General features: G+C 69.0%; 49 protein-coding genes (1 of these 49 only partly in view). 24 read left to right on the top strand and 25 right to left on the bottom strand.

Annotated features, from left to right (window positions below; all coding sequences use genetic code 11):
- The 6 genes from M4V62_RS21915 to hisC form a co-directional block, all read right to left on the bottom strand.
- Positions 1-42: the 5' portion of a M23 family metallopeptidase gene (locus M4V62_RS21915; protein WP_249588943.1), read on the bottom strand. It extends 999 nt beyond the left edge of the window; only the first 42 of its 1,041 coding nucleotides appear in the window; it begins with the start codon at positions 40-42; the stop codon falls past the left edge of the window.
- Between the two features lie 130 nt (positions 43-172).
- Positions 173-1,909: a GAF domain-containing sensor histidine kinase gene (locus M4V62_RS21910; RefSeq protein WP_249588942.1), complete on the bottom strand. Its 1,737-nt coding sequence runs from the start codon at positions 1,907-1,909 to the stop codon at positions 173-175.
- Between the two features lie 88 nt (positions 1,910-1,997).
- Entirely contained in the window at positions 1,998-5,612 is a 3,615-nt protein-coding gene (cydD, locus tag M4V62_RS21905; protein ID WP_249588941.1) for a thiol reductant ABC exporter subunit CydD, read from the bottom strand.
- Positions 5,613-5,695: 83 nt separating this feature from the next.
- Positions 5,696-6,700: a cytochrome d ubiquinol oxidase subunit II gene (cydB, locus tag M4V62_RS21900; protein WP_249588940.1), complete on the bottom strand. Its 1,005-nt coding sequence runs from the start codon at positions 6,698-6,700 to the stop codon at positions 5,696-5,698.
- A 14-nt stretch (positions 6,701-6,714) separates the two neighbouring features.
- Entirely contained in the window at positions 6,715-8,253 is a 1,539-nt protein-coding gene (locus M4V62_RS21895; protein ID WP_249588939.1) for a cytochrome ubiquinol oxidase subunit I, read from the bottom strand.
- Between the two features lie 248 nt (positions 8,254-8,501).
- Complete coding sequence (hisC, locus tag M4V62_RS21890; RefSeq protein ID WP_249588938.1) at positions 8,502-9,581, bottom strand: histidinol-phosphate transaminase; 1,080 nt, start codon at positions 9,579-9,581, stop codon at positions 8,502-8,504.
- 450 nt (positions 9,582-10,031) lie between these two features.
- Between hisC and M4V62_RS21885 the strand changes: the two genes are divergently transcribed.
- From M4V62_RS21885 to M4V62_RS21875, 3 genes are all read left to right on the top strand, one after another.
- The gene (locus M4V62_RS21885) at positions 10,032-11,153 is read left to right on the top strand and encodes a LacI family DNA-binding transcriptional regulator (RefSeq protein ID WP_249588937.1); all 1,122 of its coding nucleotides are present in this window, start codon (positions 10,032-10,034) and stop codon (positions 11,151-11,153) included.
- A 250-nt stretch (positions 11,154-11,403) separates the two neighbouring features.
- Positions 11,404-12,489 carry a metallophosphoesterase gene (locus tag M4V62_RS21880; RefSeq protein ID WP_283779104.1) on the top strand — a complete coding sequence of 362 codons (1,086 nt, stop codon included), beginning with the start codon at positions 11,404-11,406 and terminating at the stop codon, positions 12,487-12,489.
- 181 nt (positions 12,490-12,670) lie between these two features.
- Entirely contained in the window at positions 12,671-13,546 is an 876-nt protein-coding gene (locus M4V62_RS21875) for a hypothetical protein (protein WP_249588936.1), read from the top strand.
- Positions 13,547-13,608: 62 nt separating this feature from the next.
- Here the strand turns inward: M4V62_RS21875 and thiC are convergent, their stop codons facing one another.
- The gene (thiC, locus tag M4V62_RS21870) at positions 13,609-15,390 is read right to left on the bottom strand and encodes a phosphomethylpyrimidine synthase ThiC (RefSeq protein WP_249588935.1); all 1,782 of its coding nucleotides are present in this window, start codon (positions 15,388-15,390) and stop codon (positions 13,609-13,611) included.
- 218 nt (positions 15,391-15,608) lie between these two features.
- Here thiC and M4V62_RS21865 point away from each other — a divergent pair, with 218 nt between their 5' ends.
- A complete protein-coding gene (locus M4V62_RS21865; RefSeq protein ID WP_249588934.1) occupies positions 15,609-17,006 on the top strand; it encodes a YibE/F family protein in 1,398 nt (465 codons plus the stop codon).
- 62 nt (positions 17,007-17,068) lie between these two features.
- Here the strand turns inward: M4V62_RS21865 and M4V62_RS21860 are convergent, their stop codons facing one another.
- The 4 genes from M4V62_RS21860 to M4V62_RS21845 form a co-directional block, all read right to left on the bottom strand.
- The gene (locus tag M4V62_RS21860; RefSeq protein ID WP_249588933.1) at positions 17,069-17,506 is read right to left on the bottom strand and encodes an SsgA family sporulation/cell division regulator; all 438 of its coding nucleotides are present in this window, start codon (positions 17,504-17,506) and stop codon (positions 17,069-17,071) included.
- Between the two features lie 103 nt (positions 17,507-17,609).
- On the bottom strand, positions 17,610-18,323 hold the full coding sequence (locus M4V62_RS21855; RefSeq protein WP_425575114.1) for an IclR family transcriptional regulator: 714 nt from the start codon (positions 18,321-18,323) through the stop codon (positions 17,610-17,612).
- Positions 18,324-18,622: 299 nt separating this feature from the next.
- Positions 18,623-18,844, bottom strand: a complete 222-nt coding sequence (locus M4V62_RS21850; RefSeq protein WP_249588932.1) for a DUF5326 family protein — start codon at positions 18,842-18,844, stop codon at positions 18,623-18,625.
- Positions 18,845-19,003: 159 nt separating this feature from the next.
- Positions 19,004-19,321 carry a cupin domain-containing protein gene (locus tag M4V62_RS21845; protein WP_160506069.1) on the bottom strand — a complete coding sequence of 106 codons (318 nt, stop codon included), beginning with the start codon at positions 19,319-19,321 and terminating at the stop codon, positions 19,004-19,006.
- Positions 19,322-19,392: 71 nt separating this feature from the next.
- Between M4V62_RS21845 and M4V62_RS21840 the strand changes: the two genes are divergently transcribed.
- From M4V62_RS21840 to M4V62_RS21820, 5 genes are all read left to right on the top strand, one after another.
- Positions 19,393-19,773, top strand: a complete 381-nt coding sequence (locus M4V62_RS21840) for a phage holin family protein (RefSeq protein WP_249588931.1) — start codon at positions 19,393-19,395, stop codon at positions 19,771-19,773.
- A 9-nt stretch (positions 19,774-19,782) separates the two neighbouring features.
- Positions 19,783-20,280, top strand: coding sequence for a low molecular weight protein-tyrosine-phosphatase (locus tag M4V62_RS21835; RefSeq protein ID WP_249588930.1), 498 nt, complete (start codon positions 19,783-19,785; stop codon positions 20,278-20,280).
- On the top strand, positions 20,277-21,530 hold the full coding sequence (locus M4V62_RS21830) for a cystathionine gamma-lyase (RefSeq protein ID WP_249588929.1): 1,254 nt from the start codon (positions 20,277-20,279) through the stop codon (positions 21,528-21,530). The genes M4V62_RS21835 and M4V62_RS21830 overlap by 4 nt, the downstream gene beginning before the upstream one ends.
- A 227-nt stretch (positions 21,531-21,757) precedes the next feature.
- The gene (locus M4V62_RS21825) at positions 21,758-22,663 is read left to right on the top strand and encodes a LysR family transcriptional regulator (RefSeq protein ID WP_249588928.1); all 906 of its coding nucleotides are present in this window, start codon (positions 21,758-21,760) and stop codon (positions 22,661-22,663) included.
- A gap of 59 nt (positions 22,664-22,722) precedes the next feature.
- Positions 22,723-23,205, top strand: a complete 483-nt coding sequence (locus tag M4V62_RS21820; RefSeq protein ID WP_249588927.1) for an NUDIX domain-containing protein — start codon at positions 22,723-22,725, stop codon at positions 23,203-23,205.
- Positions 23,206-23,208: 3 nt separating this feature from the next.
- Here M4V62_RS21820 and M4V62_RS21815 read toward each other — a convergent pair whose 3' ends face one another.
- Both M4V62_RS21815 and M4V62_RS21810 read right to left on the bottom strand, forming a co-directional pair.
- Positions 23,209-24,807, bottom strand: coding sequence for a globin domain-containing protein (locus tag M4V62_RS21815; protein ID WP_249588926.1), 1,599 nt, complete (start codon positions 24,805-24,807; stop codon positions 23,209-23,211).
- 393 nt (positions 24,808-25,200) lie between these two features.
- The gene (locus tag M4V62_RS21810) at positions 25,201-25,833 is read right to left on the bottom strand and encodes an HAD family hydrolase (RefSeq protein WP_249588925.1); all 633 of its coding nucleotides are present in this window, start codon (positions 25,831-25,833) and stop codon (positions 25,201-25,203) included.
- A gap of 76 nt (positions 25,834-25,909) precedes the next feature.
- Between M4V62_RS21810 and M4V62_RS21805 the strand changes: the two genes are divergently transcribed.
- A complete protein-coding gene (locus tag M4V62_RS21805; RefSeq protein ID WP_249588924.1) occupies positions 25,910-26,461 on the top strand; it encodes a DUF2269 domain-containing protein in 552 nt (183 codons plus the stop codon).
- A 5-nt stretch (positions 26,462-26,466) separates the two neighbouring features.
- Positions 26,467-27,336: a GNAT family N-acetyltransferase gene (locus M4V62_RS21800; RefSeq protein ID WP_249588923.1), complete on the top strand. Its 870-nt coding sequence runs from the start codon at positions 26,467-26,469 to the stop codon at positions 27,334-27,336.
- 120 nt (positions 27,337-27,456) lie between these two features.
- Here M4V62_RS21800 and M4V62_RS21795 read toward each other — a convergent pair whose 3' ends face one another.
- Positions 27,457-27,882 (bottom strand): GlcG/HbpS family heme-binding protein, encoded by a 426-nt coding sequence (locus M4V62_RS21795; RefSeq protein ID WP_249588922.1) that lies wholly within the window; start codon positions 27,880-27,882, stop codon positions 27,457-27,459.
- Between the two features lie 59 nt (positions 27,883-27,941).
- Complete coding sequence (locus M4V62_RS21790) at positions 27,942-29,150, bottom strand: MFS transporter (RefSeq protein ID WP_249588921.1); 1,209 nt, start codon at positions 29,148-29,150, stop codon at positions 27,942-27,944.
- A 140-nt stretch (positions 29,151-29,290) separates the two neighbouring features.
- Here M4V62_RS21790 and M4V62_RS21785 point away from each other — a divergent pair, with 140 nt between their 5' ends.
- Positions 29,291-29,749, top strand: a complete 459-nt coding sequence (locus M4V62_RS21785) for a MarR family winged helix-turn-helix transcriptional regulator (RefSeq protein ID WP_249588920.1) — start codon at positions 29,291-29,293, stop codon at positions 29,747-29,749.
- Positions 29,750-29,807: 58 nt separating this feature from the next.
- On the top strand, positions 29,808-30,260 hold the full coding sequence (locus tag M4V62_RS21780; protein ID WP_249588919.1) for a GNAT family N-acetyltransferase: 453 nt from the start codon (positions 29,808-29,810) through the stop codon (positions 30,258-30,260).
- Between the two features lie 166 nt (positions 30,261-30,426).
- Here M4V62_RS21780 and M4V62_RS21775 read toward each other — a convergent pair whose 3' ends face one another.
- On the bottom strand, positions 30,427-31,809 hold the full coding sequence (locus M4V62_RS21775; protein ID WP_249588918.1) for a serine hydrolase domain-containing protein: 1,383 nt from the start codon (positions 31,807-31,809) through the stop codon (positions 30,427-30,429).
- A 54-nt stretch (positions 31,810-31,863) separates the two neighbouring features.
- Positions 31,864-32,739, bottom strand: a complete 876-nt coding sequence (locus M4V62_RS21770) for a methyltransferase domain-containing protein (protein WP_249588917.1) — start codon at positions 32,737-32,739, stop codon at positions 31,864-31,866.
- 139 nt (positions 32,740-32,878) lie between these two features.
- On the opposite strand from M4V62_RS21770, the gene pdxR reads away from it, so the two are divergent.
- Positions 32,879-34,333 carry a MocR-like pyridoxine biosynthesis transcription factor PdxR gene (gene pdxR, locus M4V62_RS21765; protein ID WP_249592926.1) on the top strand — a complete coding sequence of 485 codons (1,455 nt, stop codon included), beginning with the start codon at positions 32,879-32,881 and terminating at the stop codon, positions 34,331-34,333.
- Between the two features lie 16 nt (positions 34,334-34,349).
- Here pdxR and dnaB read toward each other — a convergent pair whose 3' ends face one another.
- Entirely contained in the window at positions 34,350-35,828 is a 1,479-nt protein-coding gene (gene dnaB / locus M4V62_RS21760; protein WP_249588916.1) for a replicative DNA helicase, read from the bottom strand.
- 460 nt (positions 35,829-36,288) lie between these two features.
- On the opposite strand from dnaB, the gene M4V62_RS21755 reads away from it, so the two are divergent.
- Positions 36,289-37,626, top strand: coding sequence for an MATE family efflux transporter (locus M4V62_RS21755; RefSeq protein WP_249588915.1), 1,338 nt, complete (start codon positions 36,289-36,291; stop codon positions 37,624-37,626).
- A 163-nt stretch (positions 37,627-37,789) separates the two neighbouring features.
- Here M4V62_RS21755 and rplI read toward each other — a convergent pair whose 3' ends face one another.
- The 4 genes from rplI to rpsF form a co-directional block, all read right to left on the bottom strand.
- Positions 37,790-38,236: a 50S ribosomal protein L9 gene (rplI, locus tag M4V62_RS21750; RefSeq protein WP_249588914.1), complete on the bottom strand. Its 447-nt coding sequence runs from the start codon at positions 38,234-38,236 to the stop codon at positions 37,790-37,792.
- An 18-nt stretch (positions 38,237-38,254) separates the two neighbouring features.
- A complete protein-coding gene (gene rpsR / locus M4V62_RS21745; protein ID WP_003949403.1) occupies positions 38,255-38,491 on the bottom strand; it encodes a 30S ribosomal protein S18 in 237 nt (78 codons plus the stop codon).
- A 57-nt stretch (positions 38,492-38,548) separates the two neighbouring features.
- Positions 38,549-39,160, bottom strand: coding sequence for a single-stranded DNA-binding protein (locus M4V62_RS21740; RefSeq protein WP_249588913.1), 612 nt, complete (start codon positions 39,158-39,160; stop codon positions 38,549-38,551).
- Positions 39,161-39,240: 80 nt separating this feature from the next.
- Positions 39,241-39,531, bottom strand: a complete 291-nt coding sequence (gene rpsF, locus M4V62_RS21735; RefSeq protein ID WP_006604399.1) for a 30S ribosomal protein S6 — start codon at positions 39,529-39,531, stop codon at positions 39,241-39,243.
- A 277-nt stretch (positions 39,532-39,808) separates the two neighbouring features.
- Here rpsF and M4V62_RS21730 point away from each other — a divergent pair, with 277 nt between their 5' ends.
- The 3 genes from M4V62_RS21730 (at position 39,809) to M4V62_RS21720 (ending at position 42,520) form a co-directional block, all read left to right on the top strand.
- On the top strand, positions 39,809-40,120 hold the full coding sequence (locus M4V62_RS21730; protein ID WP_249588912.1) for a hypothetical protein: 312 nt from the start codon (positions 39,809-39,811) through the stop codon (positions 40,118-40,120).
- Between the two features lie 156 nt (positions 40,121-40,276).
- Positions 40,277-41,398, top strand: coding sequence for a lipid II:glycine glycyltransferase FemX (locus M4V62_RS21725; protein WP_249588911.1), 1,122 nt, complete (start codon positions 40,277-40,279; stop codon positions 41,396-41,398).
- Between the two features lie 90 nt (positions 41,399-41,488).
- Positions 41,489-42,520 carry an alanine racemase gene (locus M4V62_RS21720; RefSeq protein WP_160506093.1) on the top strand — a complete coding sequence of 344 codons (1,032 nt, stop codon included), beginning with the start codon at positions 41,489-41,491 and terminating at the stop codon, positions 42,518-42,520.
- Positions 42,521-42,630: 110 nt separating this feature from the next.
- Here M4V62_RS21720 and M4V62_RS21715 read toward each other — a convergent pair whose 3' ends face one another.
- Positions 42,631-44,175 (bottom strand): glycosyltransferase family 87 protein, encoded by a 1,545-nt coding sequence (locus M4V62_RS21715; protein WP_249592925.1) that lies wholly within the window; start codon positions 44,173-44,175, stop codon positions 42,631-42,633.
- Between the two features lie 134 nt (positions 44,176-44,309).
- Positions 44,310-47,060, bottom strand: a complete 2,751-nt coding sequence (locus M4V62_RS21710) for a transglycosylase domain-containing protein (protein ID WP_249588910.1) — start codon at positions 47,058-47,060, stop codon at positions 44,310-44,312.
- Positions 47,061-47,433: 373 nt separating this feature from the next.
- On the opposite strand from M4V62_RS21710, the gene M4V62_RS21705 reads away from it, so the two are divergent.
- From M4V62_RS21705 to M4V62_RS21690, 4 genes are all read left to right on the top strand, one after another.
- The gene (locus M4V62_RS21705; protein WP_249588909.1) at positions 47,434-48,120 is read left to right on the top strand and encodes a PadR family transcriptional regulator; all 687 of its coding nucleotides are present in this window, start codon (positions 47,434-47,436) and stop codon (positions 48,118-48,120) included.
- A 59-nt stretch (positions 48,121-48,179) separates the two neighbouring features.
- Entirely contained in the window at positions 48,180-49,262 is a 1,083-nt protein-coding gene (locus M4V62_RS21700; RefSeq protein WP_249588908.1) for an inositol-3-phosphate synthase, read from the top strand.
- Between the two features lie 79 nt (positions 49,263-49,341).
- On the top strand, positions 49,342-50,598 hold the full coding sequence (locus tag M4V62_RS21695) for an MFS transporter (RefSeq protein WP_249588907.1): 1,257 nt from the start codon (positions 49,342-49,344) through the stop codon (positions 50,596-50,598).
- A gap of 113 nt (positions 50,599-50,711) precedes the next feature.
- Positions 50,712-51,188: an LppU/SCO3897 family protein gene (locus tag M4V62_RS21690; protein ID WP_249588906.1), complete on the top strand. Its 477-nt coding sequence runs from the start codon at positions 50,712-50,714 to the stop codon at positions 51,186-51,188.
- A 100-nt stretch (positions 51,189-51,288) separates the two neighbouring features.
- On the opposite strand, the gene M4V62_RS21685 is transcribed toward M4V62_RS21690, so the two are convergent.
- The gene (locus M4V62_RS21685; RefSeq protein ID WP_249588905.1) at positions 51,289-52,731 is read right to left on the bottom strand and encodes a CCA tRNA nucleotidyltransferase; all 1,443 of its coding nucleotides are present in this window, start codon (positions 52,729-52,731) and stop codon (positions 51,289-51,291) included.
- Between the two features lie 193 nt (positions 52,732-52,924).
- Here M4V62_RS21685 and M4V62_RS21680 point away from each other — a divergent pair, with 193 nt between their 5' ends.
- The gene (locus M4V62_RS21680; protein ID WP_249592924.1) at positions 52,925-55,282 is read left to right on the top strand and encodes a DUF6049 family protein; all 2,358 of its coding nucleotides are present in this window, start codon (positions 52,925-52,927) and stop codon (positions 55,280-55,282) included.
- Between the two features lie 47 nt (positions 55,283-55,329).
- On the top strand, positions 55,330-57,621 hold the full coding sequence (murJ, locus tag M4V62_RS21675; protein WP_249588904.1) for a murein biosynthesis integral membrane protein MurJ: 2,292 nt from the start codon (positions 55,330-55,332) through the stop codon (positions 57,619-57,621).
- Positions 57,622-57,671 lie beyond the last annotated feature (50 nt).

Genomic DNA, 57,671 nt, shown 5'->3' with positions numbered 1-57,671 from the left:
GGTGAAGAGCGGATGGTGGGTACCGCGGTGGCTCAGGCGCATGTCAGGGATCGTTGCCCTGCTCCCGTCGCGGGGTCCTGCTCAACTCGTACACCCGGGGCACCCGGTGCCCCGAACGGACCACTGCCGTACGGCTGAACAGGGGCCCGCCGATGCCCTGTTCGCGGGGCGCTCAGTACGGCGCCTGCCACACCACCGTCGTACCGCCGCCGTCCTCCCCGATGCCGCCCCCGTACCAACTGTCGCCGCCCAGCGACTCCGCCCGCCTCTTGAGGTTCTTCAGGCCGCTGCGCCGACCGCCCTGCGCGATGCCCACCCCGTCGTCCGACACCGTCAGGCGTACGCCCTGCTGCCCGTCGGGGAGGACCGCCGTCCCGTCGACGACGACGTCGATGCGGTCGGCGCCCGCGTGCCGGAACGCGTTGGACAGCGCCTCCCGCAAGGCCGCGATGAGGTTCTTGCCGGTGAGTTCACCGACGACCGTGTCGACGGGTCCCACGAAGTGGTGCGAGGGCTTGAAGCCGAGCGGCACCGCGGCCATGTTGATCTCGCGCAGGACACGCGTACGCAGCCCGGAGGGAGCCTCGGCCGGACCCTGCTGCAAGGCGAAGATCGCCGTACGGATCTCCTGGATCGTCACGTCCAGTTCGTCGACGGCCTTGCCCACACCCGTCTGCACCTCGGGCACGACGGACCTGCGCTGGGCGCTCTCCAGCATCATCCCGGTGGCGAACAGGCGCTGGATGACGAGGTCGTGCAGGTCCCGCGCGATCCGGTCGCGGTCCTCGTACACCGCGAGCCGTTCCCGGTCGCGCTGTGCCTCGGCCATCATCAGCGCGAGCGCGGCCTGCGAGGCGAACTGGGTGGCGAGGGTCCGCTCGGTCTCGCTGAACTGCCGTGCGCCACGCGCGCGTGGCGTGACGAGTGTCCCCATGACGCGGCCGTCGCTCTGGAGCGGCAGCATCATGACGGGGCCGTAGTCGCGGGCGAGGTCGGTCATGACGCGCGGATCCGTGGCCGCGTCGTCGAGGAACACGGAGTCCCCGGCGAGCAGATCGGTGACGATCCGGGACTCCGGGGGGATGACCACGCCGAGCATCCCGGAGGGTTCGTCCGAGGAGACGGCGACGATCTCCATGCCGCCCTCGTCGTCGGGCAGGAGCACGATCCCGGCGGCCGAGTCGGCGAGATGGCGGGCCTGTTCGGCGACGACGGCGAGCGACTCCTCCGCGTCGCTGCCCGAGAGCAGCGCCGTGGTGACCGCCACGGAGCCGTCGATCCAGCGTTCGCGCTGCATGGCGGCTTCATAGAGGCGTGCGTTGCCGATGGCGATGCCCGCCTCCGTGGCGAGCACGCGGACCATGTGCACGTCGTACTCGTTGAAGTCGGCGCCGCCCCGCTTCTCCGTCAGATAGAGGTTGCCGAAGATTTCGCCCTGGACGCGGATGGGAACGCCGAGGAAGGTCCGCATCGGCGGGTGATGGGCGGGGAAGCCGCACGAGCGCGGATCGGTGGACAGGTCCGCGAGGCGCAGGGTCTCCGGCTGGTGGATGAGCGCGCCGAGCAGCCCCTTGTGCCCGTCGGGCAGGCGCCCGATCCGCTCGGCGGTCTTCTCGTCGATGCCGAAGTAGACGAAGTCGGACAGGCCCTTGCCGTCTTCGGAGACGACGCCGATCGCCGCGTAGTGGGCGTCCGCGAGCTCGGCCGCCGTCTCGCAGATGCGGTCCAGCGTGGTGTGCAGTTCGAGCCCGGCGCCGACGGAACGCATCGCTTCGAGCAGCTGTGGCACGCGTGCGGTCAGCTCGGGGGAGAGGCCCTGGAGGCCGCGGGTCGCCTGCTTCGCCGCCTCGATCGGGTCCGATGTGCCGTCGGGCTGCGGAGAGGCGGCGGAGGCCGAGGGGGCTGACATGCTTTGAGAGTAGTTAGTCCTATTTGGCGAGGAAAGTCGGGGCCGCTGCCCGGCAGGACCGCGACCCCGCACGCCTACCCGGCGACCGCTACCCGGCGGCCGTCACCAGGAGGTCCGCGGCCCGCTCCCGTTCCAGCATGCGCCGCAGCGGCCCCTCCACCAGCACGAGGTCCGCGTACGCACCGCGCTGCACCACGCGACCCGCGTCCAGGACGATCACTTCGTCCACCGCGTCGAGCCCGGCGAGCCGGTGCGTGATGAGCAGGGTCGTACGCCCCGCGGTGGCCGCGAGAAGGTCGTCGGTGAGGGCGTCGGCGGTCGGCAGGTCGAGGTGTTCGGCCGGCTCGTCGAGGACGAGGACGGGGAAGTCGGCGAGCAGCGCGCGGGCCAGTGCGATGCGCTGCCGCTGGCCGCCGGAGAGACGGGCCCCGTGCTCGCCGACCAGGGTGTCGAGCCCCTCGGGGAGCGAGTCCGTCCACTCCCTCAGCCGGGCCCGCGCGAGGGCGCCGCGCAGTTCGTCGTCGCTCGCGCCCTTGCGCGCGATGAGCAGGTTCTCGCGTACGGAGCTGTCGAAGATGTGCGCGTCCTGCGCGCAGAGCCCGACGAGTTCGCGCACGGTGTCGCCGTCCAGCGTGGCCGCGTCCGTGCCGCCCAGGCTGTACGTTCCCTCGCTCGTCCCCAGGAAGCGCAGCAGCACCTGGGCGAGCGTCGTCTTGCCGGATCCGGAAGGGCCGACCACCGCGATGCGCCGCCCTCGCTCCAGCGTCAGGCCGACACCGGCGAGCGCGTCCCGGTCCTGCCCCTCGTACCGGGCGTGCAGACCCTCGACACGGAGCGGGAAGGGCGTCTGTGGGCGCTCTGCGGGGACGGCGGGCTCGGGGACCGGCTCCGGGGCGTCGAGGACCTCGTAGACGCGCTCGGCGCTCTTCCTGACGCGCTGGCGGTACTGCACGGCGAGCGGAAGACCCAGGACCGCCTCGAAGGCGGCGAGCGGGGTCAGGACGACGACGGCGAGCGCGACGCCGCTGAGCCGCCCGTCGTGCACCGCCGGTACGCCGACGAGAGCGGCGGCGGCCACGGTGAGACCCGTGGCGAGCGCGCCGAGCCCGTCGCCAAGGGCAGTGGCCGTGGCGGTGCGGGACGCGATCCGGGTCAGCTCGGCGTCGGCTTCCTTCGCCTTGGCCATGCGCCGGTCCAGCGCGCCGGCGACCGTCAACTCGGCGGTACCGGTGAGGAGATCGGCCACGCGGGTCGCGAGCACCCCGCGCGCGGGGGCCAGCTTCCGCTCCGCCCGGCGGGCGACGGCTCCGGAGAGCAGCGGTACGCCCACTCCGGCGAGGAGCAGACCGACGGCGAGCACCGCGCCCGCCTCTGGCAGCAGCCAGGCGGTGAAGCCGACGGCTCCGGCGCCCACGGCTGCGGCGGCCGATGCGGGCAGGAGCCAGCGCAGCCAGTAGTCCTGCAAGGCATCCACGTCGGCGACCAGGCGGGAGAGCAGGTCCCCGCGGCGGGTCTTCCCGAGCCCGGCCGGGGCGAGGCGCTCCAGGCGCCGGTAGACGGCCACGCGGGTGTCGGCCAGCATCCGCAGGACGGCTTCGTGCGAGACGAGGCGCTCGGCGTAGCGGAAGACGGCGCGGCCCATACCGAAGGCGCGGGTCGCCGTCACGGCGATCATCAGGTACATCACCGGGGGCTGCTCGGACGCCCGGCTGATCAGCCACCCGGAGACGGCCATCAGCCCTACGGAGCTGCCGATGGCGAGGGAACCCAGCAGCAGGGCGAGCGCGAGCTTGCCCTTGCGCTGATGTGCCATGCCCCGCAGCCGGGCAAAGACCCCGCCCTTCGGGTGGGACCTCTCCCATCCGCCCACCGGAGCACCCGGCACCACGGCGTCCCCGAAGGGCTCGTCCGCCTCCCCGAGGGTCTCGTCCGCCTCCCCGAGGGTCTCGTCCGCCTCCCCGAAGGGCTCACCCGCCGCCCCGGAGGGAGCCGGGACGCTCCCGTTGCGCGCAAGCTCCGCGGACGCCGGAGCCGACAGGCCAAACCCCTGCTCCAGCCCCCGCTCCCGGCCGCCCACGCCATCCAGCCGCACCACCCGATCCGCAACCCCCAACAACGCGGGCCGGTGCACGACCAGCAGCACGGTCCGCCCCACGGCCAGCCGCCGAACCGCCTCGACGACCCCCGCCTCGGTCTCCCCGTCCAGAGCAGCGGTCGGCTCGTCGAGGAGCACCACGGGCCGGTCGGCCAGAAACGCCCGAGCCAGCGCGAGCCGCTGCCGCTGCCCGGCGGAGAGCCCGGACCCGTCCTCGCCGAGCAGCGTCTCCACACCACCCGGCAGCGCGGAGACGAACTCCCAGGCACCCGCCGCCCGCAACGCGTCCCGCACGGAGGCGTCGTCCGCGTCCGGCCGCGCGAGCCGTACGTTCTCCGCGATGGAACCCGCGTACAGGTGCGGCCGCTGCGGCACCCAGGCGATCCGCTCGCGCCACCGCTCCGGCGCGACCTCGGCCAGGTCCACGCCCCCGACACACACCCGCCCCTCGGCAGGCTCGACGAACCCGAGGATCACGTCCAGGAGCGTCGACTTGCCCACCCCACTGGGCCCGACCAACGCCACGGTCTCGCCGGACTCCACCGCGAACGACACCCCGGAGACCGCGTCCGACGCCCGCCCCGGATACCGGACCGTCACGCCCTCCACGCTCAACGTCCCCGAAGGCGCAGCCGCCTCCCCGGCGGCCCGCACCGGAGCCTGAAGGACCTCGAAGATCTCCTCGGCGGCCGAGAGCCCCTCCGCCGCCGCGTGGTACTGCGCACCGACCTGACGCAGCGGCAGATAGGCCTCGGGCGCGAGGATCAGGATCACCAGACCCACGTACAGATCCATGTCGCCATGGACGAGCCGCATCCCGATCGTCACCGCGACCAGCGCCACGGACAGCGTCGCAAGGAGTTCGAGCGCGAACGACGACAGGAAGGCGATGCGCAACGTCCGCATCGTCGCCTGCCGGTACTCGCCCGTGATCTGCCGGATCGACTCGGCCTGCGCCTTGGCGCGCCCGAACACCTTCAGGGTCGGCAGGCCCGCCACCACGTCCAGGAAGTGCCCCGACAGGCGGGAGAGGAGCCGCCACTGACGGTCCATCCGGTTCTGGGTCGCCATGCCGATCAGGATCATGAAGACCGGGATCAGCGGCAGCGTCACGACGATGATCGCCGCCGACACCCAGTCCTCGGTGACGATCCTCGCGAGCACCGCCACCGGCACCACGACCGCGAGCCCCAACTGCGGCAGATAGCGCGAGAAGTAGTCGTCGAGCGCGTCCACGCCCCGCGTGGCCAGCGAGACCAGCGACCCCGTCCGCTGCCCGCTCAGCCAGCCCGGACCCAACTGCCCCGCACGGTCGAGCAGCCGCCCCCGCAGCTCCGACTTCACCGCCGCGCTCGCCCGGTGTGCGGCGAGCTCGGTCAGCCAGGCGACCAGGGCACGCCCCGCCGCGACCACCGCGAGCAGGACGAACGGCGTCCCCAAGTCGCCGACGGCGAGCCCCTTCTGGAAGGCCCCGACCACGATCTCGGCGATGAGCATCGCCTGGGCCACGACAAGGCCCGCCCCGGCGACGCCGAGAACCACCACCGCGATCAGGAAGTACCGAGTGGCACGGGCGTACCTCAGCAGACGCGGATCGATCGGTTTCACGTGAAACACACCCTCCGAGGGACCGGAAGAAGACTCGGGGACCTACCAACAGGAACGGATGAACCCAACAGGAACGGACGAACTCAGTGCGCTGAATCCGCGATGTGCTGCGTCCCGATCCGCTTGCGGAACACCCAGTAGGTCCACGACTGGTAGAGCAGCACGATCGGCGTCGCGATGCCCGCGCACCAGGTCATGATCTTCAGGGTGTAGGGACTCGACGAGGCGTTGGTGACCGTGAGGTTCCACTCCTCGTTCAGCGACGACGGCATGACGTTCGGGAAGAGCGTCAGGAAGAGCATCGCGACAGCGGCCGCGATCGTGATGCCCGAGAGCGCGAACGACCAGCCCTCGCGCCCCATCTTGATCGCCCCGATGGCACCGACCAGCGCGACCACGGCCACGATCATCGCGACCAGGCTCTTGCCGTCGCCGTTGTCCGCCTGCGTCCAGATCAGGAACCCGAGCGCCAGGACAGCGGTCACCAGACCGAGCCCGAGCGCCAGCTTCCGCGCCCGCACCCGGATGTCCCCCACCGTCTTGAGCGAGGCGAACACCGCGCCGTGGAAGGTGAACAGCGTCAGGGTGACCAGGCCGCCCAGGATCGCGTACGGGTTGAGCAGGTCCCAGAAGTCGCCCACGTACTCCTTGTGCGCGTCGATCTTCACGCCGCGCGTGATGTTGGCGAAGGCCACGCCCCACATCACCGCCGGGATCAGCGAGGTCCAGAAGATGGCCTGCTCCCAGTTGCGCTGCCACTTCTCCTCGGGCCGCTTCGCCCGGTACTCGAAGGCGACACCCCGCACGATCAGGCAGAGCAGGATGATCAGGAGCGGCAGATAGAAGCCGGAGAAGAGCGTCGCGTACCACTCGGGGAAGGCGGCGAAGGTCGCGCCGCCCGCCGTGAGCAGCCACACCTCGTTGCCGTCCCAGACGGGACCGATGGTGTTGATGAGGACCCGCTTCTCAACCCGGTCACGGGCGAGCAGCTTGGTGAGGATGCCGATCCCGAAGTCGAAGCCCTCCAGGAAGAAGTAGCCGATCCACAGGACGGCGATCAGCACGAACCAGACGTCGTGAAGTTCCATATCGATCAACTCCCTCAGTACGAGAAGGCCATGGGCCGGTCGGCGTCTTCGTCACTGTCCGAGCCCGATCCCGCTCCCGGCCCGCCGATCTTGGTGGGCGGGTTGAGGTCGGCCTCGGTGAGCTCGGGCGGCCCCTGCTTGACGTACTTGAGCAGCAGCTTCACCTCGATCACGGCGAGGATCGCGTAGATCGCGGTGAACACGACCAGCGAGGTGATCACCTCACCCTGCGAAACCCCCGGCGAGACGCCGTCCTTGGTCTTCAGGACGCCGTAGACCACCCAGGGCTGACGCCCGGTCTCGGTGAAGATCCAGCCCCAGGCGGTGCCGATGAGGGGGAAGATCAGCGTCCACTGGGAGAGCCGCCACCACCACTTTCCGAGCTTCGGCGTCAGCTCCTTGTTCTTGGTGAACATGAGCTTCGGCACGTCGTCCTCGCCGGTGCGGTGCTCCGGTGCGAGCCAGAACTTCTTCCGCGTGAGCCAGAGTCCGGCGGTGCACAGGGCCATCGAGACCCCGCCGAAGCCGATCATCCAGCGGTAGGACCAGTAGGCGGTGGGGATGTTGGGCCGGTAGTCGCCGGGCCCGAACTTCTCCTGCGCCTCCTTGTTGAGGTCGTTGATGCCGGGGATCTCGGCGCTGAAGTTGTTCTTGGCGAGGAAGGACAGTATCCCGGGGATCTCGATGGCCACCTTGTTGTGGCCCTCGGAGACATCGCCGTACGCGAAGAGCGAGAACGGCGCCGGCTTCTCCGACTCCCACAGGGCCTCGGCGGCCGACATCTTCATCGGCTGCTGCTCGTACATGACCTTGCCGAGGGTGTCGGCGCTGACCACGGTGAGCAGGGTGCCGACGAACGCGGTGACAAGGCCGAGCCGCATCGACATCCGCATGGTGCGGATGTGCTGCTTCTTGCGCAGGTGGAAGATCGCGATGCCGGTCATGAAGGCGCCGCCGACCAGGACGGCCGCCGAGATGACATGGGCGAAGTTGACGAGCGTCGTCTCCTGGAAGAGCACCTTCGAGAAGTCGGTGAGCTCCGCGCGCTTGGTGCCGTCCCGCTCCACGATCTTGTAGCCGACCGGGTGCTGCATAAAGGCGTTGGCGGCGATGATGAAGTACGCCGACGCGATGGTTCCGGCGGAGACGATCCAGATCGCGGCGCAGTGCAGCTTCTTCGGGAGCTTGTCCCAGCCGAAGATCCACAGGCCGATGAAGGTCGACTCGAAGAAGAACGCGATGAGCGCCTCGAAGGCCAGTGGCGCCCCGAAGATGTCACCGACGAAGCGCGAGTAGTCGGACCAGTTCATGCCGAACTGGAACTCCTGGACGATGCCGGTGACGACACCCATCGCGATATTGATCAGGAACAGCTTTCCCCAGAACTTGGTCGCCCTGAGGTAGTGCTCCTTGCCCGTGCGCACCCAGGCCGTCTCCAGGATCGCCGTGAGGGCGGCCAGGGAGATCGTCAGAGGTACGAACAGAAAGTGGTAGACGGTGGTGATGCCGAACTGCCATCGCGCCAGGGTCTCAGGCGCTAGAGCCAGGTCCACGTCGACTTCTCCTTACGGCCGTGGTCACATCGGCAGTTTGCCCCTTTAATCCCACTGATCTTCGGAGGAACCGGGACACGCTTGTGAACGCGTTCACATTCACAAGCATTATGTCGTACCGGTTCTGAGCATCGACAGGGGGTCCCCCTTACTGACGGGAACGTCACACAGCCGACGGGACCGTCACACGGACACAACGAAGGGGCCGAGGACAACGCCCTCGGCCCCTTCGTCCGTCACACCCTCGCCTACAGCTCCTTGCGGAACGCCTCGGCCGCCTGGAGGAAGATGTCGTTGGCCTCGGTCTCCCCGATCGTGGCCCGCATCCCCTCGCCCGCGAACGGCCGCACGACCACGCCGGCCTTCTCGCACGCCGCCGCGAAGTCGGACGTACGCTCCCCGAGCCGCAGCCACACGAAGTTCGCCTGCGTCTCGGGCACCGTCCAGCCCTGCCCCCGCAGCGTCTCGACCACCCGCGTGCGCTCGGCGACCAACGAGCCGACGCGGCCCATCAGCTCGTCCTCGGCCCGCAGCGAGGCCACCGCCGCGTCCTGCGCGAGCTGGCTCACGCCGAAGGGCACCGCCGTCTTGCGCAGGGCGGCCGCCACCGGCTCATGGGCGATCGCGAAGCCGACGCGCAGCCCCGCGAGGCCGTACGCCTTGGAGAACGTACGCAGCACGGCGACGTTGGGACGGTCGCGGTAGAGCTCGACGCCGTCCGGCACCTCGGCGTCACGGATGAACTCGCGGTAGGCCTCGTCGAGGACGACGAGGACATCGCTCGGCACCCGGTCGAGGAACCGTTCCAGCTCGGCCCTGCGCACCACCGTGCCGGTCGGGTTGTTCGGGTTGCAGACGAAGATCAGCCGCGTCCGGTCGGTGATGGCGTCGGCCATCGCGTCCAGGTCGTGCACGTCCCCCGGCGTCAGCGGCACCTTCACCGACGTGGCACCGCTCACCTGCGTGATGATCGGGTACGCCTCGAAGGACCGCCAGGCGTAGATGACCTCGTCCCCCGGGCCCGACGTGGCCTGGAGCAGCTGCTGCGCGACGCCGACGGAACCGGTTCCCGTCGCCACGTGCGACACCGGCACCCCGAAGCGGTCGGCGAGCTCGCTCATCAGGCCGGTGCACGCCATGTCCGGGTAGCGGTTGAACGTGCCCGCGGCGGCGAGCGCGCTCTCCATCACGCCCGGCAGAGGCGGGTAGGGGTTCTCGTTCGAGGACAGTTTGTAGGCCACCGGACCGGCGGCCGCGGCAGGCTTCCCCGGCTTGTAGGTGGGGATACCCTCCAGCTCGGCACGCAGCCTCGGGCTCGTCTCGCTCACCGCAGTCCTCCTCTTGAACACCTGCAACGCCTGCAACACCTGAACACTCTGACTTCAATGCTCCTCACCTTATGAGGATTCAGCGCCGCTGCGAATGGGTCAGGGGGATCCGCTCCCGCCGGACCCCGGCAGACCCCCGGCAGACCCCCGGCAGACCCCCGGCAGACCCCGGGCAGGCGTGCACCGAGGGGGGAGCGCTCCCCGCCCTGGCGCGCGCCGGTGGCTCACTCCGTGGCGCGCATCACCCGTGAAGGTGAGTTGAGACCTCTTCGAGACATCGCTCATTTGGCAGGCCCGTGCGCGACGACAAGGGACCGTCCACCCCTGAACCCGCCAACTCCCTTGCAATCAAAGGCCGTTGCCCGGGTTTGGCCATGCAGAAACGTGCCTGTCAACGAGTGAATATGCGTCCGCACTACCCACCCCCATGAGCCCTACTATCGGCTCGCCATGACAGCAGCAGGGAACCACCAGGTGAGCCGAGCGGAGACCGCCCGCCGGGGCAACCGGCAGAGCCGAGCGGGCATCAGAGACGTCGCCGCCGCCGCCGGTGTCTCCATCACGACTGTCTCCGACGCTCTTAACGGCAAGGGCCGGCTCCCGGACGCCACCCGACGCCATGTCCGCGAGGTCGCCGAACGGCTGGGCTATCGCCCTTCCGCGGCGGCCCGAACCCTCCGTACCGGCAAGTCGGGCCTGATCGGCCTGACCGTGACGACATACGGGGATGAACCTTTCACCTTCACCGAATTCGCGTACTTCGCGGAGATGGCCAGAGCCGCGACCTCGGCCGCGCTGGCCCGCGGCTACGCCCTCGTCATCCTGCCCGCCACCTCCCGGCGCAGCCCGGTCGACGTGTGGTCGAACGTCGCGCTCGACGGCACCGTCGTCGTCGATCCGTCCGACCACGACCCCGTCGTCAGCGAACTGGTGCGCCAGGGCCTGCCCGTGGTGTCCGACGGCCGCCCGGCCGGGTCGCTGCCGGTCACCGCCTGGGTCGACAACGACCACGAAGCGGCGGTCCTGGAGATCCTCGACCACCTCGCGGCGGCCGGAGCCCGCCGGATCGGGCTGCTCACCGGGACCACCACGGACACGTACACCCACCTGTCCACGACCGCCTATCTGCGCTGGTGCGAGCGCGTCGGCCAGGACCCGGTCTACGAGTCCTACCCGGCCCACGACCCGTGTGCCGGCGCGGTCGCGGCCGACCGGCTGCTCGCCCGACCGGACCGGCCCGACGCCGTGTACGGCCTCTTCGACCCGAACGGCACCGATCTCCTCGCGGCCGCCCGCCGGTACGGACTGCGCGTCCCGGACGACCTGCTGCTCGTGTGCTGCAGCGAGTCCACCGTCTACGCCACCACCGAGCCGCCGATCACCACGCTCTCGCTCAAACCGCGGCGCATCGGCACAGCCGTCGTCCAGCTCCTGATCGACGCCATCGAAGGCCTGGATTCGGGCCGGCCCGTGGAGCAGGTGATACCGACGGAGCTGATCGTGCGCACCTCGTCCGAGCGACGTCCACCGCGTACGACGGTCAGCCCACCCCGCTCACCCGAGCCCGGTTGAGCGGGCCGCTCGGCGGGGAGAACCCCCGTCAACCGGCACTGCCCGGCACGGCCCGGCCGTGACCTGTGAGGAAACCCCTACCCAATTCGGGAGAAAACCTCGGTGAACTGGGGTTCAGCACTGATTCACCACCCCTGGTGCACCACACAGCGCGAGCCGCATTCCTATGATGGGCGGACGACACCGCGGGCCGCTGCGACCAGGCAGTCCGATCTCGGTGCAATGCGGCGCAATGGTGGTGGAGGGGTCGATGACTCAGGGGGCCGGTCAGGGACCCGATGTGCGGACGGCGACGTTGCGCGACTTCCGCGTTCCGGCGTACGTCCATGAGACCGGTCCGGTCCAGGGGGACCCGGCGGGCGTGGCGGCTCCGGGCGCCCCAGGGGTGATCCCCGGAGAGCTGGACGAGGGGTACACCCCCACCCAGCGCGACCTGCCGGTCATCAACCGCGGTGACACCGTGCAAGTGGAGGTGCAGGCCATGCCCGAGCCTCCGCAGGCACCGGCGTCCGAGGAGCACGGCCCGCTGTTCGTCGTGGGCGATGTGCACGGCTATCTCGACGAGCTGCTCGGGGCTCTCCAGGAGCAGGGCCTCATCGACGCCGCCGGCGACTGGTCCGCGGGCAACGCGCGCCTGTGGTTCCTCGGCGACTTCACCGACCGCGGCCCGGACGGCATCGGCGTCATCGACCTCGTGATGCGCCTGTCCGCGCAGGCGGCGGCCGCGGGCGGCTACTGCAAGGCCCTGATGGGCAACCACGAGCTGCTCCTGCTCGGCGCGAAGCGGTTCGGCGACACCCCGGTCAACTCGGGCGCGGGCACGGCCACGTTCCAGGCCGCCTGGCTCCTGAACGGCGGCCAGAAGACCGACATGGAGCGCCTGGAGGACCACCATCTGCAGTGGATGGCCCGCCTCGACGCGATCGAGTCCGAGGACGGGCATCTCCTGATGCACTCCGACACGACCGCCTATCTGGATTACGGCGACTCGATCGAAGCCGTGAACGACACGGTCCGCGAGACCCTCACGCGCAACGACGCGGACGAGTGCTGGGACCTCTTCCGGAAGTTCACCAAGCGCTTCGCCTTCCGCGACGAGTCGGGCCCGGCTGCCGTACGCGAACTCCTCGACATGTACGGCGGCCACCGCATCGTGCATGGCCACAGCCCCATCCCGTATCTGCTCGGCGATGTCGGCTCCGAGGATGACTCGGACGGCGGCGGACCCGTCATCGAGGGACCGCACATCTACGCAGGCGGACTGGCCATCGCCATGGACGGCGGCGTGACCATGGCCGGAAAACTGCTGGTCTGCCAACTTCCCCTGGATAACTGAGCGTTCGCGGGGCAGATGCACCCCTACACGATCACGCTGGCCAAGGGGCCTTTTTCTGGAAACCCCCTGTCACCGCGTGCCGTCACGGCTCTACCATCGGCTTATCCGTAGCAGGCTCCCCTCCGTTTCTGCCCGACGGCTCGTAGCCATGCGAGCCCCAAGCCCTACGGAGCATCGGGGGATGCACATGAACAGCGCTCCACACCTGCTCAATGAGGACCGCCCCGAGTACGAGCGGATCCTCGATGAGGCGCTGCGCACCGCACCGAATCGTCCTGATCTCGCCGCAGTGGGCGAACGGCTCAATCCCGAGCAGCTGCGCACCATGGCACTGAACGCCACTGCGCTGATCACTGCCGCCGCCACGACCGAGTACACGCACTATGTGAAGGTCCGCGAAGAACTGCGCGAAAGCGGATCTGCCGCACCATCGATCCGGGAGCGGAGTCCCGAGGGTCCGGCGGAAGCCGGCTCCGGCGGCCTCGGTCTCGCCACCACGATGGGGGAGGTCACCACCCAGGCTTCCGGGGCCGGGGCCATCGCCGTCGTCGCGGTGCTCGCACCCGTCCTCGCCGGGGCGGCCGCCGCGATCTTCCTGCTCGTCGGCTACATCCTGAAGATGCTCAACCCCGAGCCCGCCTTCGCGGACACCCTGCTCACCGCGGGATGGCTGTTCGGCGCGCTCACCGCAGGGGGCATCCTGATCGCCGCGATCGGCCTGCTCCTGACGGCCCTGCGCAACGGCTCCACCTCGCTCCTCGCCGGTTCGTACGGCGATCAGAACGAGGAGGTGGTCCGCGCCAGGGAAGCCTGGGGCGAGGCACTCCTGGAGCGCGGCGTCCTTCCGTTCCTGCGGGAGGCGCTCGCGGATCCAGGGGCGGCGCACGCAGCTCGTACGCCGTCGGCGGACCCGAGCAGCCGCATGCCGCAACTCGGCTATCACAGGCCGGGATTCAGCAGCCCGGAAGGCGGCCCGGCGGCGGGACCGCGCCCGAGCTTCTCGAGCCCGGACTTCTCGAGCCCGGACTTCGGCGGTCCCGACCACAAGCCGGAGTAGTACGCGCGGCTTCGGGCGGACGATCACAGCCGTCCGCCCGAAGCACCATGCTCTGCCGCTGCTCAGTCGGCGATCGGGAGATACATGCGGTTTCCGGCTGCCGCGAACTCCTTGGACTTCTGGTCCATGCCCGCCTCGATCTCGTCCTGCGTGCCGCCGTGCTCACGCCGGATGTCGTGCGAGATCTTCATGCTGCAGAACTTCGGCCCGCACATCGAGCAGAAGTGCGCCGTCTTCGCGGGCTCCGCCGGCAGTGTCTCGTCGTGGAACTCCCGTGCCGTGACCGGGTCGAGGGCCAGGTTGAACTGGTCCTCCCAGCGGAACTCGAAGCGTGCGTCCGAGAGCGCGTCGTCCCAGTCCTGCGCGCCCGGGTGCCCCTTGGCGAGGTCGGCGGCGTGCGCCGCGATCTTGTACGTGATGACGCCCGTCTTCACGTCGTCCCTGTTCGGCAGCCCCAGGTGCTCCTTGGGCGTGACGTAGCAGAGCATCGCCGTGCCCCACCAGCCGATCATCGCGGCGCCGATGCCGGAGGTGATGTGGTCGTACGCGGGTGCGATGTCCGTGGTCAGCGGGCCGAGCGTGTAGAACGGCGCCTCCTCGCAGATCTCCTGCTGAAGGTCGATGTTCTCCTTGATCTTGTGCATCGGGACGTGCCCCGGGCCCTCGATCATGGTCTGTACGTTATGACGCTTGGCGATCGTGTTGAGTTCCCCGAGAGTGCGCAACTCGGCGAACTGCGCCTCGTCGTTGGCGTCCGCGATCGAACCGGGGCGCAGACCGTCGCCGAGGGAGTACGTCACGTCGTACGAGGCGAGGATCTCGCAGAGCTCCTCGAAGTTCTCGTAGAGGAAGCTCTCCTTGTGGTGCGCCAGACACCAGGCCGCCATGATCGAGCCGCCGCGCGAGACGATGCCGGTCTTGCGGTTGGCGGTCAGCGGGACGTACGGAAGGCGCACGCCCGCGTGCACCGTCATGTAGTCCACGCCCTGCTCGGCCTGCTCGATGACCGTGTCCTTGTAGATCTCCCAGGTCAGCGCCTCGGCCTGGCCGTCGACCTTCTCCAGGGCCTGGTAGAGCGGCACGGTCCCGATGGGGACGGGGGAGTTGCGCAGGACCCACTCGCGGGTGGTGTGGATGTTGCGGCCGGTGGACAGGTCCATGACCGTGTCGGCGCCCCACTTGGTCGCCCAGGTCATCTTGTCCACCTCCTCCTCGATGGAGGAGGTGACCGCGGAGTTGCCGATGTTGGCGTTGACCTTCACCAGGAACCTCTTGCCGATGATCATCGGCTCGATCTCCGGGTGGTTGACGTTGGCGGGGATCACCGCGCGGCCCGCGGCGACCTCCGCGCGCACGACCTCGGGGTCGAGGTTCTCGCGGATCCCGATGAACTCCATCTCGGGCGTGATCTCGCCGCGGCGGGCGTACGCGAGCTGCGTCACCGCCTGGCCGTCGCGGCCCCGGCGCGGCTGGCGCGGGCGGCCGGGGAAGACCGCGTCGAGGTTCTTCAGGCCTCCGCGCGGCGAGGTGTGCTTGATGCCGTCGTCCTCGGGGCGGGGCGGGCGGCCCACGTACTCCTCGGTGTCGCCGCGGGCGATGATCCAGTTCTCCCGGAGGGGCGCGAGGCCCCTGCGGACGTCGGTGTCGATGGACTCGTCGGTGTACGGCCCCGAAGTGTCGTACAGGGTCACGGCCTTGCCGTTGGTGAGGTGCACCTGTCGGACCGGCACCCGCAGGTCGGGGCGCGAGCCCTCGACATACGCCTTGTGCCAGCCGATGGACTTCCCGGCCTCGTCGCTCTCGTTCTGCGTCGAGGCAGGCGTGCGTGCGTCCGATGTGGTCATGAGACCTACTCCCTACGCCGGCATTACCCGGTAACAGGTTCGGCGGTCGACGCAGCGAATTCCGTACGGCTCGTGCACTATTCGTGCCGCTTCGTACGGGGTCAGCGCCCTCTCAGCCCGGTGCTCCGAGCTCCCGCGATTGCAAAGGTGGCTCCACGCTAGCGTCATATCGGGCGCGCTGAACAGAGGGCCCTCTCCGTTCTTGCGATGATCGGGCAGTGACCACCACTGAGCCGCCGTCCCAGCCGCCCGTCCCGAACGTGCCTCCGGAGCCGCATGGGCACTCCCACAGCCATGGCCCGGCGGCGCCCGTCTCCAAGCATCTGCGCAAGGTCATCGCCGCCGTGCTGATTCCGTTCGCCACGGCGGTCCTCGTGGGGCTCGCGGTGTTCTGGCCCGGTGGCGCACCGTCCCACGAACGCACCGGAGTCGGCTTCGACCGGCAGACCCAGTCGGCCGACGTCACGAAGGTGCAGGAGCTCCCCTGCAAGGACGTGAACGCCTCGCAGACCCCGCCGAACGGCGACACCTCCACCGCCGAGGGCCAGTCCGCCCAGTCCCGCGCGAAGGGCATCTGCAAGAAGGCGACGATCGAGGTGACCAGCGGCAAGGACAAGGGCCGCACCTTCACCGAGATCGTCCAGCCGGACTCACCTCGGCAGTTGCGCGAGGGCCAGCAGGTGGTGGTCGCCTATGAGCCCACGGCCCCCGAGGCGCTGCAGTACTCGGTCACCGACGTGAACCGGAAGTTCCCCATGGCGCTGCTCGCCGGGATCTTCGCGCTTGCCGTCGTCGTGGTGGGACGGCTGCGCGGCCTCATGGCCCTGATCGCCCTGGCGTTGAGCTTCGTCGTCCTGACGTTCTTCATCCTGCCCGCGATCCTTCAGGGCTCGAACCCGCTGGTCGTGGCGGTGATCGGGGCCAGCGCCATCATGCTGATCGCGCTCTATCTGTGCCACGGCCTCACGGCGCGTACGTCGGTCGCGGTCCTGGGCACGCTGATCTCACTGCTCCTCATCGGACTGCTCGGCTCGCTCTTCATCGGCTGGGCCTCGCTGACCGGCAACACGGACGACAACACCGGCCTGATCCACGGGCTCTACCCCGGCATCGACATGAGCGGCCTGCTGCTGGCGGGCGTCATCATCGGCTCGCTCGGTGTGCTCGACGACGTGACGGTGACCCAGACGTCCGCCGTCTGGGAACTGCACCAGGCCAACCCCACGATGGGCTGGCGCGGTCTGTACGGCGCGGCCATCCGCATCGGCCGCGACCACATCGCCTCGGTCGTCAACACCCTGGTCCTGGCCTACGCGGGCGCTGCGCTGCCCCTGCTGCTGCTCTTCTCGATCGCACAGAGCAGCGTGGGCACGGTGGCCAACAGCGAGCTGGTGGCCGAGGAGATCGTGCGCACCCTGGTCGGCTCGATCGGCCTGGTCGCCTCGGTGCCGGTGACGACCGCGCTCGCGGCCCTGGTGGTCTCGGCCGACCGGTCGGCCCCCGCGGGTGGTGGTGCTCGTGCTGGTGCTGGTCGTATCGGTGCTGGTACCGGCGCTGGTGCCACGCCGGCCGCCAAGCAGACCCGTGGTGGAAAGGGCCGACGCCGCAAGGCCTGAGCCGCCGATGCCACGAAATGCACCAATCTGCCGTACGGCCTCGCCCTACGGCTCGCGAGCGGTCAACCCGCGCTCTGCTCCTCGGCGAGGATCCGGTCGAGCGCTTCGTCCAGGTGCGTCTCGAGGTCGGCGAGCGCCCGCTCCTGCCCCAGCGGAACCAGCTTGTCCGTACGGTCCAGGAAGGCGAGCAGCGGCGGGATCCCCACCCGGAACAGCGCCTGGTCCCCACCGACCTGGAGCCTGATGAGCGCCTCGTCGAGCAGTTCGGGATCGGTGGGCGCGATGTGCACGTCGCCGTCGCCGCACGCGCCGCCCACCCCGTCGACCAGCAACTCACGGCCGAAGGCCCAGGTCACAGGGGCGTCCCCGGGGAGGTGGAAGGTCAGCCGGACGGCGTAGGGATCGCCGCTCTCATAACGCAGCTCCACCGGGATGCGAAACGACAGCTCCTCGGAAACGAGGAAGCTCATCATGACCTCTGCCTGGACCGACTCGCGCATCGCCCGCCTACCCCGTCGCTAAAGCTCGACTGGCCAGGAACCAACTCCCTGACACTCATGGCATCTTGCTTAACGTACACATCAGATCACAAGGAGTGAGTTTTCAGATGCTGATAGAGAAGGCAAGTGTCCCTAGTAGCCTTCCGAGTTCATTCTGCAACCGTTCAGCTGCAGGAAGTAGCCGATCTGCTTGATAGGCGGGTACGGAAATCGCCATCGTGGCCGCCGTGTTGCCCGCGGTGACCGGAATCGCGGCGCAGACCGTTCCCAGCGCGTACTCCTGCCGCTCCACCACGGGCTTCATCCGGCCCATCCCGTCCAGACGGCGCATGAAACTCCGGTCGTCACGGACCGAGTACGGAGTGATCGACTGCACCGGATAGCGGGAGAGATGATCCTGGCGCTGCTCGTCGTCGAGTTGGGCGAGCAGACACTGCCCGATCGCATGGGCGTGTCCCGTCTCGCGGAAGTCGGCCCACTCCTCGACCGCCGGATTCCCCGGCGTGTCCGCGACGGCCACGACCTCGATCTCGCCCTCGCGGTAGACGGCGAAATACACCGGCACCCCGATGGAATCGCGCCAGTGCTCCAGGGCCTCGCCGATCATGCCGCGACGATTCTGCTCCGCCCCACTGGCGCTCAGCCGCTCAGCCGCCTCGCCGAGCACGAACACGCCCTTCTCCCGGCGGAGGTAGCCCTCGTGGGTCAGCGTGCGCAGCAGGTGGTACGCCGTGGGCAGCGCCAGCCCGGCCTCCCGGGCCAACTGCTTGGCAGGCGCGCCCTCCTGATGCGCGGAGGCGGCTTCCAGCAACCGCATCGCCCGCTGCACCGAACCAATGAGAGTCGGCGCGGCGGCAGTTGACGCCGTGACGGTCGGCGATGCCCCGAACGGGGGGGCGTTGGACGAGAGGTCGGCGGGTGTGGCGTCAACCGTGGCCAAGGTTCACTCCCGAAACGCGTGGGGGTTCCGCCCGTGCCCGGGATACACGGGTGGGAGCGCGGTGCGCCCGCGCGCGGGGCTCGCCCCGCGTCGGTTTTCGGACTCTAACCGTTGGCCGACGGGCTAAGGCGCCGCACCAGGAAACTTCCCCCACCCGAGCGAACTGTTGCGGGAAGTCACCAATCGCTGCGCGAAGAGGTGGAGCCGGATATGAACTTCCGTACGACGTAGATGAGTCCACCCACCAGCGCGACGAAAATCAGTGCCTTGAACAACAGGCCGACCACGAATCCCACGACGCTCGCTATCAAACCGCCGAACACGACCAGGGCGATGACCGGCACCGCGATCCACTTCACCCACCACGGCAATCCCGAGAAGATCTCCTGCGCTGCCATCGTCCTTACCTCTCTCCGCATCTGTCCTACTTCTTGCATTCGATGCTAGGGCGGCGGAGGGCCCGACGGGGGCCTCGCATCCCTTGTCCTCCCCTGATCCGCCCCCTAGGGAACCCCGAGGTCGGAGCCCTGAGAAGTCACCCCTCCGGCGTAGAGGACTCAGCCTTCGGGCGGTGAGAAGACGACGAGCACACGCAGGTCCTCGCTGATGTGGTGGAACTTGTGCGCGACCCCGGCCGGCACGTACACGACACTGCCGCGCGCGACTTGGGTGGTCTCCATGCCGACCGTGATCGACGCCCGGCCGCTGACGATCATGTACACCTCGTCCTGCTGATGCGGCTGCTGCGGATCCGACTCCCCGGCGTCGAGCGCGTACAGCCCGACCGACATGTTCCGCTCACGCAGAAACTGCAGATACGCGCCGTCGTTCGCGGCGCGCTCCGTCTCCAGTTCATCCAGCCGGAATGCCTTCATCGTCCTCGTACGCCCCTTGCCCCAGGTCGCGAGCCGACCGCTCTGGCCGTCCGTCTGCAACGATCAGACACATGAAGAATTTCGTAGTCAAGACGATCGCCAACGCGGCGGCCCTGGCCGTCGCCGTGTGGCTCCTCGACAAGATCACCCTGACCGGCGACAGCACGGGCAAGAAGACGCTCACGCTGATCGTCGTCGCGCTGCTCTTCGGCCTGGTGAACTTCCTGGTCAAGCCGATCGTGAAGGTGCTCACCTTCCCGCTGTTCATCCTGACGCTCGGCCTGATCACGCTCGTGGTCAACGCCCTGATGCTGCTGCTGACCTCGTGGCTGGCCGACAAGTTCGACCTGAGTTTCCACGTCGACGGGTTCTGGACCGCCGTCCTGGGCGGCCTGATCATCTCGATCGTGTCCTGGGCGATGAACGTCGTCCTGCCCGACGACAAGGACTGAGCCCGCTCCATGGCCTTCTCCGTGTGCTTCGTCTGCATCGGCAACATCTGCCGGTCCCCCATGGCCGAGTCCGTCTTCCGCGCGCGGGTCGACGAGGCCGGACTCGGTGGCCTGGTCGTGGTGGACAGTGCGGGCACCGACGGCTGGCACGAGGGGGACGGCGCCGATCCGCGCACCGTCACCGTCCTGGCGGCGGCCGGCTATGAGAGCGACCACGTGGCGCGCCGCTTCCGGGCCTCCTGGTTCTCCCGGCTCGACCTGGTGATCGCCCTGGACTCCGGCCACCACCGGGCCCTGCGCCGCCTCGCGCCCACACCGGCCGACGCGGACAAGGTGCGGCTGCTGCGCTCGTACGACCCCGTGGCCGCCGACCTGGGCGACCTGGACGTCCCCGATCCGTACTACGGGGACGACGACGGGTTCGAGGAGTGCCTGAGAATGGTGGAGGCGGCGAGCGACGGCTTGCTCGACGCCGTACGCGAAGCAAGGGAAGGGCGGGCGGCATGACGGACTCCGCAGCGATATCCGCGGGCAACGGCGCAGGCACCGGCGCGGCAGCGGGCACCGGGATGGGCGACGGCACGAGAGCGGTGCGGGCCGGCCTCCCCGAGCCCGTGAAGCACGAACCGACCCTCCCGGGCCCGGTGTTCGCCGCCCACTTCCACCTGCCGGGCGATCCGACCGGGCCGTACACCTACGGACGCGACGACAACCCGACCTGGACCCTTCTCGAGCAGGCCATCGGCGAGCTCGAGGCGCCGGGTAAGGCCCCGGGTGAGGCTCCGGGCGAGGCCCCGGGCGAGGCCCCGGGCGAGGGCAGTGACGGGGCCGCCGGCACCGACGTCGAGACCCTGGTCTTCGCCTCCGGGATGGCCGCCATCTCCGCGGTGCTCTTCTCCCAGCTGCGCGCCGGTGACGCGGTGGTCCTGCCGGACGACGGCTATCAGGCGCTGCCCCTGGTCAGGGAGCAGCTCACCGCGTACGGCATCGAGGTGCGCACCGCCCCGACCGGCGGCGACGCCCAGCTCGACGTCCTGGACGGCGCCAAGCTGCTGTGGATCGAGACCCCGTCGAACCCGGGCCTCGACGTGTGCGACGTGCGGCGCCTCGCCGACGCGGCACACGCGCGTGGGGCCCTGGTGGCGGTCGACAACACCCTGGCCACGCCGCTCGGCCAGCGCCCCCTCGAACTCGGCGCGGACTTCTCCGTGGCCAGCGGCACCAAGATGCTCACCGGCCACGGCGACATCCTCCTCGGGTACGTCGCCTGCCGCGATGCCGAGTTGACCGCTGCCGTGCGGCGCTGGCGCAAGATCGTCGGGGCCATCCCGGGGCCGATGGAGGCCTGGCTGGCGCATCGCTCGCTCGCCACGCTCCAGCTGCGCGCCGACCGCCAGAACGCCAATGCCCTGGCCCTGGCCGAGGCCCTGCGGGGCCGCGACGAAGTGACCGGGCTTCGCTACCCGGGGCTGCCGGACGACCCCTCGCACAAGATCGCCTCGCAGCAGATGCGACGCTTCGGGTGCGTGGTCTCCTTCACGCTGCCCTCACGCGAGCATGCCGACCGGTTCCTCGACGCACTGCGTCTCGTGGACGACGCGACGAGCTTCGGCGGCGTGCGTTCCACCGCGGAGCGGCGTGGGCGCTGGGGCGGGGACGCCGTCGCGGAGGGCTTCATCCGCCTCTCCGCCGGGTCCGAGGACCCCGACGACCTGGTCGCGGACGTGCTGCGCGCGCTGGACGAGTCCGCGGGCTGACGGCCCACGAGTGCGCGCGGGCCGCTCCCGGCTAGTACCGGGCTACGCACAACGAACGGTCCGAGCCTCCCCCCTCGTGGCTCGGACCGTTCCGGTTCTGCGCGCGAAGAACCGCGCGCACAAGGCTAGTTGACTCTGTGTCAGTGTCCAATCACAGTAGCGACAGAGACCTATCGACATATTTATAGTTGGGCGCGGCCCGAGGGCCGGGAGGGGAGGGCGCCGCCGTGGATCTGGCCCTGCTGCGCACGTTTGTGACCGTGCACCGGGCCGGCTCCTTCACGCGCGCGGCCGCCCTGCTCGGCCTCTCGCAGCCCGCCGTGACGTCGCAGATACGCACCCTTGAGCGGCAGCTGGGACGCCCCCTGTTCCTGCGCCAGGCGCGCGGCGTGACCCCCACGACCATCGGGGACGAGCTCGCCCACAAGGCCGCGCCGCACCTCGACGCCCTGGTGGAGATCGCCGAGACGGGGCTCGAAGAGGACTCCTCGGTACGCACCCTTCACCTCGCGGGGCCTTTGGAGTTCACCGCGGCCCGCGCCTTACCCGCTCTCACCACGCTGACCGGGCAGGACGGACAGGGCTTCGCGCTGCGTGCCTCGTTCGGCAACGCGGAAGAGGTCCTCGAAGGGCTCTCCGCCGGGCACCACGACCTGGCCATCACCACGGCCCGGCCACGCGGCCCGCTGGTCACCGCGACGCCTCTCTGCGACGAGGAGCACGTCCTGGTCGCGGGCCCGCCCTTGGCCGCCCGCATCGGCCCCGGCAAGCTGCGCCGCAAGGGCGCCTCCGTGCTCGAGAACCTGCCGGTGGTGGAGGTGCACGAGTCGCTGCCGCTGGTCGCCCGCTACTGGGCCGCCGTCTTCGACACCCGTCCGGCCGCATCGGGCGCCGTCATTGTGCCGGACCTTCGGGCGGTGCTCGCCTGCGTCGCCAACGGGGCCGGGCTCGCCGTGCTGCCGCGCTATCTCTGTGCGCCCGCTCTGAAGAGTGGCGAGGTCGTGGCCCTGCTGGACCCCGCGGTGCCCCCGCTGCGCACGTATTTCCTCGCCGTACGCACCGGCACGCTCGCGATGCCGCACATCGCGCGGGCGCACGAGTGGCTGCTGCGTGCTGCCGTCGACTGGGCTTGAGCGGGACTCCGACTGGTTCACGATGTTTCACGTGGAACAGTCCGGGCCACATTTCTCCCATGACCGTCCGACCCGTGGTCAAGCGCACCGCACGCGCCATCCTGCTCGATGGCGACGACCTGATCCTGATCAAGCGGACTAAGCCCGGCGTCGATCCCTACTGGCTCACCCCCGGTGGCGGCGTGGAGCCGGAGGACGCGACCGTCGTCGACGCGCTCCATCGTGAGGTGCACGAGGAGCTCGGCGCCAAGATCTCCGACGTCGTGCCCTGCTTCGTGGACACCGTCGAGCACATCGGCGAGGACGGTGGCGCGACCGGCGTCAAAGTCCAGCACTTCTTCGTCTGCCGCCTTGAGTCCATGGACATCTCGCTGCGGCACGGCCCGGAGATGGAGGAGCCGTGCGGCGAGTACGAGATCGTCCACGTGCCCTTCACCCGGGTCGGGATCGCCTCGGTCCATCTAGTTCCGCTGTCGCTGCGGCACTATCTGGACGGCAACATCGAGGGCGTACGCGCGATGCACGCCCCTGATCTGGGCTGATCCTCAGTCGGCCGCGGCCACCAGTTCTTCCACGGAGTCGTGGCGGATCCGGCCGGCCGGGATGCCGATGTCCCGCAGCGCGTCCACGCCGCTGCGGATCATGCCGGGCGGGCCCGAGAGGTAGGCGTCGTACTCGTTCCAGGGGCCGTACTCGCGCACGGCGTCCGGGAACTGGGCGTGGTCATCGACGACCGGGCGGACCGAGAGCCACGGGTGGGTCTGCTGGAGGCGCAGCATCGTGTCGATGTCGTACAGGTCGTGGTCGGTACGGGCGCCGTAGAAGACCTCGACCGGGCGCCGTTCGCCATGCTCGGCGACGTCCTCGACGAGCGCCTTGATGGGGGCGATACCGGTGCCGCCGCCCAGACAGAGCAAGCCGCTGTCGGTCGTGTGGTCGACGGTCATCGAGCCTGCGGGCGCGCCAAGACGCAGGACGTCACCCGGCCGTGCGTGGTGCACCAGGGCGTTGGAGACCCAGCCCGCGGGGACGGCCTTCACATGGAACGAGAGCAGCCCGTCGGAGCGCGGTGCCGAAGCGAACGAGTAGTGCCGCCAGATCCGCGGCCACCAGGGCGTCTCCAGGCTCGTGTACTGGCCTGCGAGGAAGGGATAGGGCTGGTCGGGCCGGACGGTGACGACAGCGATGTCAGGCGTCCTGAGGTCGTGCGAGACGACCTCGGCGAACCACCAGGCGGGGGCACGCAGTTCATCCGCGGCGGCCGCGTCGATCATGATCTGGGAGATCGTCGTGTACGTCCGGACCCACGCGGCCTCGGTCTCCTCGTCCCAGACCGCGCTCCCGTACCGGCTGAGCGAGCCGATCAGACACTCGCCGACGGCCGGGTAGTGCTCGGGCCGGGTGCCGTACTTGCGGTGTCCGCGGCCCAGGTTCTTCAGGTACGCGGTGAGTACCTCGGTGTTGTCGATGTGCTCCGCCGCGGTCAGCAGCGCCTTGAGCAGCCGGTCGCGCTGGGTGTCCATCGCGGCGGGGAACAGGGGGCGCAGGTCGGGGTGGCGGGTGAAGAGCAGCGCGTAGAAGTACGAGGTCACCTTGTCGGCGACGGGGCCTATTTCGGCCATCGTGCGCTGGACGCGGATCGCGTCGGGGGAGCCCTGGGGGACGGGCCTCGGTTCGGGCCGCGGCTGCGCCTGGGCCTGTGCCTGCGCCTGGGGGGCGGCCTGCGGCTGCGGGCTGCCGGGCTGTCCCTGAGGAGGCTGCTGCCGTGGTTCCGGTACACGCTCGGGGCGCGGCTCGGGATGTGATGCCGGGGCGTGGGGAGCGCTCTGCGCCGCGGCCGGAGCGGACGCCGGTTCCGCCGCGTCCCGGGCGGCCGGTATTCGCTCGTCGGCAGCGCGCTCGCGCTCGGCCTCAGGCGCGGGCCGGGCCTCCGGAGCGGATGTGGACGCGGCGCCGGACCTGCCCAGCGGTCGTATGGCGGACACACGGCGGCTCTCGGCCGCCTCGGGCTCACTGCCCTCGGGCTGTGTCGGCTCGCCGCCCTCCGACGGCTTCGGCGCCTTGCGTGGGGTGAACCAGCCGCCTCCACCGCCGCTGTCGCCGGAAGTGCCGTTGCCCGCCGACGTGGTGGTCGGAGCGTCCATGCTGTGCCTCGCCTCGAACATCTCTCAGTCGGTCCGTGCACTTCCCTGTAGGAAGCCGCTTACGTTCCCCGCTCTGCCTCGGTAGCCAATGTGGCCACATTGAACCTCGGATTACCGGACCCTACGGACAAGTAGGCAGAAAATGTGACATTGCCCGCAGTCATCTCACCGCAGCGTCCCATCCTTCATCGTCACGCCGGTCGCATAACGGAAAGTTCAGGTCTTCGATCTCTTCGCCCCGTTAGGCTGCGTTGACCTCCGTCCGTGCCCCCAGGGATGCACTGAGATGCACCCGGCCCGAACCGGACTCGACCATACCGGCAGCCGCCCGGCGCACAAGTCCCGCCGTACTTCACCGGGAATTCAGCGGCCCGCGCCCGTCAATTGCTCCAATTACCAGGCGGCACGCACCAATTCATACGCCTTACGCAGATCCCGCCCGACATAAGAGTGGGTGGCGAGCCCGACCAGCCGCTGATCCGCATTGACAGCGACCGATACAGGCACCGCTCCGAACAGCTCCACGTCAGAGAGCGAGTCGCCATAAGCGACGCAATCGGACCGCCCCACCCCGAACTCTTCACAGAGCCGGTTCGCGATCTTCACCTTGGCCGCGGCATTGAGAATGCCCGTCGGATTCACCGGCTCGGTGAACGGCACAGCGGGGAAAACCGATCCATACGCGGCATGTGCGCCCCAGCCGAGCAGCCGCTCCACAAAGAACGACGGCGACAGCGAGATCACCGCGCAGTAGTCGCCGCCCTCCCGGATCTCGGCCCAGGTCTCCCGGATCCCCATCAGCCACGGCGCTCCCTCGAAAGCGGCCGTGACCTGCGCGTCCGTGAGTTCCGCCCACAGGGTGTGCACACGCACCGCGTACTGGGGCGAGTCGATCCGCCGGGCCACGAAGTCCCGTTCCAGCTCCGCGATCTCAGCTTCGAGGCCGAGCTGGCGCGAGATCTCCACGGGCGCTGCCGTTCCGTGCAGCAGCGTTCCGTCCAGGTCGAAGAGGTGAAGGCGTGCCATGTACGCCGAGGCTAGTACCCGCGGTTACTCCCGCTGTCAGACGCCATCGGCCGCAGCTCCCGGCACCGTGTTTCACGTGAAACTAAGCCGCCCCGCTCGCCGGGCCACCCTCGTCGTCCATGTCACCGCCGCCGCCGGCTGGCTCGGGCTCACGCTCGGCCTGCTCGCGCTGGCCGTTGCGGCCATCACCACAGATTCAGCCCCGGTCATCGAAGCCGCCGCGCGCTCCATGAAGCTCTTCGCGGACTGGCTGGTGCTCCCCCTCGCGTTGCTCACGCTCCTGAGCGGCCTACTGCTGTCTCTCGGGACTCCTTGGGGCCTCGCCAGGCACCGCTGGGTCTACACGAAGTTCTGGCTGACCCTGGCCACCACCGCCGCATCGGCCTTCGCGCTGCGTCCGGGCATCAACGACACGGTCGCCTCCGTGTCCGTGGGCTCCCCCGTGACGGATCCGACCGGCCTGATCGCCGGCCCCATCGTCTCCCTGAGCGCCTACCTCTTCATGACGGTCATCTCGGTCCTCAAGCCCTGGGGCCTGACCCGCCGTGGCCGGAAGCAACGTGGCCAGAACCGACGTGGTTCTGCCCACAAACCGGTGGACGCCAAGGACGTACGTCAGACAGCCTGAGCCGCGTGTCGACACCTACCCTCTCCGCACTGCCCATCCGCCGGCTGACCCTCCGTGATCTCACCGCCTGCGCCGACCTGTCGCAGGACCGCGGCTGGCCACGCGAGGACCACAAATGGGGGCTGCTGCTCTCCGCCGGCACGGGATACGGCATCGACGACCCCGATGGTGACGGCCTCATCGCCGCCTGCGTGGTGACCGAGTACGGACCGCAGGAGCGCCCCGGCCTCGGAGCGATCGGCATGGTCCTCATCGCCGAGCGGTACGCCCGCAAGGGCCTCGGCCGTCGTCTGATGCGGTACGTCGTCGAAGGCGCGGGCACTACCCCGCTCACCCTCCATGCCACGCCGAGCGGCCGCCCCCTGTACGAGCAGCTCGGCTTCAAGACCATCGGCCGCGCCGAGATGGTCCGCGGCCGGATCACCCCCGACGGCCCGCTGCCGGATGTCGCCACCCGGCCGGCGACCGCGGAGGACCTGCCCGCGATCGTCCGTCTCGACACCGAGGTCTTCGGCCTCGACCGCACCCACGTGCTCACCCGGCTTCCCGCCTTCGTCGACCAGCTGCGGGTCGCGGAGGCGGACGGCACGATCACCGGTTACGCGGGTGCCTGGCCGAATATGGAGACCCATGTCATCGGCCCCCTGATCGCCCGGGACACCGAGACGGCGAAGGCCCTGATCGTCTCGCTCGCCGCGGGCTCGGACCGGCCGCTGCGCACCGACATCGACGTACGCCACGAAGAGCTGCTCGCCTGGGTGAAGGAGCGCGGCCTCGCGCCCATCGCCTTCAACACCGTGATGACGTACGGCGTCCCGGAGCTGCCCGGCGACTGGACCCGTCGTTTCGCGCCGCTGACCGTGGCGGCCGGCTGACCCCACGCAGAGGCCCGCCCTCAAGTACCGGATGGTTCCCGGTGCTTGAGGGCGGGCCTTCGCCGTGTCCTCACGCGGTGTCGCACCAGCGGTGTCGCACCAAGCGCGAGCGGTGCCGTACTACGCGAGGGCCTCCACGGCCGCCGTGGCGAACCCGTGGTCCTGGTCGGGCGCCCCGCCGCCGACCCCGATGGCGCCGATCAGACGGCCGTCACGGTGGACCGGGACGCCGCCGGCGATGAAGAGCAGCGGCCGGTCGAGGGCGGTGGGCAGGGTGTGGAAGGGCCCGTCGGGCTTGACCAGGTCGACGAGGTCGGCGGTCGGGGCGTTGAGCTGGAGCGCCGTGTACGCCTTGCGGGTGCTGGTCTCGCCGGAGATCAGCACGGCCCGGTCGTCGCGCCGGAAGGCGAGCAGATGGCCGCCCGCGTCGAGGACGGTGACGCTGACCGTGACGTCGGCTGCCTCGGCGGCGCGGCGGGCCTCGGTGATGAGTACTTCGGCGTCCTGCGTGGTCAGCGGGGCGACGGTGGGGGTGGTGGTGCTCATGGGGTTTCTCCTGTGCGGTGGTGCTGATGGGGGACTGGAAGGGAGGACTGGAAGGGGGGTCAGTGGTGGACGGGTGTCGGCTGCTCCACGGGGGCCACGCCCGCGACGACCGGACTGGGAGCGGCCGAGCGGCGCTCAAGGGCGGCCGAGACGACGGCCAGGACGAGCGCGGAGCCCGCGAGGACCGCGCCCACCCAGTTCGGGGCGGTGTAGCCGAGCCCCGCGGAGATCACGAGGCCGCCGAGCCAGGCCGAGAGCGCGTTGCCGAGGTTGAAGGCGCCGATGTTCATGGCCGAGGCGAGCGTGGGCGCGCCGGAGGCCTGGTCGAGCACCCGCTTCTGCAGCGGCGGCACGGTGGCGAAGCCCAGGGCGCCGATCAGCGTGATGGTCACGGCTGCCGCGATCTTGTTGTGCGCGGTGAGGGTGAAGAGGGCGAGCACGACGGCCAGCGCGCTCAGCGAGATGTAGAGCAGCGGCATCAGGGCACGGTCCGCGAGCTTTCCGCCGATCAGGTTGCCCGCGACCATGCCGAGTCCGAAGAGGACGAGAAGCCAGGTCACGGAGGAGTCCGCGTAACCGGCGACGTCCGTCATCATCGGCGCGAGGTAGGTGACGGCCGCGAAGACACCCCCGAAGCCGAGGATCGTCATCGCCATGGCGAGCAGCACCTGGACGTTGCGGAACGCGGCCAGCTCATGGCGCAGCCGTACGCCTTCGGGCTTGGGCAGGTCCGGCACGAGCTTGGCGATACCGGCCAGGCCTATGACGCCGAGGCCCGCGACGACGGCGAAGGTGATGCGCCAACCGAGGGTCTGCCCGACGAGCGTGCCGAGCGGCACACCGACCACGTTGGCCACGGTCAGGCCCGTGAACATCATGGCGATGGCCCCGGCCTTCTTCTCGGGTGCGACCAGTTCGGCGGCGACGACCGAGCCGATGCCGAAGAAGGCACCGTGGGCGAGCGAGGCGACGACACGGCCCGCCAGCATGACGCCGAAGACCGGTGCCACCGCGGAGAGCAGGTTGCCCACGATGAACAGGCCCATGAGCAGCATCAGCATCCGCTTGCGCGAGATGCGGGTGCCGAGAACCGTCATCAGGGGAGCGCCGAGTACGACGCCGAGCGCGTAGCCGGTCACCAGAAGACCGGCCGTGGGGATGGAGACACCGAAGTCACCCGCGACCTCAGGGAGCAGTCCCATGATCACGAACTCTGTGGTCCCGATTCCGAAGGCCCCGATCGCGAGGGCCAGTAGCGCGAGAGGCATGGTTCTACCTTCCAGATGGTTGCAGGTGCGCTTAGCTTGCGTCCACAATAGTTGCACACGCGGGTTACTTGCAACCGCCGGATATTGCAGTGGTGGACTATCCTGGTCCTCAGCCGCTCCGGGACGGAGGAACAAGAGCCATGACAGCGACGGACCCCGCACTGACCGCCCTTGCGCAGGGCTGGTGCACGCTCTCCCTGCTGCACGGGAAGATCGAGACCCATATCGAGCGCGCCCTGCAGGCCAAGCACGGCCTGAGCGTGCGCGAGTACTCCCTGCTCGACGTCCTCAGCCGTCAGCACGACGGGGAGGGCGGCCATCTGCAGATGAAGCAGGTCGCCGACGCCGTCGTCCTCAGCCAGAGCGCCACCACACGCCTGGTCACCCGACTCGAGGACCGTGGGCTGCTCTCCCGCTACCTGTGCCCCACCGATCGCCGCGGCATCTACACGAACGTCAGCGAGTCAGGCATCGCGCTCCTCGACGCGGCACGCCCCACCAATGACGCCGCTCTGCGCGAGGCGCTCGACGAGGCGGCATTGAACCCGGAGCTCACGCCTCTGGTCAGGGCCGTGGAAGCGGTGCGCGTACCGGCGTAGGCCGTCTGCAGGCGCAGCCACCTGCCGCGGCGGCAGGTGGCTGCATAGGCTGCGCTTCATGGGAGATCTTGAAATACGCCCGGCGGTCGCCGACGACATCCCCGCCATCGTGGAGATGCTCGCCGACGACCCCTTGGGCAGCACGCGCGAGTCGCCGGACGACCTCACCCCGTACCTCGCGGCGTACGAACGGCTCGCGGGAGACCCGAATCAGCACGTGGTCGTCGCCGTGCGCGAGGGACGCGTCGTCGGCACACTCCAGCTCACGATCGTTCCGGGCCTGTCCCGGAAGGGTGCGACACGGTCGATCATCGAGGGCGTACGCATCCACGCCGACGAGCGCGGCGGCGGCCTCGGCACCCAGTTCATCGAGTGGGCCGTCGAGGAATCCCGCCGCCAGAACTGCCAGTTGGTACAGCTGACATCGGATGCCACCCGCACCGATGCCCGCCGCTTCTACGAGCGGCTCGGGTTCACGGCCTCGCATGTGGGCTTCAAGCTGGAGCTCTGAAGCTGCCGTTGACATGACGGGCCGGTGGTTCGTCTGACGCGTGACGTGTCGGTGGTTCGTCTGACGTGAGAGGCCGGTGGTTCGTCGTGTTTCACGTGAAACACGACGAACCACCGGCCTCTCACACACTTCTACAGGTCACCAACTTCTACAGGTCACCAAACTTCTACTGGGGAAGCCCGCGCCAACCCTCCGGGTCCACCCCGCCCGGCACGGGAGTCCCCGCGTCGTACGGCTCCCGCGTGAAGAAGAACGACCCCAGGTCGAGATGGCTCACCGACTCGTCGGGCCGTCGCACCGCCCGCAGAACCTCCCCGGCGAAGTAGCCGTCCAGGCCGGTCCAGGCGCCGTCACCGTTCGGCTTGAACCGCGAGCCGCGGCCACCGCCCGCGAGTGGCGAGAGGTCGACCGCCCCGTCGGCCTGCGGCCGCAGCACGAAGGTGCTGGTCCCCCAGTACCAGGGCCCCGCGAGCTCCAGCAGAGCCTCATCCAGCTCGGGCAGGGGACGCCACGCCTCCGGGATGCGCGGCTCGGCCTCGGCCACGATCCTCAGCAGGTCAACGGCCAGCGCGGTCACAGCAGGGCCGGAGGTGCAGTTGGTCAGCGTGACCGCCACCAGACCGTCCTGCTCGCTCGCCCACAGCCCGGCCATGAAGCCAGGCAGCGAGCCCCCGTGCCCTACCAGGGTGAACCCGTCCCCGCCGATCAGCTGCGTGCCCAGGCCGTACGTCACGTTCCAGTCCCCCGGCAGCGCGGGCGACGCCGGTGCCCGCATCTCCCGTACCGAATCGGCGGACAGGACCCGGTCGTCGCCCTCCAGGAGGAAGGCGCCGAAGCGCGCCAGATCCGCCGTCGTGGACCACAGCTGCCCGGCCGGGGCCATGAGGCCCAGGTCCTCGGACGGTTCGGGCATCATCACGTCCGCCCACGGATGGACAGCCCAGCCACCCGCGTGCGGTGCCTGCGGCTGGGCACTCGTGCGGTCAAGGCCCAGCGGCTCCAGGATCTCGCGACGCAGCACGGCTTCCCAGGAGTCGCCGCGCAGCGCCTCGATCAGCGAACCGAGCAACGTATAGCCGGGGTTGGAGTAGTGGAACCGGCGGCCGGTGGGGTGTTTGAAGGGCTTCTCGCCGAGTACATCGTCGAGCTCGGGACGCTGCGACGCGGGCGTACGCTCCCACCACTCACCGGGGGTCTCGGCCGCCAGCCCACTGGTGTGCGCGAGCAGTTCCGCGATGGTGGCGTCGCCTGCGGCCGTGCCCGGGAGGTACTTCTCCAGAGGGTCGGCGAGGTCAAGGGCCCCCTCGTCGCGCAGCCGCATCACCAGCACGGCCGTGAAGGTCTTGGTGATCGAGCCGATGCGGTACTGAACGTTCTCGTCCGGTGCGTGCCCCTCGACGCAGGTGCGCCCCTCGGTCCACACCAACTCACCGTCCCTGAGCACCGAGGCGACGAGTGAAGGCGCCCGTCCCTCCGCCTGGGCGGTGGCGACACGGTGCAAAAGGGCTCGGCGGGTGGTGGGCAACAGCTCTTCACGGGGTGATGTCATGGCCCTAGTCCACCCGTGGAGAAGCCGTGCGTCGAGCGAATTCCGCCGACCGCGCTATGCGGATCGCATGCCCGTGGCCTTGAAGAACGTGTAGTGGAAGGTTCCGTCGTCGTCCGCGGTCCTGCGCAGATCGGCGATCCCGCGGTCCCAGTCGGCCTCGGTGATGAGCGCGGCGGCCAGCGCGTCGTCCCTGACGGACTCGATCATGGCGATGAACGTGCTGCGGGTGAAGCCTTCGACCAGCTCGGGCCGGGTCCGGTCCGCGTAGACGGTGCACGGCCGCACTCTGACGTCGTCGTATCCGGTCTGTGCGAGCAGCGGTTGCAACTGCCGCCCGACCAGGGCGTTTCCACCGCCATCGGCCTGGAGCCGAACCAGGCAGTCGATCGCCGCACGGGCATGGGCGCTGTCGGGATGGAAGAACGCGGACCCGTGATCCCCCTCGATGACGGTGATGGTCCCGCCGGGCCGCAGCAGCCGCCGCAGCCCGGCGAGCGCATGCTGGGCCGCCGCCAGATGCTCCAGGACGAAGCACACGAAGATGTGGTCGAACTCGGCGTCCGGGAAAGGGAGAGCGAAGAGATCGGCGCGGCACCACCGCACGTGTGCGTCGGGCGCGTGAGCCGTGACGCGGGCACGGGCCTTCGCCAGTGAGTCCGCCGACCGGTCGACCGCCACGAAGTGCGCCTCGGGGCTGGAGTCGACCAGGTGGACGGTCTGGGCCCCGACCCCGCAGCCGACCTCCAGGACCCGGCTCCCCGCCGGATACCCCGTGCCGTCGTGCAGCAGCGCGGCGAGGGTGTCCGCCTGGTCTCCCAGCCTGCGGGCCTCGCGGTGCGAGTATCCGTGGACGTAGTCAACTGCCAGGCGGGCGGCGGGATCCGGCGTCGGATAAATGGTGTCGGCGGTGGTGGCTGCGGCTGTCTGCATGACTTCACCCTGCTGCGACTATGGCCCGGTGAACAGGTCCAATGACGGCGCCACTGATCGGTCCAATGACCTCCCCGCAGGGCGGTCGACGCCGCACGGGACGGGAGCCGCAGGAGGCGAGGCAAGCTCCGGAACGTACGTGGAACCGGTCGGCACGGACTTCCTCCAGCTGAAGATCGACGACGCCCCGGCGGGCGGACGCGCGGACTGGCTGGCCCGGCATCTTCGCACCGCGATAGCCGACGGACGCCTTCCGGTGGGCAGCAGACTCCCCGCGACCCGGGTCCTGGCGGGCGAACTCCGCGTATCCCGCGGCGTGGTCACCGAGGTCTACCAGCGCCTGGGCGAGGACGGGCACGTCGCAGGTCGCGGCCGCAACGGCACCGTGGTGGTCGCCGCCCCGGTGAAAGCCCCGCCCACCGTGTCCACGGACCCGCCTGTGCCGCTTCCGGGCGCTCTGTTCGACGCCCCGCCCGGCACGGACATCTTCGATGCGCTGCGGGCCGCCCCGGCCCGGATCGATCTCTCGCCCGGAGTACCCGATCTCGCCGCGTTCCCCCGCACCGCGTGGCTGCGCGCCGAACGCTCCGTGCTCAGAGAGCTTTCGGCGTCCGCCTTCGGATACGGAGACCCGCGCGGGGCCCCGGCACTGCGCACGGCCGTCGCCGACTGGCTGGCCCGCAACCGAGGCATCCGCGCCGACCCCGGCCATGTCGTCATCGTCGCGGGCACCGCCCAGACCCTCAGCCTGCTCGGCCAGGTGCTGCACGGCGACGGCATCCGCGCGGTGGCCGTGGAGGACCCCGGCTCGCTCGGCGCCCGCCAGCATCTGCGCAACTGCGGCCTCGACACCCCGCCGGTCCCGGTCGACGCCGAGGGCATCCGCGTCGACGAGCTGCGTGCCACGGACGCCTCCGCGGTCCTGCTGACTCCGGCACACCAGTTCCCGACCGGAGTGGTACTCGGCGGCGAACGGCGGCGTGACCTGATGAGCTGGGCCGCCGAGCGCGAGGGGCTGATCATCGAGGACGACTACGACGCCGAGCACCGCTACGACCGCGCCCCGGTCCCCGCACTGCGCTCCCTGCTCGCCGAACACGTCTGCTACGCCGGGAGCGTGTCCAAGCTGCTCGCTCCGGCGCTGCGCATCGGCTGGGTCCTCGCGCCGCCGAGGTACCGGGACGCCCTGGTCGCCGCCAAGCGCTTCGCCGACCTCGGCAACGCCGTACTGCCGCAGCTCGTCCTGGCCCAGCTGATGGAATCGGGCGCACTGGAGCGCCAGTTGCGCCTCCTGCGCGGACGCCATCGCCGCCGGCGTGACGCGATGATCGCCGCTGTCAGAACCCATCTGCCGCATGCCGTCGTGCACGGCGCCGCGGCGGGACTGCACCTGACGATCACCTTCGACTCAGGCTTCCGCGACACCGATCTCGCGGCGGCGGCCCTGGCCCGCGGCGTGAAGGTCCAGCCCCTGTCCTGGCACAGCCAACGACCGCACCGCCCCGGCCTGGTGCTCGGCTACGCCGCCCCCACCACCACCGACATCACCGAGGGCGTGGCCACGCTCGGCGAGACCGTGCGGCACCTGTCCTGACGTGCCGCCGTCACTGCTACGTCTGCGCCATGTCCACGAAGCGCGAGTAGTGGCCCTGGAAGGCGACCGTGATCGTCGCCGTCGGGCCGTTACGGTGCTTGCCCACGATGATGTCCGCCTCGCCCGCGCGCGGTGATTCCTTCTCGTACGCGTCCTCGCGGTGCAGCAGGATCACCATGTCCGCGTCCTGCTCGATCGAGCCGGATTCACGCAGGTCGGACACCTGGGGCTTCTTGTCCGTGCGCTGCTCGGGGCCACGGTTCAGCTGCGAGAGCGCGATGACCGGGACCTCGAGCTCCTTGGCGAGCAGCTTCAGGTTTCGCGACATGTCCGAGACTTCCTGCTGACGGCTCTCGGCACGCTTGGAACCACCCGACTGCATCAGCTGCAGATAGTCGATGATCACCATCTTGATGTCCGCGCGCTGCTTGAGGCGGCGGCACTTCGCGCGGATCTCCATCATCGACAGGTTCGGGGAGTCGTCGATGTAGAGCGGAGCGGCCGAGACCTCGGGCATCCGGCGCGCGAGCCGCGTCCAGTCCTCGTCCGTCATCGTGCCGGAGCGCATGTGGTGCAGCGCCACCCGTGCCTCCGCGGACAGCAGGCGCATCGCGATCTCGTTGCGCCCCATTTCCAGGGAGAAGATGACGCTGGGCAGGTTGTGCTTGATGGACGCGGCGCGGGCGAAGTCGAGCGCGAGCGTGGACTTACCCATGGCGGGACGGGCCGCGATGACGATCATCTGGCCGGGGTGCAGGCCGTTCGTCAGCGAGTCGAAGTCGGTGAAGCCCGTCGGCACACCGGTCATCTCGCCGCTGCGCGAACCGATCGCCTCGATCTCGTCGAGCGCGCCCTCCATGATGTCGCCGAGCGGCAGGTAGTCCTCGCTGGTGCGCTGCTCGGTGACCGCGTAGATCTCGGCCTGGGCGCTGTTGACGATCTCGTCGACGTCGCCGTCCGCCGCGTATCCCATCTGCGTGATGCGCGTGCCCGCCTCGACGAGGCGGCGCAGGACCGCCCGCTCGTGGACGATCTCCGCGTAGTACTCGGCGTTCGCCGCCGTCGGCACCGTCTGCACCAGCGTGTGCAGATACGAGGCCCCGCCGACCTTGGTGATCTCGCCGCGCTTGGTGAGCTCTGCCGCCGCGGTGATCGGGTCCGCAGGCTCGCCCTTGGCGTACAGGTCGAGGATCGCCGTGTAGATCGTCTCGTGTGCGGGACGGTAGAAGTCGTGGCCCTTGAGCACCTCGACGACATCGGCGATGGCGTCCTTGGAGAGCAGCATGCCGCCGAGCACGGACTGCTCGGCGTCCAGGTCCTGCGGCGGTACGCGCTCGAAGGCAGTGCCTCCGCCGTCCCAGCCGCCGCCTTCACGGCCCCGGTCGTGCTGCTTGTCGCGGCCCCTGCCTCCGTCGCGGCGCTGACGGGAGGCGGGCAGACGGTCACTGGGACCGCTGTCGGCCCAGGGGTCGTCCAAGGGCTCGGAAATACTCACCGGGCCACCTCCCTCACGTCCGCCGCGCGGACCTCGCCGTGCCCTTCTTTCTTACGGCACGACACTGACAAATGGGCGGCCCAACTCCGGTTCTGACGCGTCGGTTTTTCGGGCTTTCCGAGGTCGGATCACGAGGGGGGCGCCGCACCACGGTAGGCCCGTGGCCACCGTCAGCCAATCTGGTTATCCACAGGCGGTGTGGATGACGGGCGCGTTGCTGTGGAGAACCTCGCCAAACCTGTGCACGGCTCGGTGGACAGGCCTGTGAACAAGCACTCAGCCTTCCTGACAAACAACCCCTGACCTGCAACTTTCCCATCCACCGGCTGTGCAGAAGAAAAACTTCCCCAGTCGGGCCAAGATCGTGCCAAACAGCGCTTCGAAGAGCGTCCAACTCGTGACCAGGTAAGGGTCTTAATCGCATTGCATCTCTTACCTGTGGAAGATTAGATTGGTGTCCATGACACAGGCTCCCGCGGCGATCAAGACTGTTCGGCGACAGCACGACCGAGAGATCATCGCCCTCGCAGTTCCCGCCTTCGGCGCACTCGTCGCCGAGCCTCTCTTCGTGATGGCCGACAGCGCCATCGTGGGCCACCTCGGCACCGCGCAACTGGCCGGCCTCGGCGTCGCCTCGGCGCTCCTCACCACCGCCGTGAGTGTCTTCGTCTTCCTCGCCTACGCGACCACGGCCGCCGTGGCCCGCCGGGTGGGCGCCGGAGATCTCCAGTCCGCCATCCGTCAGGGCATGGACGGCATCTGGCTCGCCCTCCTGCTTGGCGCCGCCGTCATCGCGGTCGTCCTTCCCACCGCACCCGCGCTCGTGGAACTCTTCGGCGCATCGGACACCGCGGCTCCGTACGCGATCACGTACCTCCGCATCTCCTCGCTCGGCATCCCGGCCATGCTCGTCGTGCTCGCCTCCACCGGTGTCCTGCGCGGACTACAGGACACAAAGACCCCGCTGTACGTGGCCCTCGGCGGCTTCATCGCCAACGGCGTCCTCAACGTGGCCCTCGTCTACGGCGCCGGCCTGGGCATCGCCGGCTCCGCCTGGGGCACCGTCATCGCCCAGTGCGCGATGGCCGCCGTGTACCTCTTCGTCGTCGTACGCGGAGCCAGACGCCACGGAGCCTCCCTGCGCCCCGACGCCGCCGGCATCAGGGCCTGCGCCCAGGCGGGAGCACCGCTCCTCGTCCGTACGCTCTCATTGCGCGCGATCCTGATGATCGCGACCGCGGTGGCCGCCCGCCTCGGCGACGCCGATGTGGCCGCCCACCAGATCATCCTGTCCCTGTGGAGCCTGCTGGCCTTCGCGCTCGACGCCATCGCCATCGCCGGTCAGGCGATCATCGGCCGCTATCTGGGGGCGAACGATCCCCAGGGGGCGCGCGACGTCTGCCGCCGCATGGTGCAGTGGGGCATCGCCTCGGGAGTCGTGCTCGGCGGCCTTGTCGTCCTCGCCCGGCCGCTGTTCATCCCGCTCTTCTCCAGCGACTCCGTCGTCCAGGACGCCGCCTTGCCCGCACTCGTGGTGGTGGCCGTCTCCCAGCCGATCTGCGGCATCGTCTACGTGCTCGACGGCGTACTGATGGGAGCGGGAGACGGCCCGTACCTGGCCTGGGCAATGCTGGCCACGCTGGCGGTCTTCGCTCCGGTGGCGCTCCTCGTGCCGGTCTTCGGCGGCGGACTGACGGCCGTCTGGGCGGCGATGACGCTGATGATGACGGTTCGCATGGTGACCCTGTGGCTACGGACGCGCTCCGGACACTGGATCGTCACCGGCGCCACGCGCTGATCCGGAAGGGACCACGCCCGCTGATCGCCGCGCGCTGTTTCACGTGAAACAGCGCATCTCGTGAAACACGGAGGCCGTACGGCAACGGGTTGCGTGAAACACGTTGGGCCACACCCCTGAGGGTGCGGCCCAACGATTGCTTCAGCTCTGCCAAGCGCAGTGCTTAGGCGGAGACGACCTCGATGTTGACCTTGGCGGCAACCTCGGGGTGCAGACGCACGGACGTCGCGTGGGCGCCCAGCGTCTTGATCGGCGCGCCCAGCTCGACACGACGCTTGTCGATCTTCGGACCACCAGCGGCCTCGATCGCCGAAGCGACGTCAGCCGGGGTGACGGAACCGAAGAGACGACCGGCGTCGCCGGAGCGGACGGCCAGACGGACCTTGACGCCCTCGAGCTGGGCCTTGACCTCGTTGGCCTGCTCGATGGTCGCGATCTCGTGGATCTTGCGAGCACGACGGATCTGCTCGACGTCCTTTTCGCCACCCTTGGTCCAGCGGATCGCAAAGTTCCGCGGGATCAGGTAGTTGCGGGCGTAGCCGTCCTTGACGTCTACGACCTCGCCGGCGGCACCGAGGCCGGAGACCTCGTGGGTGAGGATGATCTTCATTAGTCGGTCACCCTTCCCTTATCGCGCGGTGGACGTGTAGGGCAGCAGCGCCATCTCACGGCTGTTCTTCACGGCCGTGGCGACGTCACGCTGGTGCTGCGTGCAGTTGCCGGTCACGCGGCGGGCACGGATCTTGCCGCGGTCGGAAATGAACTTCCGCAGCATGTTCGTGTCCTTGTAGTCCACGTACGTGACCTTGTCCTTGCAGAATGCGCAGACCTTCTTCTTAGGCTTGCGCACAGGCGGCTTCGCCATGTGTTCTCTCCTGTTTGATCAAGAAGTGTGGGAACGGCCCACCCTTGGCCCTGAGGCCTAGAAGGGGGGCTCGTCCGAGTAGCCGCCGCCAGAGCCGCCGGAGCCGCCGGAGCTTCCGCCCCAGCCACCGCCGCCGCCCTGCTGCTGGCCGCCGCCGGCCGGCGCACCGGTCGCCCAGGGGTCGTCGGCGGGAGCACCGCCGCCGCCCTGCTGCTGACCGCCACCGGAGCCGCCGCCCCAGTTGCCGCCGCCCTGCTGGCCGCCGCCACCGCCGCCGCCGAATCCGCCGCCCTGGCCGCCTCGACCGGTGGTCTTGGTGACCTTGGCCGTGGCGTTCTTCAAGCTGGCGCCGACTTCCTCGACGTCGAGCTCGTAGACCGTGCGCTTGACGCCCTCACGGTCTTCGTAGGACCGCTGCTTCAACCGGCCCTGCACGACGACGCGCATGCCTCGCTGAAGCGACTCCGCGACGTTCTCCGCCGCCTGACGCCAGACCGAGCAGGTGAGGAAGAGGCTTTCGCCGTCCTTCCACTCATTGGTCTGACGGTCGAAGGTGCGGGGAGTGGACGCGACACGGAACTTCGCGACCGCCGCACCGGACGGGGTGAAGCGCAGCTCGGGGTCGTCGACAAGATTGCCGACGACCGTGATGACGGTCTCGCCTGCCATGGGGGAACCTCTCGGCGGGTTTGCTGCTGGCTGCTTTTGCTGCTGCTACTCGGATCCCGAGTACCGCTGAGCTAGGAAGCTCAGTGGGTCTCGGGACGGAGGACCTTGGTCCGGAGGACCGACTCGTTCAGGTTCATCTGGCGGTCGAGCTCCTTGACGACCGCAGGCTCGGCCTGCAGGTCGATGACCGAGTAGATGCCCTCGGGCTTCTTCTTGATCTCGTACGAGAGACGACGACGGCCCCAGGTGTCGACCTTTTCGACCTTTCCGTTGCCCTCACGGACGACGGAGAGGAAGTTCTCGATCAACGGGGAGACAGCGCGCTCCTCGAGATCGGGGTCGAGGATGACCATCACTTCGTAGTGACGCATGTGGAACCCACCTCCTTTGGACTCAGCGGCCACGGTCGTTCCGTGGCAGGAGGGTCGTGATGCGTACGCAACGGTATCGGCAGCCACTGACAATCGGGCTCCCCGATCAGTAGACCGATCGGGGAGTCCCTGCCATGGCATGGGCAGACACCGGTGCAGACGGTACAGAGTACCCGCACCTGGGCTTCCGGTTGAAATCCGGCGACCGAGGGGCAGAATCTGTACACATCGGGTGTGTATGGCGCTACAGTGCGCCGCCTTACGCAGGAGGTGCCTCATGGCACAGACATTGCGACCGAATACCGCCGGCTCCCTCTTCGCCACGGACGGCAAGGCCCATCCCATGCAGGACACGCTGCTCGGCGTGACCCTGATCCTGGGGGCCATCGCCTTCGTCTCAGCGATGTTCCACAACCTCCACCTGCTCAGCTCATGGGCCGGCCTGGTGGGGATCGCCACGGGTGCGTGGGGACAGTTCATCTCCGAGACGACCCGCGAGCGCTTCGGTCTGATCCTCGGCCTCGGTGCCTCGGCGGTCGGATTCTTCCTGGGTATGGCACATGGCGGCCTCTTCGGCGGGCTCTGGTAGCCGCCTGCCCACCGTTCCTCGGCGCCCCTGCCGCGCATAGGCCAGGGGCCAAGGTTCCGTACGCCCAGACGGGGCGCTCTCGGGGCACAGTAGGCTTCGGCGCGAGAGCCGGAGCCCCTGTACCCATGGGGACACACCAGCCGAGGAGCGCCCCGCATGAGTCTGACCCTGAGGACCATCAGTCGCGAGCAGCATCTGGCGTATATCCAGAGTCTGCCGTCGGCAAGTCATTGCCAGGTCCCGGCATGGGCGGATGTGAAGAGTGAATGGCGTTCGGAGAACCTGGGCTGGTTCGACGACCGGACCGGCGAACTCGTCGGTGCGGGCCTGGTGCTCTACCGGCAACTGCCGAAGGTCAAGCGCTATCTCGCCTACCTTCCCGAGGGCCCGGTCATCAACTGGTACGCCCCGAACCTGGACGACTGGCTGCAGCCGATGCTCGCGCATCTGAAGCGGCAGGGCGCCTTCTCCGTGAAGATGGGCCCGCCGGTCGTCATCCGGCGCTGGGACGCTCCGGCGATCAAGTCGGGCATCCAGAACCCGGATGTGAAGCGGCTGCGGGACGTCGAGGCCTCGCACATCGAACCGCGTGCCTTCGAAGTCTCCGACCGGCTGCGCAAGATGGGCTGGCAGCAGGGCGAGGACGGCGGCGCCGGCTTCGGTGACGTCCAGCCGCGCTACGTCTTCCAAGTGCCGCTGGCCAACCGCTCCTTGGACGAGGTCCTCAAGGGCTTCAACCAGCTGTGGCGACGCAACATCAAGAAGGCCGAGAAGGCCGGCGTCGAGGTCGTCCAGGGCGGTTACGAAGACCTGGCCGAATGGCAGCGCCTTTACGAGATCACGGCGATCCGCGACAAGTTCCGGCCGCGGCCGCTCGGTTACTTCCAGCAGATGTGGCGGACCCTCAACTCCGAGGACCCCAACCGCATGCGGCTGTACTTCGCGCGGCACAACGGGGTGAACCTGTCCGCGGCGACGATGCTCGTCGTCGGCGGGCACGTCTGGTACTCCTACGGCGCTTCGGACAACATCGGCCGTGAGGTCAGGCCCTCGAACGCGATGCAGTGGCGGATGCTCCGGGACGCCTACGCGCTCGGCGCCACCGTCTATGACTTGCGGGGCATCTCCGACTCTCTGGACGAGACGGACCACCTGTTCGGACTGATTCAGTTCAAGGTGGGCACGGGTGGAGAGGCTGTCGAGTACATCGGCGAGTGGGACTTCCCGCTCAACAAGCTGCTCCACAAGGCGCTCGACATCTACATGTCGCGCCGCTGACCGCACCGACCCGGCACACTTCACACAGCCACAAATACTCTTCATACCTCTGATACACCGCAGCCACGAGAAAGGTTCCGGGATCCGGCCATGGCGCTCACGCTCTATGTCGACACCGCGCGCTGGCGGGCACACCACAAGCACGTGCTGGAGCAGTTCCCGGGAATCGTCCCGGTCTGCAAGGGCAACGGCTACGGCTTCGGTCATGAGCGCCTCGCGGAAGAAGCGACCCGCTTCGGCTCCGACGTCCTCGCCGTCGGCACCACGTACGAAGCCGCCCGGATCAAGGACTGGTTCAGCGGCGATCTGCTGGTCCTGACCCCGTTCCGGCGGGGCGAGGAGCCCGTGCCGCTGCCCGACCGCGTCATCCGCTCCGTGTCGTCCCTGGACGGCGTACACGGCCTCGTGGGCGCCCGCGTCGTCATCGAGGTCATGTCCTCGATGAAGCGGCACGGCGTGAGCGAGCAGGAGCTCTCACAGCTGCATGCGGCCATCGAGGACGTACGGCTCGAGGGCTTCGCGATCCACCTGCCGCTGGACCGCACCGACGGCTCGGACGCCGTCGAAGAGGTCATCGGCTGGATGGACCGGCTGCGTGCCGCCCGTCTTCCGCTGCACACGATGTTCGTCAGCCACCTCAAGGCCAACGAACTGGCCCGCCTGCAGCAGCAGTTCCCGCAGACGCGCTTCCGCGCGCGCATCGGGACGCATCTGTGGCTGGGCGACCACGAGGCCACCGAGTACCGCGGCGCCGTCCTGGACGTCACGCAGGTGACCAAGGGCGACCGCTTCGGCTACCGCCAGCAGAAGGTCGCCTCCGACGGCTGGCTGGTCGTCGTCGCGGGCGGCACGTCGCACGGCGTCGGCCTGGAGGCCCCGAAGGCGCTGCACGGCATGGTGCCGCGCGCGAAGGGTGTGGCCCGCGCGGGCCTCGCGACCGTCAACCGCAACCTGTCGCCGTTCGTCTGGGGCGGCAAGCAGCGCTGGTTCGCGGAGCCGCCGCACATGCAGGTCTCCATCCTCTTCGTGCCCTCGGACGCGCCCGAGCCGAAGGTGGGCGAGGAGCTGGTGGCCCATCTGCGGCACACCACCACGCAGTTCGACCGCATCGTCGACCGCTGATCACCGCGGGACGGAGCACAGACTGAAGGGCCGGGAGCGACGGTTGTCGCTCCCGGCCCTTCAGTCGTTCCCGGCCACCTCGGCGGCCTGTTCGCTCAGGGTGAAATGGCTCAGGGTGAGATATCCGTCGGCGTCGATCCCCACCGCACGTAGGTCCCCTCGGTGGAGTGCGCCGCGTGCCGCGGTGGGTGGGCCGGCTGCCCGAGGACGAAGACGTCCTGTGCACCGTCCAGGACGCCCCCGGAGGGGTCGTCGTCACCGGACCGCCGGACCGGGTCTCTCTCCGGCATCAGGATGTCGCGTACGACCACGGCGCACAGGTACAGCGTCCCCAGCAGGTGGACCACGATGGCGAGTTGGTAACCCTCGGTCGGCAGGCCCTTGTGGGCGTCTCCGCTTGTCGTGTACGCGAGGTACAGCCAGATCCCCAGGAAGTACGCGACCTCGCACGCCTGCCAGATCAGGAAGTCACGCCAGCGCGGCCGGGCCAGGGCGGCGAGGGGAATCAGCCACAGTACGTACTGCGGCGAGTAGACCTTGTTGGTGAGGATGAACGCGGCGACCACCAGGAACGCGAGCTGCGCGAAGCGCGGACGGCGCGGCGCGGTCAGGCCCAGCGCACCGACGCCGAGGCAGGCCAGGAGCATCAGCGCCGTCGCCAGGGTGTTGACCGTGTCCGTGGACAGCGGGTCGCCCATGCGCTGCGAGAGGATCAGCCAGAACGAGCCGAAGTCGACGCCCCGTTCCTGACTGAACGTGTAGAACTTCGCCCAGCCTTCGCGGATGTGGAAGCCCGTGGCGTCGTGCGTGATCATCACGGGCAGGTTCACCACGAGCCAGGCGCCCACCGCTGCCCCGGCCGTCATGCAGAAGGCCCGCCAGCGCCCCGCCCGCCAGCACAGGATGAGCAGCGGGCCCAGGAGCAGCGCCGGGTAGAGCTTCGCGGCGGTCGCCAGGCCGAGCAGGATGCCCGCGGAGAGCGTCCCCCCGCGTGCCCACATCAGCATCGCGGCGGCCGTGAGAGCGACCGCGAACAGGTCCCAGTTGATGGTGGCCGTCAACGCGAAGGCAGGCGCCAGGGCGACCATCAGGCCGTCCCAGGGGCGCCGCCGGTGAGTGCGGGCGACACAGACGGCGATGACCGCCGTACAGGCCATCAGCATCCCGGCGTTGACCATCCAGTAGAACTTCTCCTGGTGCTGGATGCTCCCGCTGCCCGGTGTCAGCCAGGAGGCGACCTCCATGAACACACCGGTGAGCACCGGGTATTCGAGGTACTCCATGTCGCCGGGCAGCTTGTCGAAGTAGGGCACGAGCCCGTCGGCGAAGCCGCGCCCTTGGTAGAGGTGCGGGATGTCGGAGTAGCAGGCGTGCGTGTACTGCGAGCTCGCACCCTGGAACCAGGCGCCGTCGTAGCACGGCAGCTTCTGCACCATGCCGAGCGCGAACATCCCGATCGCGATGAGCGCAATGACGCGTACGGGGGTCCACCATGTCGCCGCGTACAGCACTCTGCGGCCGATGGGTCCACCGATCAGCTCGCTGCCGGCCGCGGCAACCTCATCCTCCTTGGTCGGCCGTACGGGCTCCTGTTGTGCACTAGTGGTCTTGTGCACGCTCGTGCGCGTCGTCTCTGCACTGGGCATGCCGCACATCCTGCCGTACGCACCTGAGAACACGGAGAGGGCCGCCACACCGGTGCGGTATGGCGGCCCTCGTCAGCGCTTGGCGGCGCATGTTTCACGTGAAACCGTGCGTTTCACGTGAAACACGCGCACGGGGACCTCGGTCAGCCTGTTGGTCCGCCGAACCAGCCTCCGTTGCCGTTGCCGTTGTTGCCTCCGCCGCCTGTTGGATCGTCCGTGGCCGGTGGCGACTCACCGCCGGTGCTGCCGTCGGTGGTTCCTCCGTCCGCCGTACCGCCGTTGTTGTTGCACTGCAAGTCCCAGTCGGCACAGGTCTCACCGGGATCAGGGCTTCCTGAGGGGGTCGGGGACGGCCCGGTGTCCGACGGGGTCGGCGAGGGGGACTTCTCCGGCTCCTCGGTCTCCGACGGGGTCGGGGTCGGGGACGGCGGCGGCGTCTCACCGACGACCTGGCCGATCGGCTCCGGGACCGGGAAGTTCTTCACAGGAGCGCCCTTAAGGGCCTGCTCCATGTAGTCCTTCCAGATCTGCGCGGGGAACGAGGCACCGTGGATCTTCTCTTCGCCACCCGTGCCGAACATCTCCAGGAACTCGCGCTTCTTGTTCCCTTCGTTGTCGTCGAGCCGGTACATGCTGATCGCCGTCGAGAGCTGCGGGGTGTACCCGACGAACCAGGCCGACTTGTTGCCGTCGGTCGTACCCGTCTTGCCCGCGACCTGGCGGCCGCTGAGCTGGGCCGAGGTGCCCGTGCCCTTCTCGACGACGGTCCTGAGCACGTCGGTGACGTTGTCGGCGACCGACTTGTCGAAGGCCCGCTTGGTCTGCACATCGTGCTGGAAGACGGTGTTGCCCTTGTGCTCGACCTTCTTGACCGAGTACGGCTCGTTCTGCTCACCGCTGGACGCGAAGGTGGAGTAGGCGCCGGCCATCCGGATCGCGCTCGGGGAGGACGTACCGAGTGAGAAGGACGGGTAATTGGCGCTGGCCAGGCTGTTCGCCTTGAGACCGGAGTCGACAGCCGCAGCCTTCACCTTGTCCAGGCCGACATCCATGCCGAGCTGTACATAGGCCGAGTTGACGGACTCCCGCATCGCCTCACGGAGGTCGATCTGGTAGGTCGGCGCGTTGTAGGAGGCGTCACCGTCGTTGGTCTGCAGCCACTCCTTGCCTTCCTTGTCCGTCCAGACGCTGCCGTCGTAGTTCTGGATCTTGAGCTTGTTCTTGCCGCTGTAGAGGCTCTTGGGGTTGACGATGGTGCGCTGGGCCTCGCCCTGCTCCGCCACCCCGTCCGGGTCGCGCGTTCCGTCCTTGAAGGCCGCTGCCAGTACGAAGGGCTTGAACGTCGAGCCGACCTGCGCACCGGTCTGGTCCGCGTTGTTGGTGAAGTGCTTGGTCGCGTCCTCACCGCCGTAGATGGCCTCGATCGCGCCGTCCTCCGGGTTCACGGAGGCGCCACCGAACTGGACGTGGGTGTCCTTGGTCGGGCGCTGCTTGGGTTTGATCTTCGCCTTGCGGACCTTCTCCACGGACTTCTCGAGTTCCTTGACCTTCGTCCTGTCGAAGGTCGTGTGGATCTCGTAGCCACCCTGCTGAAGGTCGTTGGCCGTGATCCGGCCGTCGCTGTTGTTGATCACGTACGCCTTGGCGAGGTCGACCAGATAGCCGACCTGCCCGCCCAGCAGAGCGTTGGAGCGCGGGTTCTCCAGCTTCGGGAACTTCGTGTACTTGTTGCGGACCTCGGCGGTCAGGTGGCCGTCCTTGACCTCTTCGTCGAGGATCCACTTCCAGCGCTTCATGGCCCGCTCGGTGTTGGCCTGCTGCGTGGCCGCGGGGTCGACCGCGGCGGACCCCGCCGGGTCGTAGTACGTGGCGCCCTTGAGCACCGTCGCCAGGAGCGCGCACTCGCTGGGATCCAGGTCGCTGGCGTCCTCGCCGAAGTAGGCGCGGGCGGCGGCCTGGATGCCGTAGGCCCCACGGCCGTAGTAGGCGGTGTTGAGGTACCCCGCCATGATCTGTTCCTTGGAGACCGTGCGGCCGACCTTTATGGAGATGAAGAGCTCTTTGAACTTACGCGTGAACGTCTGGGACTGGTCACCGAGGCGCGCGTTCTTCACGTACTGCTGGGTGATGGTCGAGCCACCCTGGGTCTCGCCGCCCTTGGCCATGTTGACCAGAGCGCGAGTGATGCCCATCGGGTCGACGCCCTTGTCATCCTCGAACGTCTTGTTCTCGGCCGAGATGACGGCGGTCCGCATCTCCTTGGGGATCTTGTCGTAGTCGATGATCTGGCGGTTCGTCTCACCACCGGTCGCGACCATCTGCTTGCCGTCGGCCCAGTAATAGACGTTGTTCTGCGCCGTGGCCGCTTCGTCGACCTTCGGCACCTGCACCAAGGCGTACGCGATGCCCGTTACGGCCATCAGGCTGCCGAGGAACCCGACGAACAGGCCGGTGACCAGACGCCAGGACGGAACCCAGCGCCGCAGACCGTCCTTCTCCGCACGCGGGTAGTCGATCAGGCGCTTCTTGCGGGGCTCATGACCGCCACGGCCACGGCCGCGGCCCGGTCCGTTCGGGCCTCCGCCACCGCGACGACCTCCGCCACCGGCGCCTGAGCGCCCGGCGCCGGACCCGTCGGCCGCTCGGCGGCGGCCTCCGCCGGCGCCGACAGCGCCGCTGCGCTGCGCGGCACGACGGGCCTCTGCGCGGCCGCCGTAGGAACGGTCCCCGTCGTCAGGGGCCCCTGTCCCGTGCGAGCCGGTTGAGGAAGTGGGCGATCCAGTGGCGCCACGCGGTGCCGCGCGGCGGCCCGACGACGCGCCTGGGATGCCGCGTCTGGCCGCGGCGCGTCCGCCGCCCTGCGGCTGCGGCGGTTTGCGACGGTGCTCGCTCATCGAACGATTACTCCTCGGGCAGGCGCAGGTATCCGCGCCTGGAAACGGCGGCTGGTTTCCGGTCCCCCCGAAGTACGGATGCGCCCGTCCCGGCGCTCATCCGCACTACACCAGGGTCAACGACGCCCTCAGGTGTCACTTGGTTCCCGGCGGTCTGCATGGCGCACAGACTACGCACCGTCAAAACCCTCTTAGGGCAGAAGTTCACCCCAAATCAGGCAAGTTGCTTCCTACGAATCGGTGATGTGACGCCGTTCACCGTTTCCCCTCTTGTCTCAGCTGGTGGGCCGTTCTATCGTCTCGATGTATCGAGTCGATACATCAGCTCGGCATAAAGACCGTGTCGACAGACGCTGGCAGACGGGAGGCGAAGATGAGCAGACGCTCCGGCATCCTCGAGTTCGCCGTGCTCGGCCTGCTGCGCGAGTCCCCGATGCACGGCTATGAGCTGCGTAAACGGCTCAATACATCGCTGGGAGTGTTCCGCGCCTTCAGCTACGGGACGCTCTACCCCTGCCTCAAGACGCTGGTCGCGAGCGGCTGGTTGATCGAGGAATCGGGTGGCGCCTCCGAGGAGGCCCTCGCGGCCCCCCTCTCCGGGCGCCGCGCCAAGATCGTCTATCGGTTGACGGCGGAAGGTAAGGAGCACTTCGAGGACCTGCTCTCACAGACCGGCCCCGACGCGTACGAGGACGAACACTTCGCCGCCCGCTTCGCCTTTTTCGGCCAGACATCGCGGGACGTACGCATGCGGGTGCTCGAGGGGCGTCGCAGCCGCCTCGAGGAGCGTCTGGAGAAGATGAGCGCCTCCCTGGCCCGTACCCGGGAGCGCCTGGACGACTACACGCTTGAGCTGCAGCGGCACGGAATGGAGTCCGTGGAGCGCGAAGTGCGCTGGCTGAACGAGCTCATCGAGAGCGAGCGAGCGGGACGCGACCAGCAACGGTCCGCCCCGGACAGCTCCGCTCAGCACGACAGCACATCTGGGGAGTCGGGCGGCCTGCCCCGGCGGCGGGAGACCAACCCGCCGCCGGATCCGTCCGATGACACCGCCAAGTGAGGCCCCGCGGTCCGCAGGGTCTCATCCGGAATACACGAATCACACAGGGAGCAACCGGAATGGGTTCGGTTCGCGTAGCCATCGTCGGCGTGGGCAACTGCGCCGCCTCGCTGGTCCAGGGCGTCGAGTACTACAAGGACGCAGACCCGGACGCCAAGGTCCCGGGCCTGATGCACGTCCAGTTCGGCGAGTACCACGTCGGTGATGTCGAGTTCGTCGCCGCCTTTGACGTGGACGCCAAGAAGGTCGGCCTCGACCTCACGGACGCCATCGGCGCCAGCGAGAACAACACCATCAAGATCTGCGACGTACCGAGCAAGGGCGTCACCGTCCAGCGCGGCCACACCCTCGACGGCCTGGGCAAGTACTACCGCCAGACCATCGAGGAGTCCGACGAGACCCCGGTCGACGTCGTCCAGGTCCTCAAGGACAAGCAGGTCGACGTCCTCGTCTGCTACCTGCCCGTCGGTTCCGAGGACGCCGCGAAGTTCTACGCGCAGTGCGCCATCGACGCCAAGGTCGCCTTCGTCAACGCCCTTCCGGTCTTCATCGCCGGCACCAAGGAGTGGGCTGACAAGTTCACCGAGGCGGGCGTCCCGATCGTCGGCGACGACATCAAGTCGCAGGTCGGCGCCACCATCACGCACCGCGTGATGGCGAAGCTGTTCGAGGACCGCGGTGTCCGTCTCGAGCGCACGATGCAGCTCAACGTCGGCGGCAACATGGACTTCAAGAACATGTTGGAGCGCGACCGCCTCGAGTCCAAGAAGATCTCGAAGACGCAGTCCGTCACCTCGCAGATCCGCGACCGTGACATGGGCGCCGACAACGTCCACATCGGTCCGTCCGACTACGTCGCGTGGCTCGACGACCGCAAGTGGGCCTACGTCCGCCTCGAGGGCCGCGCCTTCGGTGACGTCCCGCTGAACCTCGAGTACAAGCTCGAGGTCTGGGACTCCCCGAACTCGGCCGGTGTCATCATCGACGCCCTGCGCGCCGCGAAGATCGCCAAGGACCGCGGCATCGGCGGCCCGATCCTCTCCGCGTCCTCGTACTTCATGAAGTCCCCGCCGGTGCAGTACTTCGACGACGAGGCCTACGAGAACGTCGAGAAGTTCATCAAGGGCGAGGTCGAGCGCTAAAAGCTCTTCCCTTGAACGGCTGTTGAGGGTCCCCGGGCAATGCGCCCGGGGACCCTCCTCGTATGTGAGGCTGTGCCCCATGGCTGTCGTCGGTGACCTGCGCGTACTGCTGCGCCTGGGGGACTTCCGGCGTCTGCTCGCCGTGCGGCTGATCTCCCAGGGCGCGGACGGCGTCTATCAGGTGGCCCTCGCCACGTACGTCGTCTTCTCGCCGGAGAAGCAGACCTCACCGGCCGCGATCGCCTCCGCGATGGCGGTGCTGCTCCTGCCGTACTCACTGATCGGCCCCTTCGCCGGCGTGCTCCTCGACCGCTGGCCACGCCGACAGGTTTTTCTGTACGGCAATCTGCTGCGGGCCGCTCTTGCCTCGGTGACCGCGGTGCTGATGCTGAGCGGCGTGCCCGACTGGCTCTTCTTCGCCTCCGCGCTCTGCGTCACCGCCGTCAACCGTTTCGTCCTCGCCGGACTCTCGGCGGCGCTGCCCCGTGTGGTCGACACGGAGCGCCTGGTGATGGCCAACTCCCTGTCACCGACCGCGGGGACGCTGGCCGCCACCGTGGGCGGCGGTCTCGCCTTCGTCGTACGCCTGGCGGGCTCCGACTCCGACGCGGTGGTGGTGCTCCTCGGGGCGGCCCTGTACCTGTGCGCGGCGCTCGCCTCACTGCGGATGGCGCGTGAACTCCTCGGTCCGGACCCTGAGCTGATGCGGCCACAGCTCGGCACGGCCCTTGCCGGTACGGCGCGGGACCTGGTGGCCGGGGTCCGACATCTGTCGCAGCGGCGCCCTGCCGCCCGCGCGCTCCTCGCGATGACGCTCATGCGGTTCTGCTACGGCGCCCTGTCGGTCATGGTCCTGATGCTCTGCCGATACGCCTGGTCGTCCTCGGAGTCCGACGGGCTCGCCCTGCTCGGGCTCGCCGTGGGGGTCTCTGGGGCGGGCTTCTTCGCGGCGGCCGTGGTGACGCCCTGGGCGGTGAACCGGCTGGCGGCCGGCGGCTGGATCGTCGTCTGCGCGGGGGCGGCGGCGATCCTGGAACCGGCGCTCGCCCTGCCCTTCTCACCTGTCCCGCTGCTGATCGCCGCGTTCCTCCTTGGCCTGACGACCCAGGGCGCGAAGATCGCCACGGACACGGTGGTGCAGTCCACGGTGGACGACAGCTTCCGTGGCCGGATCTTCTCCGTCTACGACGTCCTGTTCAACGTCGCCTTCGTCGGCGCGGCCGGAGTTGCCGCCCTGATGCTGCCGCCTGACGGGCGATCGGTCCCGCTGGTGGTCACGGTCGCCGTTATCTACGCAGCGATTGCTGCCGCTATGGCCAGATTTGACGCGCAGTAAGTGTCACATCAATGCCACAGAGCCACTCTGGGCTTCAGAGTTGTCACTGCATCCCTATAACTTACGGACGTCGTATCCGCGCCATCGCGCTTCCGTTCGAGGGGGACCCCCAAGTGACTACTCCGCCCCAGGGCCAGAATCCGTACGGCCAGGGCGTGCAGCCGCACCCCGGCCAGCCGGGACAGCCCGGCCAGCCCGGCGTTCCGCAGCAGCCCTACCCGCCCTACAACCAGGGCGCCCCGGTTCCGCCTCCGGCCGCGCCGAGCGGTGGCCGACGCGTGAGCAAGGTGGTCCTGCGGATCGGTGCCGTCATCGTCATCGGCATCATCATCGCTGTCGTCAAGTGGCAGCTGGGCAAGAGCGACGCCGAGACCACTGCCGTCGGTGACTGCCTGCACAACAAGGGCACGCAGTCGCAGCCGGACCTCAAGAACGCCGACTGCTCCTCCAGCGACGCCGAGTTCGAGGTCATCGAGAAGTTCGACAACACGAGCAGCGTCAGCAAGTGCGAAACGGTCAAGGGGACCGAGGTCTCCTACTACCAGACCGGCGGCAGCCACGATGTGGTGCTCTGCCTGAAGACCAAGTAGCGGCGTAAGCGAAGGGGCACTGTTTCACGTGAAACAGTGCCCCTTCGCATGTCCGGATCCGGCGTGATGTTTCACGTGAAACATCGCACCGAGTCCCATCTCACTCCTGTGCGGCCCACCATTCCTTGAGCGCCGCGATCGCTTCGTCTCGCTCCATCGGCCCGTTCTCCAGCCGCAGCTCCAGCAGGAACTTGTAGGCCTGGCCGATCACCGGGCCCGGCCGTACGTCCAGGACCTGCATGATCTCGTTGCCGTCCAGGTCCGGACGGATCGAGTCCAGCTCCTCCTGCTCCTGAAGCCGCGCGATGCGCTCCTCCAGGCCGTCGTACGCACGCGACAGCGCATTGGCCTTGCGCTTGTTGCGCGTCGTGCAGTCGGACCGGGTCAGCTTGTGCAGCCGGCTGAGGAGAGGGCCCGCGTCGCGTACGTAGCGACGTACGGCCGAGTCCGTCCACTCGCCTGTTCCGTAGCCGTGGAAGCGCAGGTGCAGCTCCACCAGACGCGAGACGTCCTTCACGAGCTCGTTCGAGTACTTGAGCTCCGTCATCCGCTTCTTGGCCATCTTGGCCCCCACCACCTCGTGGTGGTGGAAGGAGACCCGGCCGTCGTCCTCGAAGCGCCGCGTCCGCGGCTTCCCGATGTCGTGCAGCAGCGCCGCGAGCCGCAGCGTCAGATCCGGGCCGTCCTCCTCCAGCGCCATCGCCTGCTCGAGGACGATCAGCGAGTGGTCGTAGACGTCCTTGTGACGGTGGTGCTCGTCACTCTCCAGCCGCAGCGCCGGAAGCTCGGGCAGCACGCGGTCAGCGATGCCTGTGTCGACAAGTAGAGCAAGTCCCTTCGCCGGGTTCGGCGAGAGGAGCAGCTTGTTCAGTTCGTCACGGACGCGCTCCGCGGAGACGATGTCGATGCGCTCGGCCATCGCCTTCATCGCGGCGACGACGTCCGGAGCCACCTCGAAGTCCAGCTGCGCGGCGAACCGCGCGGCCCGCATCATCCGCAGCGGGTCGTCCGAGAAGGAGTCCTCCGGGGTGCCCGGGGTGCGCAGGATTCGCCCTGCCAGGTCCTCGAGACCGCCGTGCGGGTCGACGAACTCCTTCTCGGGGAGAGCGACGGCCATCGCGTTGACGGTGAAATCACGGCGTACGAGGTCTTCCTCGATGGAGTCGCCGTACGACACCTCGGGCTTGCGCGAGGTCCTGTCGTACGCCTCGGACCGGTACGTCGTGACTTCGATCTGGTAGCCATCCTTCTGGCTCCCCACGGTGCCGAAGGCGATCCCGACCTCCCACACCGAGTCCGCCCACGGCCTGACGATCTTCAGTACGTCCTCGGGGCGGGCATCGGTCGTGAAGTCCAGGTCATTGCCGAGCCGGCCAAGGAGCGCGTCTCTGACCGACCCGCCGACCAGGGCGAGAGAGAACCCGGCCTCCTGGAAACGGCGGGCAAGATCGTCCGCGACAGGGGACACACGCAGCAGTTCACTGACCGCGCGGCGCTGCACCTGACTCAGTGCGCTGGGATTTTCTTCATTGGCGTTCGGCACAACAGAAAAGGGTACGTGCCCCGGACGCCCCCAGCCGCCCGGTTTTCAGCGGGACCTCCGGGGCCGCGCGCCCCTCTCCGGCCAGGTCTTCCGATCATGTGGAGCAGTCCGCGGCACTTCGCCACAGCGCACCTCGTTACCATGCGTGGACGCACAACCGACGACCACTGACGACGACGAGGACGGGCAACGCGTGGCCGAGGCGGCAGACTTCCCGGGGACCAGTCCCTCACCTGCCCGCCGGTGGCTGCGGCGTACGGCAGCGTTGCTGGCTGGGGCCCCATTGCTGACCGGCATGCTGCAGCTGTCGGCGGAGCCGACCGCGCACGCCGCGGCGCCGAGCGCGGACGCGGGCGCGGCGGCAGACGCCACCGGTTCGAACACCGTCGACGTCTCGCTGAACAAACTCACACCCACCGCTCCGACGGACGGGGACACGGTCACCGTCTCCGGCACGGTCACCAACGAGGGCAAGCAGGCGATCACGGGAGCCGAGGTCGGGCTGCGCCTGGGGCCGGTCCTCAACGGCCGGAGCCAGATCGACTCCGCCGCCAAGCGCACCGGCTACCAGGCCGGAGCCGACGGCACGGAAGTCGGCGGCAAGTACGTCAAGAAGTTCTCCAAGCTGGCCCCCGGCATCCGTCAGGACTTCAGCATCTCCGTGCCGGTCAAGGCGCTGGATCTCGGCGCCGACGGCGTCTACCAGCTCGGTGTCTCGCTCACCGGCCGGACCGCCGCCCAGCCGTGGTCCCAGGTGCTCGGCTTCGAGCGGACCTTCCTGCCGTGGCAGTCGGGCGCCGCTGACACGAAGACCAAGACGACCTATTTGTGGCCGCTCATCTCCACCGCACACCTCACGGCGGAGACCGGCTCGGACGAGCAGCAGACGCCCGTCTTCACGGACGACGACCTGGCCAAGGAGCTCGCCCCCGGCGGTCGCCTGGAGCAGATGCTGTCCCTGGGCAGCGAGCTCGACGTCACCTGGGTCATCGATCCCGACCTGCTGGCCTCGGTCGACGCGATGACGCGGAACTATCGGGTACAGACCGCCGACGGCAAGAGCACCACGGCGGGCAAGGGCCAGGCGGTCGCCAAGGAGTGGCTCAACAAGCTCGAGCAGGCCGTGAAGGACGAGAAGGTCGTCGCGCTGCCCTTCGCCGACCCCGACCTGGCCTCGCTCGCTCACAACGGCAAGACCGTCACCGGTTCCCTGGGCCAGCTCAAGGACGCCACCGTTTCGGGAGCGCTGGCCGTGGACTCCATCCTCCACGTCAAGCCGCAGTCGGACTTCGCGTGGCCCGTGGACGGCGCCCTCGATCCGTCGATCGTCGACGTCTCCACCTCGGCGGGCGCCCACACGGTGATCGCCCGGAGCGACAGCCTGCGTGACGGCAGCGCGCTGCCGTACACACCCAACGCCGCCCGGCCCATCGGCGGCGGCACGACAGCCGTGGTGGCCGACGCACGCCTCTCCACGGCCTTCCAGGGCGACATGACGGGGGCCGAGAGCTCCACGCTCGCCGTGCAGGAGTTCCTCGCCCAGAGCCTGATGGTCACGCTGCAGGATCCGGACAAGCAGCGGAGCATCGTCGTCGCTCCTCAGCGCATGCCGTCCGCCAGCCAGGCCCAGGCGATGGCGAAGGCGCTGACCACCCTCTCCGACGACCGCTGGTCGCAGCCGCAGGACCTGTCGGCAGCGGCGAAGGCCAAGCCGGACCCGTCGGCCACGACCCAGGTGCCTTCGGCCGGCTCCTATCCGGCGGCGCTGCGCAAGCAGGAGCTGCCGAAGTCGGCCTTCAAGTCCATTCAGAACACCCAGAACAAGCTCAACCGCTTCCAGACGATCCTCAGCGAGCCCGACCGCGTCATCACGCCCTTCGGGCGGGCCATAGACCGCGAGATGTCGACGTCCTGGCGGGGCAGGCCCGCCGAGGCGGCGACCTACCGCCAGGGCGTGGACAACTACCTGACGACACTCATCGACCAGGTGGCGCTGATCAAGAAGTCCGACGCGAAGCTCTCGGGGCGCAGCGCGACGATCCCGGTGACGGTGCAGAACAACCTGGTCCAAGGCGTCGACCACATGGTTCTGCGTCTGACGTCGGAAAACCCCACGCGTCTGAAGATCGGTGGCAAGGCCTACTCGGAACAGCCGGTCAAGGTCGCGGGCGGCCACGCCCAGTCGGTGAAGTTCACCACCACGGCCAACGCCAACGGCCCGGTCCCGGTCTACGCCCAGCTCTACACCGAGGACGGCCAGCCGTACGGCGACCGGGTCCAGTTCGACGTGAACGTCACCGAGATCACCCTCACCGTGATGCTGGTCATCGCGGGCGGCGTGCTGCTTCTGGTGCTCGCCGGATTCCGGATGTACACCCAGCGCAAGCGGGCCTCCCGGCAGCAGGCCGAGGAAGGCCCTGAGGACGGCCCGGACGGCGCGTCCGGCACGGAGTCCGGCGAGGACGACCCCGAGCAGCCGAGTGACCCGACACCGGACACCGCTCCGGAAAGCACCGACCCGTCGGACACGGGTGAGAGAGTGGACCGTTGAGCGATGTCGTGGCCGGTGGGCCCGGGGACGATGAGGTGGGGTAATCCATGAACGCGCCGTACGACGGTGACCGTGGCCAGGGCGCGGGCGGTTCCGGTCCTCCGGAGGACGGGCAGGTGCCACCCCAGCCTGCCCCGGACGTGTACCTCCAGGATGCCTACGACCAGGACCCCTACCGAGCACAGGATCTCGCCGCCCAGGACCCGGTGACCGAGGCGCTGTACGACCGCGCCGCGCACCCCCCGCCGCCTCCCGGTTACTACCAGGACCCCCAGCCGCTCTACGCTCAGCCGCCCTCCCCGCAGCACGCCCCGGACCCCCGCGTGTGGGCCCAGACCCCGGCCCCCGAACCCGAAGGCCCGACCCGGCACCTCCCGTACGGCGACGACGCCCGCACGACGCAGTTCGTGGGCGTCGACGACCTGGTCACCCAGGCCGGCGAGGAGCGCCACGAGCCGGACGCCTTCGCCCACCTCTTCCGGGACCAGCAGCCGGGCGGCTACCGCGAGCAGCAGGACGCCACCTATCAGCAGGGCGGCGGCTATCCCCAGGACGGATACCCCCAAGGCAACGGCTATCCCCCCGGCAACGGCTACCCCCAGGGCAACGGCTATCAGCAGCAGGGCGGCTACCAGCCCCCCGAGCCCCCGATGGTCCCGGCCCCGGCAGCTCCCCCGACTCCCGCACCGGCCCCGAAGTCCGGCGGCGGCGGACGGGCGTCAAGCCTGCTGAAGTCGAGCGCGGTGATGGCCGCGGGCACGATGGTCTCCCGGCTCACCGGTTTCGTCCGCACCATGGTGATCACCGCGGCCCTCGGCGCCGCGACCCTCGGTGACGCCTGGACCGTCGCGTACACGCTGCCGACGATGATCTACATCCTGACCGTCGGCGGTGGCCTCAACTCGGTCTTCGTGCCGCAGCTGGTGCGTGCCATGAAGGACGACAAGGACGGCGGCGTGGCCTACGCCAACCGCCTGCTGACCCTGGTCATGGTCGCGCTCGGCCTCATCGTCGCCCTGGCCGTCTTCGCGGCGCCGCTGCTGATCAAGCTGATGTCGACCCCCATCGCGAACAACCCGCCGGCCAACAACGTCGCGGTCACCTTCGCCCGCTACTGCCTGCCCACCATCTTCTTCATGGGCGTGCACGTGGTGATGGGCCAGATCCTCAACGCCCGCGGGAAGTTCGGCGCGATGATGTGGACCCCGGTCCTCAACAACATCGTCATGATCTTCACCTTCGGGCTGTTCATCTGGGTCTACGGAACCTCCGGCGACTCGGGCATGAGGGTCGAGTCGATCCCCGCGGACGGTGTCCGTCTCCTGGGCATCGGCACGCTGCTCGGTCTGGTCGTCCAGGCCCTGGCGATGATCCCGTATCTGCGCGAGACGGGCTTCCGGTTCCGGCCGCGCTTCGACTGGAAGGGCCACGGCCTCGGCAAGGCGGTCAAGCTCGCCAAGTGGACGGTGCTCTTCGTCCTCGCCAACCAGGCCGGCGTGCTCGTGGTCACCCAGCTGGCCACCGCCGCGGGCAAGGCCTCCGGCAAGGACGGCACAGGCATCATGGCCTACTCCAACGCCCAGCTGATCTGGGGCATGCCACAGGCCATCATCACCGTCTCCGTCATGGCGGCCATGCTGCCCCGCATCTCGCGGGCGGCCCATGACAACGACCCCGGCGCGGTCCGCGACGACATCTCACAGGGGCTGCGCACCTCCGCGGTGGCGATCGTCCCGGTCGCCTTCGCGTTCGTCGCCCTCGGCGTCCCGATGTGCACCCTGCTGTTCGCCTCCAGCGGCAGCGAGGCAGCCCGGTCCATGGGCTTCGTCCTGATGGCGTTCGGCCTGGGCCTGATCCCGTACTCGGTGCAGTACGTCGTCCTGCGCGGCTTCTACGCCTACGAGGACACCCGGACGCCCTTCTACAACACGGTCATCGTGGCGGCCGTCAACGCGGCGGCGAGCTGCCTCGCCTATGTCCTCCTGCCCGCCCAGTGGGCTGTGATCGGCATGGCCGCCTCGTACGGCCTCGCCTACGCGGTCGGCGTCGGTGTCGCCTGGCGCAGGCTGCGCAACCGCCTCGGCGGCGATCTGGACGGCACCCACGTCCTGCGTACCTACGCCCGGCTCGCCATGGCGTGCATCCCGGCGGCGATCCTCGGCGGCGCGGTCGGCTTCGGGATCCTCAAGGCTCTGGGCGACGGCGCCGGTGGTTCCCTCATCGCTTTGGTGGCCGGCGGAATCGTCCTCGGAGGCATCTTCTTCGTGGCTGCCCGAAAGATGCGGATTGCGGAGCTCAATTCCATGGTCGGGATGGTCCGCGGCCGTCTCGGACGGTGAGATCCAGGGGTTCGCACAACCATCACCGGCCACCGCGTGTCGTGCATAGC

Source organism: Streptomyces durmitorensis (assembly GCF_023498005.1).
Lineage (GTDB): Bacteria > Actinomycetota > Actinomycetes > Streptomycetales > Streptomycetaceae > Streptomyces > Streptomyces durmitorensis.
The sequence above is the reverse complement of the archived record's forward strand: the minus strand, read 5'-3'. Positions and strand labels throughout refer to the sequence as shown.

Excerpts from the sequence above, each read along its gene's own strand:
- M4V62_RS21790 (WP_249588921.1), bottom strand. The coding sequence starts at position 29,150 with ATGCCTCTCGCGCTACTGGCCCTCGCGATCGGGGCCTTCGGAATCGGG.
- M4V62_RS21845 (WP_160506069.1), bottom strand. The coding sequence starts at position 19,321 with ATGAAGGCATTCCGGCTGGATGAACTGGAGACGGAGCGCGCCGCGAAC.
- M4V62_RS21710 (WP_249588910.1), bottom strand. The coding sequence starts at position 47,060 with ATGAGCGAGCACCGTCGCAAACCGCCGCAGCCGCAGGGCGGCGGACGC.
- M4V62_RS21815 (WP_249588926.1), bottom strand. The coding sequence starts at position 24,807 with ATGGACGCTCCGACCACCACGTCGGCGGGCAACGGCACTTCCGGCGAC.
- rpsF (WP_006604399.1), bottom strand. The coding sequence starts at position 39,531 with ATGCGTCACTACGAAGTGATGGTCATCCTCGACCCCGATCTCGAGGAG.
- M4V62_RS21810 (WP_249588925.1), bottom strand. The coding sequence starts at position 25,833 with ATGGCACGCCTTCACCTCTTCGACCTGGACGGAACGCTGCTGCACGGA.
- thiC (WP_249588935.1), bottom strand. The coding sequence starts at position 15,390 with ATGACCACATCGGACGCACGCACGCCTGCCTCGACGCAGAACGAGAGC.
- M4V62_RS21730 (WP_249588912.1), top strand. The coding sequence starts at position 39,809 with ATGGCACAGACATTGCGACCGAATACCGCCGGCTCCCTCTTCGCCACG.
- M4V62_RS21700 (WP_249588908.1), top strand. The coding sequence starts at position 48,180 with ATGGGTTCGGTTCGCGTAGCCATCGTCGGCGTGGGCAACTGCGCCGCC.
- M4V62_RS21860 (WP_249588933.1), bottom strand. The coding sequence starts at position 17,506 with ATGCGCGAGTCGGTCCAGGCAGAGGTCATGATGAGCTTCCTCGTTTCC.
- M4V62_RS21840 (WP_249588931.1), top strand. The coding sequence starts at position 19,393 with ATGAAGAATTTCGTAGTCAAGACGATCGCCAACGCGGCGGCCCTGGCC.
- M4V62_RS21885 (WP_249588937.1), top strand. The coding sequence starts at position 10,032 with ATGACAGCAGCAGGGAACCACCAGGTGAGCCGAGCGGAGACCGCCCGC.
- rpsR (WP_003949403.1), bottom strand. The coding sequence starts at position 38,491 with ATGGCGAAGCCGCCTGTGCGCAAGCCTAAGAAGAAGGTCTGCGCATTC.
- M4V62_RS21835 (WP_249588930.1), top strand. The coding sequence starts at position 19,783 with ATGGCCTTCTCCGTGTGCTTCGTCTGCATCGGCAACATCTGCCGGTCC.
- M4V62_RS21720 (WP_160506093.1), top strand. The coding sequence starts at position 41,489 with ATGGCGCTCACGCTCTATGTCGACACCGCGCGCTGGCGGGCACACCAC.
- M4V62_RS21820 (WP_249588927.1), top strand. The coding sequence starts at position 22,723 with ATGACCGTCCGACCCGTGGTCAAGCGCACCGCACGCGCCATCCTGCTC.
- M4V62_RS21830 (WP_249588929.1), top strand. The coding sequence starts at position 20,277 with ATGACGGACTCCGCAGCGATATCCGCGGGCAACGGCGCAGGCACCGGC.
- M4V62_RS21880 (WP_283779104.1), top strand. The coding sequence starts at position 11,404 with ATGACTCAGGGGGCCGGTCAGGGACCCGATGTGCGGACGGCGACGTTG.
- M4V62_RS21715 (WP_249592925.1), bottom strand. The coding sequence starts at position 44,175 with ATGTGCGGCATGCCCAGTGCAGAGACGACGCGCACGAGCGTGCACAAG.
- rplI (WP_249588914.1), bottom strand. The coding sequence starts at position 38,236 with ATGAAGATCATCCTCACCCACGAGGTCTCCGGCCTCGGTGCCGCCGGC.
- M4V62_RS21850 (WP_249588932.1), bottom strand. The coding sequence starts at position 18,844 with ATGGCAGCGCAGGAGATCTTCTCGGGATTGCCGTGGTGGGTGAAGTGG.
- murJ (WP_249588904.1), top strand. The coding sequence starts at position 55,330 with ATGAACGCGCCGTACGACGGTGACCGTGGCCAGGGCGCGGGCGGTTCC.
- M4V62_RS21855 (WP_425575114.1), bottom strand. The coding sequence starts at position 18,323 with ATGCGGTTGCTGGAAGCCGCCTCCGCGCATCAGGAGGGCGCGCCTGCC.
- cydB (WP_249588940.1), bottom strand. The coding sequence starts at position 6,700 with ATGGAACTTCACGACGTCTGGTTCGTGCTGATCGCCGTCCTGTGGATC.
- M4V62_RS21910 (WP_249588942.1), bottom strand. The coding sequence starts at position 1,909 with ATGTCAGCCCCCTCGGCCTCCGCCGCCTCTCCGCAGCCCGACGGCACA.
- M4V62_RS21725 (WP_249588911.1), top strand. The coding sequence starts at position 40,277 with ATGAGTCTGACCCTGAGGACCATCAGTCGCGAGCAGCATCTGGCGTAT.
- M4V62_RS21795 (WP_249588922.1), bottom strand. The coding sequence starts at position 27,882 with ATGAGCACCACCACCCCCACCGTCGCCCCGCTGACCACGCAGGACGCC.
- M4V62_RS21780 (WP_249588919.1), top strand. The coding sequence starts at position 29,808 with ATGGGAGATCTTGAAATACGCCCGGCGGTCGCCGACGACATCCCCGCC.
- M4V62_RS21875 (WP_249588936.1), top strand. The coding sequence starts at position 12,671 with ATGCACATGAACAGCGCTCCACACCTGCTCAATGAGGACCGCCCCGAG.
- M4V62_RS21775 (WP_249588918.1), bottom strand. The coding sequence starts at position 31,809 with ATGACATCACCCCGTGAAGAGCTGTTGCCCACCACCCGCCGAGCCCTT.
- M4V62_RS21770 (WP_249588917.1), bottom strand. The coding sequence starts at position 32,739 with ATGCAGACAGCCGCAGCCACCACCGCCGACACCATTTATCCGACGCCG.
- M4V62_RS21755 (WP_249588915.1), top strand. The coding sequence starts at position 36,289 with ATGACACAGGCTCCCGCGGCGATCAAGACTGTTCGGCGACAGCACGAC.
- M4V62_RS21740 (WP_249588913.1), bottom strand. The coding sequence starts at position 39,160 with ATGGCAGGCGAGACCGTCATCACGGTCGTCGGCAATCTTGTCGACGAC.
- M4V62_RS21695 (WP_249588907.1), top strand. The coding sequence starts at position 49,342 with ATGGCTGTCGTCGGTGACCTGCGCGTACTGCTGCGCCTGGGGGACTTC.
- M4V62_RS21785 (WP_249588920.1), top strand. The coding sequence starts at position 29,291 with ATGACAGCGACGGACCCCGCACTGACCGCCCTTGCGCAGGGCTGGTGC.
- M4V62_RS21705 (WP_249588909.1), top strand. The coding sequence starts at position 47,434 with ATGAGCAGACGCTCCGGCATCCTCGAGTTCGCCGTGCTCGGCCTGCTG.